This window comes from Agromyces mediolanus, assembly GCF_023715325.1.
Taxonomy (GTDB): Bacteria; Actinomycetota; Actinomycetes; order Actinomycetales; family Microbacteriaceae; genus Agromyces; species Agromyces mediolanus_A.
The window spans coordinates 1-48,637 of sequence record NZ_JAMBNX010000015.1 but is presented as its reverse complement, the minus strand read 5'-3'; the positions used below and the strand labels follow the sequence as shown (position 1 = coordinate 48,637).

Here is a 48,637-nt window from a genome sequence, read left to right as displayed (position 1 = left end):
CCCTAGCGACGGATGCCTCGAGCGGCATCCGTCGCTAGGGTGAGGGCAGGCGGCAGCGCCCGCCGGCACGCCACGTGAGGAGAGCGCATGACAGGCGGCATCCCCATCGAGGTCTCGGGACTCGGCAAGCGGTTCGGCCAGGTCGCGGCGGTCGACGATCTGAGCTTCACGGTGCGCCCGGGCGTGGTGACCGGGTTCCTCGGTCCGAACGGCGCGGGCAAGACGACGACGCTGCGCATGCTGCTCGGCCTCGTCCGCGCCGACTCCGGTACGGCGACCTTCGGTGGCACGCCGTACGCGAAGCTCGAACGCCCGCTCGAGACCGTGGGCGCCGCCCTCGACGCGAGCTTCCACCCCGGACGCACGGGCCGCGACCACCTACGCGTCTACGCGACCGCCGCCGGGCTGCCCCGCCAGCGCGTCGACACGGTGCTCGAGCAGGTCGGCATGAGCGACTACGCCGGGCGGCGCGTCGGCGGCTACTCGCTCGGCATGCGGCAGCGGCTCTCGCTCGCGACCGCCCTCCTCGGCGACCCGGGCGTGCTGGTGCTCGACGAGCCGATCAACGGGCTCGACCCGGAGGGGATCCGCTGGATCCGCGGCTTCCTGCAGCGGCTCGCAGCCGAAGGCCGCACGGTGCTGATCAGCTCGCACCTGCTGAGCGAGGTGCAGCAGTCGGTCGACGAGGTCGTCATCATCGCCCGCGGCAAGCTCATGCGCACGGGCACGCTCGCGAGCCTCGAGCTCGACCGGGCACCGCGCACCATCGTCGATTCGCCGGACCGCCCAGCCCTCGCCGCCGCGCTGGTCGCCGCCGGACTCGCCTACGCGGAGGGTCGCAACGGGTTCATCGTCGACGAACCGGAACCGGGACGGGTGGGCCGCGCCGCATTCGTCGGCGGGGTGGAGCTTTCGGAGCTGCACCGCATGAAGTCCGAGCTCGAGGATGCCTTCCTCGCGCTCGTCGGCGAGGGCGAGGGGTGAGCGGCATGCGCGTACTGGCATCCGAGTTCCTGAAGGTGACGACCACCCGCATGTGGTGGCTGCTCGCCATCATCATGTTCGCCTACCTGGCGTTCATCGCCGGCGGGCTGGCGGCGCTGTTCGGCTTCACGATCGCGAACCCCGACGTCGCCGCCTCGACGGGCACGGAGGCGCCCCCGCTCGGCGACATGCCGCTCGCGCCGCTCGTCTACAGCTTCGCGACCTCGCTCGGCTACGTCTTCGCCGTGATCATCGGCGTGCTCGCGGTGACGGGCGAGTTCCGGCACCGCACCCTCACGGCCACCTTCCTCGCGACGCCGCAGCGCACCACCGTCCTCGGGGCGAAGCTCTTCGCCCAGCTGCCGATCGGCGCCGGCTTCGGCGTGATCGCGTTCCTCGCCACCGTCGGCGCGGGTGCCGCGATGCTCGCCGTGTTCGGGCTCGACCCGATGCTCGACCAGAGCGACACCTGGGCGATGATCGGTCGCGGCATCCTGGCGATGGCGCTGTGGGCGGCGATCGGCGCGGCCCTCGGCGCGGTCGTGCCGAACCAGGTCGCGGCGATCGTCATCGTGCTGGCGTTCACCCAGTTCGTGGAGCCGCTGCTGCGCCTCGCGGCCTCCTTCTCGGACGCGACGGCCGCGGTCGGCAAGTTCCTGCCCGGATCGGCGAGCGACGCGCTCGTCGGCGCCTCGTTCTACGCGCTGGCGACGCCGGGCGGTGCGGCCGAGATGCTTCTCTGGTGGCAGGGCGCCCTCGTGCTGCTCGGCATCGCCGTCGTGCTCGCCGCGATCGGCGCGGCCACGAGCTGGCGCCGCGACGTCTCCTGACGCCCGCCCCTGCCCCGCCCGGCTTTTGCCCGGCTCTGACCCGCCGTTCGGGCGGGGCGGGGGTCAGCCGAAGAGCGTGCGCCAGAGGATGGAGCCGACGGCGATGAGCCCGGCGATGCCGAGCGCCCCGGCGACGGTGACGGCGAGGAGGGCGCCGATCGCGGTGCGACGACTGCGCCGCGCGACCGAGGGCAGCGGAGCGGACGCGTCGCGCGTCGGGCCGGGGCCTTCGCCGAGGTCCGGGATCGGCATCCGGAGCGGCTCGCCAGTGCGGGCCCGGTAGCGGTCGAGCACGCCGACGCCGGGTCCCTGCTCGGCGGTGCGCAGCACCTCCTCCGGCACTGGGGCGGGAGCGGGCTCGCGTCGGCGGCGACGGCGCTTGGGTGCGTTCAGCACCGGTTCGGCGGGGCGCGCGACCTGCTCGGCCGCGGTGCCCGGTCGGCCCTCCGCCGCAGGCTCCGCCTCCTGTCCGCGCTCGGCCGAGGCACCTCGATCGACGACCCGGGTCTCGTCGAACTCACCGCCGTCGTCGAGGCCGTCGCCGAGCCCGTCGCCGAGGCCGTTCCCGGCACCGTTCCCGGCACCGTTCCCGCCACTGCCCCCGACACCGGCGCTGCGGTCGACGACGATGGTCGCCTCCTCGGGGCGGTCGGCCGTGTCGGCCTCCGCGGGGTCCCAGTCCGGGTCGACGTCGAGCGAAGCACGCGCGATGCGTTCGGCCGTGCGCTCGACGATGACCGTCGCGTCCTCGACGTCGTCGTGCGCCGCTTCGCGGGGGTCGTGCTCCTCGGTCACGACGCCGCCCGACGGACCGGGATCGTCGTGTGGTCGTCGGCGGGTTCGCCGTCGGCGGCCGGGCGGATCGAGGTGGTGCCGTCGCCCAGCTCTTCGATCCCGCCGGAGATGACATCGACGACGACGACCGTGATGTTGTCGCGACCGCCCGCCTGGCGGGCGCGCTGCACGAGCGCCTGCGCGGCGGACTCCGGGCGTCCGCTCATGGTGAGGGTCGCCCGGATGCCTTCGTCGCTCACCTCGGCGGTGAGACCGTCGGAGCAGAGCAGCAGGCGCTCGCCGTTCACCACGGGGAGCAGCCAGCTGTCCGCGGTGCTGTCGGGCGCGCCGATCGCCCGGGTGATGACGTTGCGCCGGTCGAAGCTCGCCAAATCCTCCCGGCGCATGGCCCCGCGGTCGATGAGCTCCTGGCCCAGCGAGTGGTCGACGGTGAGCTGCTCGAGCTCGGTGCCGTGGTGCCGGTAGACCCGCGAGTCGCCGACGTTGAAGACGAGCCAGGCGGGTTCGCCCTCGTCCTCGATGAGGACGACGCCCGTCACGGTGCTGCCCGCACCGCGGTCGGTCTCCGCGGCGACCTTCGCGACCTCGTCGCCGGCGGCGGTGAGCGCATCGCGGACCGCGCCGACCGTCGCGAACTTCAGCCCGACGACGTGCCGGCGGAACGCCTGCACGACCGCCGCGCTCGCCCGGTCGCCCGCCTCGTAGCCGCCCATCCCGTCGGCGACGAGATAGACGGGCCACTCCGCGAGCGCGGAGTCCTCGTTGGCGCGTCGGACCAGTCCGACGTCGCTGGAGACGGCGGACGCGACCGTGACGCCCTGGGGGTCGGTCATACGGGGCCGGTCCTCTCGGACTCGCCGCGGAGGATCCGGAGGCCCAGCGTGCCGAGGACGAGCCGTTCGACCACCGGCGTGGGCACCCCGGGGTCGATCAGCTGCTCCTCGCCGAAGCGGTCGGGCACGAGCACCCCGTTCGTGGAGCCGAGGTCGACGACCGTCCATTGCTCGCCGTCCCGGCGCAGCTCGGCGTGCGTCTTCGAGAGCGTGCGGCTGGAGTCGGGCACGACGAGCCGCTGCTCGCCGTCGCCGACCTGGCGCGGGTTCCGACCGAGCACCACGAGTGCGGCGTCGAGCGGCAGCCGAGCGCCCTCGTCCGTGACGAGGATCCAGGTGATCCGGGGGCGGCGCTCGACGACGACGGTGCGGTCGATCGGGTCTTCCTCGGCCGGGGCGACCATGATGGTGGCCGCGTCGGCGATGTCGTCGTCGGCCGGCGAGCTGAAGGCGGGCTCCGCCCGGGCGGATGCCGCGAACGCCGAGGCCGCGCCCGCGAACATCGACGCCGAGTCGGCGAAGGCCGAGGCCGACTCGACGAACGCCGGGCCGGGCGGCATCGGCTCGATCCGGTTCGGGTCACCGGGCTCGCTCGGGGCCGCGGCCGGCACGGGCGCACCGGCGGGCGCCGCCTGTGCAGTGGCGGGGGCCGGCGGCGCGGCCGGCGGCAGCACCGGACCCGTCGTCGGCGCGGGCGGCGGCGCGAAGGCCGGCGCCGCGGCCGGCTGCGCGGGCTGGCCCGGCGCCGACTGGCCCGGCTGCGCGGGCTGGCCCGGCTGGCCCGGCGCCGACGGGTGCGCCGGAGCCGGCGGCAGCGTGCCCCCGGCCGGCGGAGCGACCGGCGGCACGGCGAAGCTCGGCGGCACGATGGGCGCCGCGGCGGGCGCCGCCGGCGCCGGGCGGGCCGTCGCGGGCGCAGGAGCGGAGAACGGTGCGGGAGCCGCCTGCCCGGGCGAGCCGGTGTGCAGCTGACCACCGGCCGCGAACGGCTCCTGCGAGGGCAGGAACGCGGAGCCCTGCGGCGCGACGGGCGGGATGACGCCGGGCTGACCTGCGGCGAGCGGCCCCTGCGCGACGGGCGACGGGCCGGTGCTCGTGCCGAAGGGCTTCGGCAGGCGGCCGCGCTCCGGATCGGGCGCGGCACCGAGCGCGAGCATCGTCGCCCAGACCGGGGGCAGCAGGATGCCGACGACGGTCGTGCCGACGCCGCGCCAGCACTGCGTCGTGACCCGGTGCACGGCGAGGATGCGGAAGTACAGCCCGACGAGCTGGACGATCGGCACGTACAGGAGGATGGCCGCCCACTTGGGCTGGCCGCCGAGGCCGAAGAGCTGCATCTCGTTGTAGACCGGCACCCACGCCGACCACGCGGGCAAGCCGAACTTCTGGAAGACCCGCGCGAGCATCGCCGCGTACCAGACGTAGAGCCCGAGGGCGACGAGGAACCAGACGAGCGTCATCACGAGCATGACGACAGCGAACTGCTGGGAATCGGCGGGGGTCATCTGGCGGGCTCCTCCGTGAGAACACGTGCGGGTCGGATTGTACGCAGGAATGACGCGAACGACAGCATCACGCCGAGGCGGCGAGGGGCGCCGTCACGTCGGCGGAGGGCCGCGGTCTCCTGGTCGACGATGGCCCACGCGGCATCCGCGTCGGCCGGACTCGGCGGGTCTCCCGCGAAGACGGCGCGCTCGACCAGCCCGGCGAGCGCCTCGGCGGCCGGCCGGCCGCTGGCCCGGGCGGTCGCGGCGCGGGTGCCGGACTCCCCCGCGAGGACGCCCTCGTCGACGTAGCGGTCGACGAGCTCGTCCCAGGCGCCGACGATCCGCACCTCGGGTGCGGCCTCACGGCGCCGACCGGCGCGCCGCCAGCGCTTCGCCGCCAGCAGCACCAGCACCGGCAGCAGCAGGCAGAGCAGTGCGGCCAGGCCGAGGCCCGTCCACTTGAGCACGGCGAAGAGCAGCGACAGATCCGGCCCGGTCTCCTCGACGGGGGCCGCCTCGGCCTCGCTCGCGTCGCTCTGCGCGGGCGGCGGGTCGAGCGTGTCGGTGTCTGGGCGCTCGGGGCGGGTGGGGTGCTGCGGCAGCTGCTCGCCCTCCTTGATGAAGCTCGGCGCCACCTCGTGCTGCGGCGTGGCATCCACCGTCGCCCAGTCGCCGTTCGGCGAGCGGACCTCGACCCAGGCGGCGAGCGCGCCGCCGGTGCAGACCTCGGTGCACCGCTCGACGCCGTCGACCTCCTCGGCCCCCGCGAGCCGGAAGCCGAGCACGACCCTCGACTCGTAGCCGAGGGAGCGGGCGACGAGCGCGACGGCGGCGGCGAACTGCTCGTCGTCGCCGACCCCGGCGACGAGCTCGGCGTCGCTCGCCTGCTCCCCGGCGAGGCGCTGCTGATCGACGAGCTGCGTGAAGAGCGCCTCGATCCGGGCCGTCGAGTGCCCGGAGTAGCTCGGCAGGAAGGCGTAGCCGGGCCCCATCCGCTCGATCCAGCCGGCCGCAGCCTCCCCGTCGGTGGCCGCGTGGCTCAGATAGCCGCGCGCTCGGAGCCGATCGACGAGCGTCGCGAGCCCCTCGGCCGATCGCGGCTGCGCCTGCAGCTCGACCCAGGCGGTGAGGGCCGGGTAGCTCTCCTCGTCGATGCCGGATTGCGTCGCTGGGCTGCCGAGCGTCTCGAGGCCGCGCCCGTCGTCGGCCGCGGCGACGACGCGGTACCGGTCACCGGCGACGAGGCCGCGTTCGGCGTCGCGTCCCGTCGACCCCGGGAGGGGGGCGATCGAGATCGACGTCGCCCCGTCGGCCGAGCGGTGGAACCCGTCGGCGAGCGCGACGGCGCGCGCGCCGGAGAAGTCGGGTGCGGCCATCAGTCCGCCCGGCACGGGCACCCAGAGACCGCGATAGCCGTCGCCGACCGTCAGCTCGAACTCGGCATCGCCCGCACCGGCCGCGCGCGGCAGCCGGGTGAATCGGGTGGCGGGGTCGTCGGGGTCGGCGGCGACCTGGAACGTCTCGCCGTCGAAGTCGTCGAGGGTCGCGATGCGTACCCGCTCCACCCCGTCGGTGTCCCCGTCGAGCTCGAGCCAGGTCTCGTCGATCCCGTCGCCGGCGAAGGCGGACCGGTAGGCGGACAGCGGCGACGGCGCCTGACGCACGGCGAGCTCCGGCTCGACCTGGTCGCGGAGCGCGCTCCGGTCGGCCAGCTCCGCCGCGGCCGGCGCGACGGCGGCCCCCGCGAGGAGCGCGACGGCGATCAGCCCGGCGGCGACCGCACGGCGCCGGATCGCGACCCAGCCGGAGAGGCCGGCCCGCTGCACGGTGCCCGCGGTCGCCCGTTGCAGGGCGATGCGGCGAGCGGAGCGGGAGCGCAGCAGCAGCCAGCCGACGGCGGCGAGGAGGCCGCCGACGCCGACGAGGAGCTCGCGGGGGGCCGGCACCTGCACGGCGCCGAGCACGATCGGGGCGCTCAGCGCGCTCGAGCCGAAGACGATGCCGAACGCCGTCATGCCGAGGCCGACGAGCACGGCGAGCGGCGACCAGCCGCGGTCGGGCAGCACGAGCAGGCCACCGAACAGGGAGCCGAGCAGCACGACGACGAGGAACGGCACGAGCACCGCCTGGTACTCGCCGAGCGGCAGCGCGAGGGTGAGCAGTTGCTTCCAGCCGACGATCACGCCGACGAAGCCGTCGCGGACGCCCTCCACCATCCGCATCGGGCTGCCGAGCGCCGACGGGATCGCCACGGGGACGACGACGAGCGCGTAGCCGACGACGGCGAAGGCCGCGACGAGCAGCGCGCCGACGAGCCCGCGCCAGCGCAGCAGCCGCGCCACGACCGCGAGGCCGAGGCCGAGCACGAGGCCCACGGCGGCGACGAGGAGCATGCGCGGCGAGGCGTACACCGGCCACGCCGCCACCGTCGCGAGGACGACCGCGACGACGACGTAGCCGAGCCCGAGCAGGCTCCGCTCGTCGAGGGGCGACGGCCCGCGCTCGGGCCGGTCGACCCGGCGACCGCGTGCCGGCGCGGCATCCTGCGCGCTCATCGCGCCGCCCCTCTCGCGAGCAGTTGGCCGAGGTCGTCGAGCTCGGCGACGGTGAGCACCGCGAGCTCGCGCGAGCGGCGGAGTCCCGGCTCGGTGCCGGGCTCGCAGCGCACCGCGACGACGGCGATGCCGGGCGGGAGGGCGACGGCCGCGCGGCGCAGCCGCGTGGTCGGCACCTCGGCGCCGGTCACCAGGTAGGCGATCGACAGGTCGGCGAAGGATCGGGCGACGAGCGCGGCGAGCGATTCGAGACGGATGACCCGGGCGTCGAGCCCGTCGGCGGAGCCGGCCTCGATCGCGGAGGTGGCGTCGAGCAGCACCCGCGGGGAGACCGTCGGCAGGGAGCGCATCGCCTGCACGCTGCCGCGGTCGGCGGGGTCGAGCTCGGCGCTCACGCCCACGAGGACGTCGCGGCCCTCGCGGACGCCCTGCACGCCGAGCGAGGCCGCGGCGCTGACGGCCAGCTCGAACTCGTCCTCGTCGCGGTAGCCGTCGAGGTCGAGGTCGAGGAGCACGGCGATGCGGGCGTGCCGCGACTCCTCGTACTGGCGCACCATGAGGGTGCCGGTGCGAGCGGTCGCCTTCCAGTGGATGTGCCGCTGCGAGTCACCGGGCGCGTACTCCCGCACGGCGTGGAAGGAGAGGTCGGCGTCGACCAACTGACTCGACGGGGCGCCCTCGAGGTCGCGGATGAGCCCGGCGCTCGATGGCGGCAGCTGCGTCGTGACCGGGTGCACGTAGACGCGCTGCACCTCGGGCCAGCTGAGCTCGCGGCGGAGGATGCGAAGCGGGTCGCCGCGCGAGACCGTCATCGGGCCGACGTCGATGACGCCGCGGCGCTGGGCCGCGATGACGAGCTCTTCGTGGTGGTGCGCCCCCGCGCGCAGCAGGGGCACGTGCGCCTCGACGAGCCCGCGGCCGACCGGCAGGTCGACGACGCCGGGCAGCGCGAGCCGGCGGCCCTCGTTCACGAGGTCGAGGCCGCCACGGATCTCGGAGCCGGCGACCACCCGGTCGCGGTCGAGCTCGAGCCGCACCCGGTAGTCGTGCGCGCCGAGCAGGAACGGCACGCAGGCGAGCAGCAGCACGCCGGCGATCGCCGCGACGACCCACGCCTCCATCCAGCCGAACGCCCAGCCCGCGGCGACCCCGGCGACGGTGAGCGCGGCGAGCAGGACGCCGGCGGGCGACACCGTCTCGCGCACCCAGCGCACCGCCCGGCCCGCGGCATCCGCCGCGCGCCGCCAGCCGCGACGCAACCGCACCGCGCCACCCGTGATGCCGCCGAGACGGGTCGCCGAACGACGCGTGACGCTGGCGCCGCGCGTCGAGGTGACGGTGTCGTGGCCCGCGGGTTCGCGGAGCAGGCGTTCGGGTGCGCTCACGCCACCCCGTTCTCCCTCGGCGCGGGCACGTCGAGCAGGATCTGGTTGACGACCGCGTTCTGGGTGACGCCGTCGAACTCCGCCTCGGGCTCGAGCACCAGGCGGTGGGCGAGCGCGGCGACGGCGAGCTCGCGCACGTCGTCGGGGGTCGCGTAACTGCGACCCGCCGCGGCCGCCCAGGTCATCGCGAGGCGGGAGAGCGCGATCGCGCCGCGGACGCTCACGCCGAGGCGCACCTCGGAGGCGCGACGGGTCGCGTCGACGAGCCGCATGATGTAGTCCGAGACGAGCGGGTTCACGTAGACGCTCCGGGAGAGCTCCGTCATGGCGACGATCGTGTCGGTGCCGACGATGGCCTCGAGCTCACCCTTCGGCGTGCCGACGCCCTGCAGGATGCGCATCGTCGCCGCCTCGTCGGGGTAGCCGATCGAGGTCTTGATCGCGAAGCGGTCGAGCTGCGCCTCCGGCAGGCGGTAGGTGCCGCCCTGCTCGATCGGGTTCTGCGTGGCGAGCACGAGGAAGGGGGTGCCGACCGGGCGGGTGACGCCGTCGATCGTGACCTGCCCCTCCTCCATCACCTCGAGCAGCGCCGACTGGGTCTTCGGGCTCGCCCGGTTGATCTCGTCGGCGAGCACGATGTTCGCGAACACCGGCCCGGCGTGGAATTCGAACTCGCCGGACTTCTGGTCGAACACGGTGATGCCGGTGACGTCGCCGGGCAGCAGGTCGGGCGTGAACTGGATGCGCGAGCTGGTGCCGTGGATCGACTGCCCGATGGCCCGCGCGAGCGCGGTCTTGCCGGTGCCGGGGGCATCCTCGAGCAGCACGTGCCCGCCGGAGACCGCGGTCGCGAGCACGAGCTCGATCACGTGCCGTTTGCCGAGCAGCGCCTGTTCGACGTTGTCGGCGATGAGCCCGAACGTCTCGTGGAACCAGGCGGCCTGTTCCGGGGCGATGGTCATCGGTGGTCCTCTCGGCGGGGATCGGTGCTGGGGAAGGCGGTGCGGCGGATGCCCAGACGGCGGATGCCTGGTCGCGACGCGGTGTGGCGGGTCATCCACCCGCTCCCGGACCGCTCGGCGGGTCGGGGACGGGCCCCGGGTCGGGCGCCGCGCAGACGTCGATGTCGCGGGTGATGTCGGTGAGGGCGCCGTAGGCCCCGGTGAAGCCGATCACGACGCGGGCGGTGGTCGGCGAGTTCGCGGCGTCCCGGGTCCAGCTGCGCACGACGGCCGAACCGGCGCCGGCACTCGTGACGGTGACCCCCGCCTCGGCGAGCGAGACGTTGGACTCGTTCGGCGGGACCGCCACGCAGGAGCCGCTGAAGTCGACCGAGACGGGCGCGGGCGCGGTGTTCGCCGAGATCTCGATCTGGTTCGAGCAGTACAGCCCGCCCCAGGTGTTGTGGCACTGCCGGGCGTAGACCTGCCCGGGGTTCGACGCGTCGTTCACGGCCGCGCCGAAGTCGGTGGTCCAGTTCGTGCTGTTCGAGGAGTATTCGACGTGGAAGTCCTCGATCGCGGCGAGGCTCGGGCCGGTCACGCCGTAGCGGTAGCTGCGGCCGTTCGGGTCGGGTGTCGTCGCCACGGTGTAGCTGGCGTCGCCGGTCGGGGTGTCGGCGCTCGTGTAGACGCGCACCTCGCCGACGCTCGAGGCGACGACGCCGAAGCCGTTCGAGCCGCAGGCCTTGATCAGGTAGCGCTTGCGCTCGTCGAGGCCGTCGATGTCGGGCGAGGTGGAGACCTTCGCCGAGCCGGCGCTGTACGTGAGCGCACCGCTGCCGTCGGCCGAGCACTGCGGCTCGCTGCCCGAGCGCCACGCGAAGTAGACCATCTCGCCCGGCTTGGCGCTGTGGTTCTGCTGCAGCCCCACACCCGAGATGCGGATGGAGGAGTTCGTCGTCGCCGTGGCCGTGATGCCGTTCGGATCGAAGTACGGCGCTCCGGCGACCGTCACAGGCGTCGCGGTCTGCCCGCCCTCGTTGTTGCCGCGCCCGGTCGGCGGCGTGTACACGCTGATCGGTACGAGCGTGATCGTCTGCGGGCCGGGAGCGAGCGCGAGGTCGACGGTGGTCTCCGTGCCCGTGCGTTCGATCGTCTGCCCGGTCTCCTGCACGCGGAAGGAGCGCGCGTCGGCGTCGGCCGTGATCGTGAGCTGGACGACGCCGGTGCCCTGGGCGGTCGTGCCGGCCCGGTACACCGGGGTCGCGACGACGCCGTCGACGGTCGGTGCCTCGTACGCCCACGCCTCGACGGCGCTCGTCGGGGCGGACGCGCCGACGCCGTTCACGGCCCGTGCCGAGTAGAAGTGCCGTTCGCCGGGCACGAGCCCGCCGACCACGCACTGCCACACGCCGGGGGCGCCCGGCCGGCAGTCGGCGCCCACGGCGCGGCCGCCCTCGAGGATCTCGACGCCCGTCACCGCCGGGTGCGCCCGCAGCGCCTCCCCCAGCGACACCTCCATCGTGACCGAGTTCTTCGTGTAGTCGGCGGTCGCGATCGAGGCCGGCGCCTGCGGCAGGCCGAGCAGGTCGACGGTCACCCGCCCCTCGCCGGTGCGGCCCTGGGCGTCGGTGACCGTGAACGGCACGACGCACTCGCCGCCGTACGCGTTCTGGCCGCTGGGCCAGGTCACGGAGATCGCGGTGTCGCCCTGCATGCCGATGCCGGCGACCGGGCACGAGGTCGAGCCGATCGAGCGGAGCTTCAGGCCCGAGCCGGTCTTGCCGGCGAAGGGGTCGTACTCGCCCGAGACGCCGACGACGGGGATCGAGCAGGAGCTGCCCTGGTCGACCGAGCACTGCTTCGTGAACACGGCGCCGCGCGGCTGGTCGGCCGGGGCCTGCCCGACGACGAGGGTGATCGCCGAGGTCAGCCCGCCGAAGGCGCTCACGCCGATCGTGACGGTCTCGCGGGTGCCGGGTCGGGCATCCGCCCGGGCCTCCGCCGTGACCTTCGTGCCGTCCTGCGTGACGGTGAACGCGCTGCCCTGATACGTCACGGCGTAGTCGAGCTTGCTGCGGTCGCCCTCGCGGCCGCCCTCCCAGCTCGTCATCTCGTCGTAGAGGCGCACGGTCTCGCTCGCACCGGGGGCGACGGTGCGCGACACGGCGGAGAGGATGGCCTGCGGGTCCTTCGGGATGACCGAGACGGGCACCGCGACCTGCGACCATTCGCGCTGCCCGGGCAGTCGCACGCCGACGAGGCAGAGATCCGACCAGGGGGCGCCGGCACCGGCGCGGTACTCGACGCTCGTGCCGCCGGCCGGGGCGCAGCTCGCCGCCTTGCGCTGAACCGGGTACTCGCCGCCGGCGGCGAGCTCGACGGAGTCGCCCGAGGCGAGGTCGAGGAGCTTCGCGACGTCGAAGGTCTTCGACGCCTCCTCCTTCACCTCGACGGGGCTGACGTCGGCGCGCAGCTGGACGCGCAGCTCGTCGGCGGCGGGCACGATCAGGAAGCCGAAGGCCTCGACCTCGCCGCCGGCCGTGTTCTTGCCGCTCAGTCGGAACGGCACGAGGGCGCCGTCTTCCGGCAGCGGGCCGCGGATGCGCTGCCCCTCGACCGAGTACCCGGCGGCCGCCGCAGCCTTCCCCCACAGTTCGAGCTTCAGCGAGCGGGCGTCGCCGGAGGCCCAGACGACGCGTCCGCTGACGACGTCGAGGCCGCGCTGCTCCAGCTCGAGCCGGGAGCGCGCGGTGACGACCGTGTCGTTGACCAGGGGCACGTCGGTCGACGCGGCCTCGGTGACGTTCACCACGATGAGGCCCTCGGCGGTCGAGGAGGTGCGCTCCGAGGCGACGGTGTAGCGGTAGGAGTTCGTGCCGACGACGTCGCCCGCGCGGAGCACCACCCGGCGGTCGCCGAGCGACGTCCGGTCATCGATGAGCGCGAGCAGCCGCTGGTACTCGGGCGTGCCCTCCGGCGCGTTCGGCACGAGCTTCACGAGCCGCAGCGCGCCCTGCGCGGGGTCGAGGTCGTTGCCGGCCGGGTCGACGGTCACCGGCGAATCGGAGGAGCGCTGCACGCGCACGTAGTCGCTGAACGTCACGGGCGCCGCGTCGCTCACCGCGGCGGTCAGCACGCCCACGCGCACGGCCGCGCTGCCGGTGGCGCCCGAGGCATCCCGCACCGTGTACTCGAAGTTCGGCTGGGTGTCGCCGGTGCCGTCGGCCGGAGCGGTGTAGACGATGGCGTCGCCCTCGGCGGAGATGGTCGCGACGCCGAGGCCCTTGCCCGGCTGCGTGACCGAGGTGAGCACGGTGCGGTCGCCGTCGGGGTCCATGCCCGCCGCGGGGACCGGGATCGACACGCTCTGCCCGCTCAGCACGCGGGCGACGAGCGAGCGCGGCTGGGGTGCGCGATTCGCGCCGTCGGGCAGCACCGTGACGGTCACCGTGGAGTGGTCGAGCCGGTCGGGCGCCTGCTCGAGGCCGACGGCGTAGCCGAGTTCGTAGGTGCCGGGGGTCTTGGGCGCCAGGTAGCGGATGCTGCTGCCGGACGCGAAGACGAGCTCGCCCTCGGTGCCGGAGCCGGTGACCTCCGGGTGCACGACGAGCCGCTCGGCCCGGGGGCTGACGTCGTTCGCGGTCACGGGGATGCTGACCAGTTCGCCCGCGCGCATCGTCACGGTGTCGGGCATGGCGATCGGGCTGAGCCCGGCCGTGCGGGCGACGAGGAAGACGCTGAGGTCGCCGACGGCCGTGCCGCCCGCGCCGTCCGACACCGTGACCCGGGCCCGGCCGACGAGCCCGGGCTGCCCGTCGGTCGTCGCGCCGGCGACGCGCACCTGCGACTGCCCGACGAGCCCGATGTTCAGCTCGGGCGAGACGGAGACGGCCTCGGTGACCATGAGCACGCGGCCACCCGTGTTCTGCACGGCGCCGAGCACGTCGACCATGGTGTCCTCGCCCTGCCGGACGAAGGCGGTCATGGGCGCGATCGCGATGGGCGCCCCCGGCGGGGCGACGGTGACCCGGATGGTCGCGGCCTGCTCGGCCCGCGTCACGAGGTCCTGCACGGTGAAGGTGGCGGTGTACGCGCCGGGCTCGGCGGCGCGCAGCTCGACCTGGCCCGCGGCGGCGTTCGGCACGACCTCGAGGCCGGCCCCCTGGGCCGAGGCCGTCGGCACGGCGTCGAGGAGCCGCAGCGACCCCGAGCCGCCCGAAGCGTGGTCGGCGATCGAGACGATCGCGGTGCGGCCGGCGCCCGCCGTGACCGCGACCGGGGCGACGTCGAGACCCGCGCTCGAGGTGACCCGCACGTCGAGGGTGGCCTCGGCGCTCGCGCCGTGCACGTCGGCGACGGTGATCTTCACCGGCACGGTCGTGCCGGCGGCGTTCGGGTCGGTGTGGCGGATGGCGACGCGGCCGTTGCCCATCGGCACGACCGTGACCGGGGCCGCCGGGTCGAGCGGTTCGGCACCGGCGAGCACGAAGGCGTCGCCCTCCGGGTCGACCCACCCGGACAGCACGTCGACGATCGCCGTGCCGCCGGGCATCAACTGCGGCGACGGCCACTGCTGCACGCAGGCGTCGACGCCGCACCAGACGGGCGCCGAATTCTGGTCGTCGGGCACGACGGTGAGCGTGACGGTGACCGGCGCGGAGCTCGCCTGCCCGTCGGTGACCGCGTAGCTGAAGGTGGTCGACCCGCTCGTCGCCCGCACCCGCACGGTCGGCGTCTGGTCGTTCGCGACGAGCGAGAGCTCGCCGAAGCCGGGGTCGGCGAGGCCGCCGGACATCGAGGCGCGGTCGACGGTGAGCACGTCCTTCGAGTTCGGGTCGTGGTCGTTCAGCAGCACGGGCAGCTCGACCTGCTGACCCGCGCGCACGCCGAACGAGTCGGCGACCGCGACGGGCGGCTCCTGCCTCGCGAGATCCTCCACCTGCTGCGTGCCGACCTTGTCCTCGACTTCGTCGTCGAGGTCCCACTGCTCGAGCGGGACGAGCCGCCCGTCGGGCAGGGTCCAGAGCAAGCCTCTCGCGGTCTCGTTCAGCACGGCGCGATCGCCGTTCGTGCGCAGCACCGGCGAGAGCGAGGCCGAGGCATCCGTCTCGCCGGCAGGCATGGCCAGGGCGACCGACTCGCCCGTGTCGCTGAACCAGGCGCTGCCGGAGCCGGGCGCGAGCCAGGCGGCGACCACGGTGCCGTCGGCCACGATCGGCCGCGCGGGCGTCCCGGCGTCGGTCGCGACCCGTTCGGGGTCGCCGCCGTCGAGCGGGATGGAGAGCAGGCCGTCGGCGTCGGCCAGATACGCGGTGTCGCCGGAGGCGGCGCTCTGCTGCAGCAGAGCGTCGGCGCCGACCTCGAGCTGCACGGGCGCCCCGCCGTCGACCCAGGCCCGGCCGTCCGCCGCGTCGACGAGCAGCCAGTGCTCTCCGACGACCGCGAGCTGCACTCCGGCGTCGGCCGCGGGCGGCGCCTCGATCGCCGTCGGATCGCCGAAGCGACCGCTCTCGGCGTCGTAGCCGCGCACCGCGCCCTCTCGGGCCGAGTACATGACGAGCTGTCCGTCCGGCGAGATGCCGATGGCGTTCGCGGCGTAGGTCTCGTCGTCGTCGGACGCGCGCTCCTCGCCCGCGAACGGGTCCACGGGCACCGGCTGGTCGCTCTCGACGCGGCCGACGTGCACGGTGCCCGTGTCGGTGCGGTACGCGATCCAGTCGCCGGCCGACTGCACCTCGCGGGTGCCGACAGGGGTCGGCGTGCCGCCCACGCCCTCGCCGCCGACGAGGTCGACCGGATCCGCCGCGTTCACCGGCCAGCGCTGGCCGAGGCCCTGGCTGTAGACCGAGGCGAGGGCGCCGGACTGCACGATGGCGCTGGGGTCGTCGACGTCGCGGACGACGTCGATCTCGGCGAGGTCGGTGTTCACCCGCGCGTACTGGCCGGCGTCGCGGCTCACCCAGACGGCGGTCTCGAGCCGCGGCACCTGCTGCGCCTCGTAGCCGTTCGCGGTGACGGCGAGCGTGACCACGGTCGCGACGGCGGCGACGCCGGCCACGGCGCCGATGATCGCGCCGCGCGAGGGGCGTCGCCCGCTGCGGTCCCGCAGTGCCGCGGCCATCAGAGCACCCCCGCCAGGTTCAGCGCGACCGCGCCCGCGAGGAGGACCCCGAGCCCGGCGCTCACGCCGATGAGCGTCGGCTTCAGCCATCCGTTCCTCGCCGGCGCGGCGGCGAGCCCGCCGTCGTCGACGATACGGCCACGGGGAGTCGCGGCGGCCGCGGTGCGTGCCGCGAGCCGGCCGTCCGGCTTCACCGTCGAGACGACGGGCCCGCGGCTCGAGGCGTCGGCGAAGTCGATCGGGGCGGCCGCGGCCCACTCGGGCGCGGCGACCTCGAGCGTGGTGGGCGTGAGGCCGAGCTCGTACTGGGCCCAGCGCAGCTGTTCGCCGAACTCGTTCATGGACGCGTAGCGGCGCGACGGATCGCGCTGCATCGCGGTCGCCAGCACCGCGTCGATGCGGGGCGGCACGCCGCGCGGGGAGAGCGGCGTGTACCTCGCCGAGAGCACCCGGCGGGACAGCTGGTCGACCGTGTTGCGGGCGCGGTCGGGCAGCTCGAAGGGGCTGTGCCCCGCGAGCAGCGTGTAGAGGGTCGCGCCGAGCCCCCAGATCTCGGAGGCGACGGTGCCGGTCGTCTGCTCGCCGAGCACCTCGGGCGCGCTCCACGGGATCGACATCGCGAACGCCTCGCCCTGCCCGTCGCCGATCGCTGCGGCGATGCCGAAGTCGGCGAGCACGGGGGCGCCGAGCGAGTTCAGCAGCAGGTTGCTCGGTTTGATGTCGCGGTGCAGGAGGCCCGTGCGGTGCGCGGTCTCGAGGGCGCCGGCCATGCGCACCCCGATGTCGAGCACTTCGTCGTAGGGCATCGGCCCGCGCTTGGCCTTCGCGCCGAGCGAGTCCGGGCAGTACTCCATCACAAGGTAGGGGCGGCCGTCTGCGGAGATCGAGGCCTGGTGGATGGTCACGATCGAGGGGTGCGCGCTCAGCCGAGCCATCGCGTCGGCCTCGACGGTGAACGAGCGGCGCGCCTCGGCGTCGACCACGTCGACGAGCAGCACCTTCACGGCGGTGACCCGGCGCGGCAGGTCCTGCTCGTAGAGGAAGACGTCGGCGAAGCCGCCGGTGCCGAGCGGGCGCACGTAGCTGTAGCCCGCGAGCACGGGCGGCGCAGAGGGCAATCGCTTCGCCACGCGGCCCCTCCCTGCCAGCTCGTCATCGGACCGCCGACAGGCGTACCCCGTTCCGTCGTCCGAGTCGGGCGCAGCCGTCGCGGCCCCCGGATCCCGCGGACGCCTGCCTGCGGCGTCCGCGAGTCATCCTAGATGACCCGCGCTCGGGTGACGAACCCGCGGAGCACGACGGACCGGTGAGCGGTGCGCTCGCGCCTATTCGCCGGGGTCGGCCTCGACGTCGGAGGCGGCGGTGACTCGCAGCGAATCGATGAGCTGCGCCGCGTGGTTCGTCGACACGATGAGCCGCGCGAACTCGCCGCCCGAGAGCTCGAGCACGACGGCCTGACGCTTGCCCTTGACGATGACGAAGTCGCTGCCGCCGTGGTACTTCCACACGCCGACCGCGACGACGAGCGGCACCTCGGTGCCCCGGCGACGGATGCCCCGGATCCAGATCCACGGATCGTCGGTGATGATGGCCGAGCGGATGTCGCCCTGCTGCACGACGATGTCGTCACCGCGCAGAGCGAGCGACTTCTCGGCCGGGGTGAGCTGCACCTCGATCCGGTCGCTGTGCACACGGAGCTTCGCCATGCCCTCCATCCTGCCCGATCACCCCTGACAATTCAGGAGCAATCGTGAGATGGGGCCGGCCGGTCGGACCGGGCCGGCTCAGGCGGCGCGGGCGGATGCGGCGGCGCGCGCCGCCGCCGGGAGCGCGTCGAGGATGCGGCCGATCGCCGACTCGTCGTGCGCCGCGGTGACGAACCACGCCTCGAAGACGCTCGGCGGCAGCGAGACTCCGGCGTCGAGCATGGCGTGGAAGAACGGGGCGTAGCGCCACACCTCCTGCCGCTGCACGGTCGCGTAGTCGCGGGCGCCGCCGGCCAGCTCCTCGCCGAAGACGAAGCTGAAGAGGTTGCCGGCGCGCTGCACGGCGTGGGCGACGCCCTCGGCGGCCAGCGCCTCGGACACCGCGGTCGAGATCGTCGCGGCCGCGGCGTCGAGGCGCCGGTAGACCTCGGCGTCGGCGGCGCGGAGGGTGGCGATGCCGGCGGCGACGGCGACGGGGTTCCCGGAGAGCGTGCCGGCCTGGTAGACCGGGCCGAGCGGCGCGAGCTGCTGCATGAGCTCCGCCCGGCCGCCGAGGGCGGCCACCGGCATCCCGCCGCCGATGACCTTGCCGAAGGTCAGCAGGTCGGGCGTGTACGCGGATGCCTCGTCGCGCGACTCGAGGCCCCACCAGCCGGCTGCGGACACCCGGAACCCGGTGAGCACCTCGTCGCTGATGACGAGCGCGCCGTGGGCGTGCGCGAGCTCGACGAGGGCGCGGTTGAAGCCCGGCAGCGGCGGCACGACGCCCATGTTCGCGGCGGAGGCCTCGACGATGACGGCGGCGATGCGCTCGCCGTGCTCGGCGAAGACCGCGGCGAGCGCGTCGAGGTCGTTGTACGGCACGACCAGGGTGAGCGCGGCGATGTCGGCGGGCACGCCCGCGGAGCCGGGCAGCGCGAAGGTCGCGAGCCCCGATCCGGCCGCGGCGAGCAGCCCGTCGGAGTGGCCGTGGTAGTGCCCGGCGAACTTCACGAGGAGGTCGCGGCCGGTGGCGCCGCGGGCGAGACGGATGGCGCTCATCGTCGCCTCGGTGCCGGTGGACACGAGCCGGAGCTGCTCGACGGGCGCGACCCGCCCCTCGACGAGTTCGGCGAGCTCGGTCTCGGCCGGGGTCGAGGAGCCGAAGGAGAGACCGCGGGCGGCGGCGGCCTGCACCGCGTCGACGACGCGCGGATCGGCGTGGCCCAGGACGGCGGGGCCCCAGCCGGCGACGAGGTCGACGTACTCGCGTCCCTCGGCGTCGGTCACGTAGGGCCCGCGGGCGGACACGAGGAACCGCGGGGTGCCGCCGACGGAGCCGAAGGCGCGCACGGGCGAGTTCACCCCGCCGGGGATCGCCGCCTGCGCGCGGGCGAACAGCTCCGCGTTGGTCCCCTGAGCTCGTCGAAGGGCGTCGCTGGTCCCCTGAGCTCCGCTGGTCCCCTGAGCTCCGCTGGTCCCCTGAGCTCCGCTGGTTCCCTGAGCTCGTCGAAGGGCGTCGCTGGTCCCCTGAGCTCGTCGAAGGGCGCTCATGCCTCGTCCCCGTTCCGGATCCAGGTGGCGAGCTCGCTCGCCCAGTAGGTGAGCACGGCGTCGGCGCCGGCTCGGCGGATGGAGCGCACCGATTCGACGATCGCGCGGCGGCGGTCGATCCAGCCGTGCATGGCCGCGGCCTCGATCATCGCGTACTCGCCGGAGACCTGGTACGCCCAGACCGGCACCTCCGAGACGGCGGCGACGTCGGCGAGCACGTCGAGGTAGCTGCCGGCGGGCTTCACCATGACGATGTCGGCGCCTTCTTCGAGGTCGATGGTCGCCTCGCGCAGGCCTTCGCGGCGGTTGCCGGGGTCGAGCTGGTAGCTGCGCCGGTCGCCCTCGAGCGTCGACTCGACGGCGTCACGGAAGGGACCGTAGAACGCGGACGCGTACTTGGCCGAGTACGCGAGGATCGCGGTGTCGGCGAAGCCGGCGGCGTCGAGCGTCTGCCGCACGGCGGCGACCTGACCGTCCATCATGCCGGAGAGCCCGAGCAGCTGCGAGCCGGAGGCGGCCTGCACGAGCGCCATCTCACGGTAGCGGTCGAGGGTGGCGTCGTTGTCGACCGCGCCGAAGGGGTCGAGCACGCCGCAGTGGCCGTGGTCGGTGAACTCGTCGAGGCAGAGGTCGGTCTGCACGACGAGGGCGTCGCCGGCCTCCTCGCGCACGATTCGGGTGGCGACGTTCAGGATGCCGTCGGCGTCGGTCGCGCCGGAGCCGATCGCGTCGCGCGTCTCGGGGACACCGAACAGCATGACGCCGCCGACGCCCGCCTCGGCCGCCTCGGCGACGGCGCGCTTCACGCTCTCCAGCGAGTGCTGCACGACGCCCGGCATCGAGGCGATCGGCACCGCCTCGGCGACGCCCTCGCGGACGAAGATCGGCAGCACGAGGTCGGCGGGGTGCAGCCGGGTCTCGGAGACGAGGCGGCGGAGTGCGGCACTCTGCCGCAGACGACGGGGGCGGATGGCTGGCGCGGAGCTCACCCGTCAAGCCTACGCGGGCCCGGCTGGACGTCGCCTGGCGGCGACGACGAGGCATCCGCGGCATCCGCCGTCCGCCGCCCCAGCCGCGCGAAGCGACGGGCGACCCAGGCGACGACGGCCTCGAGCGGCCCGCGCCGGCTGAGGAGGGCGAGCACGAGCCCGATGAGCAGCGCGCCCGCGACGTGCAGCAGCCACAGTTGGAGGCTCGACACCTGCCAGGGGATGCCGTCGTCCCACGGCTCGAGCGAGGCGAGGGCGTCGACGAGTCCGGCGGCGAGCACGTGCGCGGTGTAGACGGTGAGCGGGGCACCGCCGGCGGCGCCGAGCGGGGCGAGCGCGAGCCGCGCCCGCGGCCCGAGGCTGGCACCGATCGCGAGGCAGAGTCCGAGCGCGAGCAGCGAGGTGCCGCAGGTGATGGCGAGATCGAACGTGGTGCCGGTGTGCGGCGCCGGCGATGCGAGCCACCACGGGCTGCCGGCGGGCGGTCCGCCGAACTGCTCGGCGAGGAACAGCTCGGCCACGCCGGGCCGCCCGAGGTCGGCTCGGTCCTCGGCGAGACGGTCCAGACCGCCGAGCGGCACGGCGAGCACCCAGCTGAGCGAGACGGCGACGGCGGCGATCCCCGCCCCGATCGCCGCGAGCCGGATGCCGAGGACGCGGAGCCGTGCGGGCTCCGCGACGACGGCGAGCACGGCGCGGCCGACCACGAGCCCGACCATCGTGTAGACGAGCCAGGTCCCGACGGGGTACACGCCGGTGACGAGGAGGCTCCGCACGAGTCGCAGCGGGTCCTCGAGGTCGAGCCAGCTCGCACTGCCGACCTCGTACGGCACGACCAGCTCGGCGCGCCAGAGCTGCAGCAGCGGCGGCCAGACGAGGGCCCACCCCGCGGCGATCGGCAGCAGCACGCGGCTCGGCACGCGGAGGAACGGGATCATCGCCCAGAACGTCAGCGCGTAGTAGGCGAGGATGACGAGGATGCTGCCCGGGAACAGGCCGAGCGTCAGCCCGAGGACGAGGAGGGCGAGGCCGCGGCCGAATACGGCCCAGCGCGCCGATGCGACCCGACCCTCGGCGATGGGCCGACGGGTGGAGAGCGCGATGCCGACCCCGGCGAGCACCGCGAAGAGCGCGGCGGCCTTGCCCTGCAGGGCGGCGGAGAGGGCGGGCGTGCCGCCGTCGGCCTGCCACGTCCAGAGGTGGGTGGCCATCATGCCGGCGAGGGCGAGGAAGCGGGCGTAGTCGATGCCGACGATACGGCTCGCCCCCGCGCGGCGTGCGCCGCGTCGGGCGTGGTCCTCGACCGGCTCGCTCGACGTCATGAGCCGAGACTACGGGAGCGGCCGCTCAGCTCACGCCCGCGCGAGCGCGGCGTTCACGACCGCGTCGATGAGCGACTCGGCGCTGCGCTCGACGGCGACGACGTCGACCCGCAGGCCGAGCTTCGCGGCATCCCGCTGCGTCTGCGGGCCGATGGCTGCGACGAGCGTCTGCTCCGGGATCGGGCCGAGCTGCTGCTGCACCTGCTCGGCCACGCTGCCCGAGGTCACGAGCACGGCGCTCACGTTGCCGGCCCGGACGTCCTCGATGACTTTGTCGGCCACGGGCACCCCGACGGTGCGGTACGCGACGACCGCCTCGACGTGGTGACCGATGCGCTGCAGGCCGACCGAGAGCACCTGCTTCGCGATCGCCGAGCGGAGCGCGAGCACGCGCAGGCCCTTCTGCCCCTCGGTCGCGGCTTCCCACTCCTCGAGCAGGCCGCGCGCCGAGTTCTCCTCGGAGGGCACGATGTCGACGTGGTACCCGGCGGCGGTGAGCGCCGCGGCGGTGGTCTCGCCGACCGCCGCGACCTTCGTCGACGCCGGGATGGTGGCGCCATACGTGGAGAGCACGTCGACCGTGGTCGCGCTCGTGAGGGTCACCCAGTCGAACTCCCCGCGACCGAGCTTCTCGAGCGCGGACTCCAGGGCGGCCTGATCGTCGGCCGGGGCGAAGTTGATCATCGGGGCGATGACGGGGGTGGCCCCGCGCGAGCGGAGCGCGGCAGCGACCGCGTCGCCCCACGGGCCGCCGCGGGGCACGAGCACGCGCCAGCCGGCGAGCGGTTTGCCGTCGCCCGAGACGGACACGTTGATCGTGCCCGTCATCGGTTCGAATTCACTCACCGCGGCTCCTCGAGTGCTGCCAGGTCTGCGGCACCGTTGCCGAGGAGTTCGGCGACGACGCGCTCGGCGACGTCGCCTGCCGCCTCGGCCAGGTCGGCGGTCGAGCGGCTTTCGGGGGTTGCAGCGTGAGAACTCGTCAGCTTGCGCGCCCCGTCGGCACTGTACACGGTGGCCGTGAGGAACAGAAGTTCGTCCTCGATGAAGGCGTTCGCCGCGATCGGTGCCGAGCAGCCGGCCTCGAGTCCCGCGAGCACGAGTCGCTCGGCGAGCACCGTGGCCCGGGTCGAGCGGTGGTCGACGCCCTCGAGGGCGCGCTCCAGCACCCGCTCGCCGCGCTCGCGACGAACTTCGACGGCGAGTGCGCCCTGGCCGGGTGCGGTCGGCCAGTCGCCGAGCTCGAGCAGCTCGGTCGCGGCCTCGAGCCGACCGAGCCGGCCGAGCCCCGCCGCGGCGAGCACGACGGCGTCGAGCTCGCCGCTCGCCACCTTGCCGAGTCGGGTGTCGACGTTGCCGCGGAGGTCGACGACCTCGAGGTCGGGACGCACCGAGCGCAGCTGCGCGATGCGACGCGGCGAACCGGTGCCGACCCGGGCGCCCTCCGGCAGCTCGGCGAGCGTGAGCCCGTCGCGGGCGCAGAGCGCGTCGCGGGGGTCGGCGCGCTTCGGCACGGCGCCGAGGCGCAGGCCCTCGTGCTCGGCGGTCGGCAGGTCTTTCAGGGAGTGCACGACCACGTCGCAGTCGCCCGCGAGCAGCGACTCGCGCAGCGCGGCGGCGAACACGCCCTCGCCGCCGATCTCGCTCAGCGAGGCGCGCGAGGTGTCGCCGTGCGTGGTCACCTGGACGAGCTCGATCTCGGCGCCGCCGGCGGCCTTGGCGATGCGCTCGGCGATCCAGCGGGTCTGGGCGACCGCGAGGGCGCTGCCCCGGGTGCCGACGCGGATGGTCTCGGTCACGGCGCGATCCCGGCGAGGGCGGGGCGGAACCCGAGGCGGACGTTCTCGCAGCAGCCGGGACGGCAGACGTCGTACCAGGGGCCGAGCTCGGTCATGGCGGGGCGCTCCTCGGTCGGGGTGCCGTCGACCCGCTCGAGCACGAGGTCGACGAGGCCCGCCACGTAGGCGGGGTGGGTGCCGGGCGTCGGCACGCGGACGGCCTCGAGCTCGTACTCGCGGCAGGTCTCCAGCGCCTCGTTGTCGAGGTCCCAGAGCACCTCCATGTGGTCGCTGACGAAGCCGAGCGGCACGATCACGACGGCCTTGCGACCCGCGGCGGGCAGCTCGGCGATGGCGTCGTTGATGTCGGGCTCGAGCCACGGCATCGACGGGGGGCCGGAGCGGGACTGGTAGACGAGCTGCCACGGCACGTCGCCCGCGCCCGCCTCGCGCATGACGACCTCGGCGACGGCGCGATGCTGCGCCGCATAGGCGCCGCCCTCACCGAAGCCGCGCTCGGCCGGCCCGGACTTCGCCGCGTCGGTGGACGGGATCGAGTGGGTCGCGAAGAGCACCTCCACGCCGTTCGTGCGGTCGAGGCCGGGCACGCGGCGCTCGAGCTCGGCGAGACCGTCGCGCACGCCCTCGATGAACGGCTGCACGAAGCCGGGGTGATCGAAGAACTGGCGCACCTTGTCGATCTGGACCGTCTCGGCGAGCCCCGTGTCGGCGAGCGCGTCGGCGAAGTCCTCGCGGTACTGGCGGCAGCTGGAGTACGAGCTGTAGGCGCTGGTCGCGATGGCGATGAGCTTGGTGAAGCCGCGCTCGTTCGCGTCGTTCAGCGCGTCGTTGAGGTAGGGGTCCCAGTTGCGGTTGCCCCAGATGACGGGCAGCTCGACGCCGCGCCGGGCGAGCTCGGCCTCGAGGGCCGCCTTCAGTTCGCGGTTCTGCTGGTTGATCGGGCTCACCCCGCCGAAGTGGCGGTAGTGGTGCGCGACCTCTTCGAGGCGCTCGTCGGGGATGCCGCGGCCGCTCGTGACGTTGCGCAGGAACGGGATGACGTCGTCCTGCCCCTCCGGGCCGCCGAAGCCGGCGAGCAGGATGGCGTCGTAGGCGACGGGCTCGGTCACGTGCGCGGCGCCCGACTGCGCCGGCTCGGTCGCGCCGGGCACGCAGGCGCCCGACGCGCAGTACGCCTCCGCGGCCGGGGCGGGCTTGCGACCGCGGGTGGCCTCGCGCGCGGGCGCTGCGGCCCCCGTCGAACCCAGGTTCGTCGCGGCCATTACTGGAGCACCTCCACGAGTTCGGCGGTCGAGATCCGTCGACCGGTGTAGAACGGGACCTCTTCGCGGACGTGCATGCGCGCATCGGTCGCGCGCAGCTCCCGCATGAGGTCGACGAGCTCGGTGAGTTCGTCGGACTCGATCGGCAGCAGCCACTCGTAGTCGCCGAGGGCGAAGGCGCTCACGGTGTGCGCGATCGCGCCGCGGAAGGTGGCGCCCTTGCGGCCGTGGTCGGCGAGCATGCGGGAGCGTTCGGCCGGGTCGAGCAGGTACCAGTCGTAGCTGCGCACGAAGGGGTAGATCGTGAGCCAGCTCTTCGGTTCGATGCCGCGCAGGAAGCCGGGCACGTGCGCCTTGTTGAACTCGGCGTCGCGGTGCACGCCCATCGCGTTCCACGTGGGCAGCAGCGCGCGCAGCAGGCGAGTGCGCTTCAGTTCGCGCAGCGCCCACTGCAGGCCCTCGGCGGTGGCCCCGTGCAGCCAGATCATGACGTCGGCGTCGGCCCTGAGGCCGGAGACGTCGTAGAGACCCCGCACCGTGACGCCCTCGTTCTCGACGAGCGCGATCACGCCGTCGAGTTCGGTGACGAAGCGCGGCACATCGCGCCCGTCGAGGTCGTCTGGGCGCGCCGGGTCCTTTCGGAGCACGGCGAAGAGCGTGTAGCCCTCGGGCGACTGCTCGGGTTCGGACGCATGACGGAGCTCGTCGGCTGCCCCTTCGGCAGCGGGGGAAGACATACCCCCAGTCTCCCCCTTTCGCGCGGAAGGTCCAAAAGGGAGGCGTCCGCTCCGCCGGGTGGCGCGGAATTCCGGGCGACTCAGTCCTGCCCGGTGGCGGCGAGCGCGTCGAGGAAGCGGATGACGACCTCGCGCTCCTCGGGGGCGAGGGCGGCGGCGGCGGCGAAGCGGCGGGCGTGCTGCCGGCCGACCGTCTCGCGGGCGTCGCGCCGGGTGTGCTCGGTGACGGCGATGGCGAGGGCGCGGCGGTCGCTCGGGTGCGGCGCGCGGGTGACGTGCCCGCCGCGCTCGAGGCGGTCGAGGAGCTTCGTCGTCGATGCGCTGGAGATGCCGAGATGCTCGGCGAGCGCGCCCGGCGTCACCACGAGGCCCTGGTTGCGGGCGGCGATGAGGAAGCGGATGGCGCGCATGTCGGTCTGGTTGAGCCGCATGTAGCGTCGCGAGGCCTCGCTCATCTGCTCGGCTGCGGCGTGCCAGCCGCGCAGCGCCTGCATCACTCGGACGACCTGGTCGACCTCCTCGTCGGCGAGGCCGCTGCGATCGACGAGTTCCTCGTCGCGGTCGACGATGCGCGGATCGTGCATCGCCGCCTCGACGCGCCGACTTCGCTCCCGCTCATCTGCCATGTCGAGATTCTAGCCAGGCGAGATGAATCTCGCTAAGCTACTCACTAGCCAGGCGAGATATTCGCCGCGGCGAGGAACTTCGCTCTCGCCTCGCCGCCGCCGAAGTTGTCGAAGGAGCCGACATGACCGACCTCATCACCACCCCGATCACGGCGGCCGCCTCGCCGGTCGAGCAGGTCGTGCTGCTCGACGAGGCCGGCAATCGGATCGGCACCGCCCCGAAGTCCAGCGTGCACGGTGCCGACACGGCCCTGCACCTCGCCTTCTCCTGCCACGTGTTCGACGACGACGGCCGCCTCCTCGTCACGCGGCGAGCGCTCGGCAAGGTCGCCTGGCCGGGCGTCTGGACCAACTCCTTCTGCGGTCATCCCGCTCCGGCCGAGCCGCTCCCGCACGCCGTGCGCCGCCGGGCCGAGTTCGAGCTCGGCCTGGAGCTCCGCGAGGTCGAGCCGGTGCTGCCGTTCTTCCGCTACCGGGCGACGGATGCCTCGGGCATCGTCGAACACGAGATCTGCCCGGTCTACACCGCCCGCACGAGCTCGCGTCCGGCGCCGCATCCCGAGGAGGTCCTCGACCTCGCCTGGGTCGAACCGGACGAGCTCGCCACCGCGGTCCGCTCGGCGCCGTGGGCGTTCAGCCCCTGGCTGGTGCTGCAGGCGCAGCTGCTGCCCTTCCTCGGCGGCCGCACCGACGCCCGCGTCGACGCGGAAGCGCTCGTCTCATGAGCCTCGTCGGCACCGTGGCGATGCCGACGCGGCACACGGAGGTGGAGCGCTACCTCGGCGGATTCTTCGACGCGGCGATCGTGCGGGCCGACGCGCACGCGGCCGACTACCGCCGGCTCTGGGCGGCGGCACGGGATGCCGCGAGCGGCGGCAAGCGGATCCGTCCCCGGCTCGTCCTGGCCGCCTACGACGCGCTCGTGCCGAACGAGGCGCCGAACCGCGGCGCCGAGCGGGCCGACGCCGCGGACGCCGTCGTCCTCGCGGCCGCGTTCGAGCTGCTGCACACGGCGTTCCTCGTGCACGACGACGTGATCGACCGCGACCTGGTGCGCCGGGGCGAGCCGAACGTCGCCGGCCGCTTCGCGCTCGACGCCGTCCTGCGCGGGCTCGAACGGGAACGCGCCGACGCCTACGGCCAGGCCTCGGCCATCCTCGCCGGCGACCTGCTGATCGCGGCGTCGCACTCGCTCGTGGCCGGGCTCGAGGCCCCGGCGGATCGTCGACGGGCCATCCTCGCGGTGCTCGACGAGTGCGTCTTCGCGGCCGCGGCCGGAGAGCACGCCGATGTCCGGCACGCGGCCGGGGTGCGACCCGAGGAGGCCGACATCCTCGCGATGATCGAGGACAAGACGGCCTGCTACTCCTTCAGCGCACCGCTCCGGGCGGGCGCGCTGCTCGCCGGCGCGGGGGCGCCCGTCGTCGAACGGCTCGGTGAGATCGGCCGGCGACTCGGCGTCGCCTTCCAGCTGCAGGACGACGTGCTCGGCGTCTACGGCGACGAACGTGTCACCGGCAAGACCGCCCTCGGCGATCTCCGCGAGGGCAAGGAAACCCTGCTGATCGCCTACGCGCGGGGCCACGCGGCCTGGGTCGCGGCATCCGGTGCCTTCGGCCGCCCCGATCTCGACGAGGCGGGCGCCCGCCCCCTGCGCGCGGCCATCGAGGCCAGCGGAGCCCGTGCGCGCGTCGAGGCGCGCATCGCCGAGGAGGCCGCAGCGGCCCGCGCCGCGATCGCGGCAGCCGGTCTGCCCACCGCACTCGAGTCCGAGCTGCTCGGCCTCGCCGCAGAAGCCACCAGGAGGTCCAGGTGACCACCCGCACCGCCCCGGCCGCCCCCGCGACCGGCCTCGCGCTCTACGACCGCACGGCCGCCGACGGCTCGGCGCGCGTCATCCGCGCGTACTCGACGTCGTTCGGCCTCGCGAGCCGGCTCTGCTCACCCGCCGTGCGCGAGCACCTCGCCGAGGTCTACGCCCTGGTGCGCATCGCCGACGAGCTCGTCGACGGCCCGGCCGAGGAAGCCGGCCTGCCCTGCGAACGCCGCCGCGAGCTGCTCGACGCGCTCGAGGCCGAGACCGAGGCGGCGTTCGAGCACGGCTACAGCGCCAATCTCGTGGTGCACGCGTTCGCGCGGGCGGCCCGCCGCAGCGGGTTCGGTCAGGAGCTCACCCGGCCGTTCTTCGCCTCGATGCGGCGCGATCTCGACCCGATCGCCTTCACCGAGGAACGCGAGCTCGACGAGTACGTCTACGGGTCGGCCGAGGTCGTGGGCCTGATGTGCCTGCGCGGCTTCGCCGTCGGGCTCTCCCCCGATGCCGAGCGCGACGCGCGCTGGGAGCGCGGCGCGCGGGCGCTCGGCTCGGCGTTCCAGCGGGTGAACTTCCTGCGGGACCTCGGGGAGGATGCCTCGCTCCGCGGGCGCCGCTACTTCCCGGGCGTCGACCCGGCGCACCTCTCCGAGGCCGAGAAGCACCGAATCCTCGACGGCATCGACGCGTCGCTCGACGAGGCGGCCGCCGTCGTCCCGGAGCTGCCGCGCGGCTGCCGGGTCGCGGTCGCCGCCGCGCACGGCCTGTTCGGCGAGCTCGCCGTCCGACTCCGCCGCACGCCCGCCGGCGAGCTCGTGACGCAACGGGTGCGCGTGCCCGGCGCCCGCAAGCTGGCGATCGTCACCCGCGTCGTCGCCCGCGGAGGCCGGCCATGACCAGGTCGACCGGGAGCGGAGCCGCCCGCGCCGTCGTCGTCGGCGGTGGCATCGCCGGGCTCGCGACAGCGGCCCTGCTCGCCCGCGACGGCCACGAGGTGCGGCTCTTCGAGGCCCGCGACGAGCTCGGCGGGCGAGCCGGGCGCTGGCGCTCGGGCGGGTTCCTGTTCGACACCGGTCCGAGCTGGTACCTCATGCCCGAGGTCTTCGAGCACTTCTACCGGCTGATGGGCACGACCGCGGCCGACGAGCTCGAGCTCGTGCGGCTCGACCCCGGCTACCGCGTGTACTTCGAGGGCTACGACGAGCCGGTCGACGTGCGGGCCGAACGCGAGGCATCCATCGCGCTGTTCGAGTCGATCGAACCGGGCGCGGGCGCCGCGCTGGCCCGGCACCTCGACTCCGCCGACGAGACGTACCGGCTCGCGATGACGCACTTCCTCTACACCGACTTCGCCCGGCCGGGGGCGCTGCTCGCCCCGCCCGTGCGACGACGGCTCGGGCGACTCGCCCGGCTCCTGCTCGAACCGCTCGAGCGGATGGTGGGGCGCTCCTTCGACGACGTGCGCCTCCGGCAGATCCTCGGCTACCCCGCGGTCTTCCTCGGCACCTCGCCCGAGCGCGCACCGAGCATGTACCACCTCATGAGCCGCTTCGATCTCGCCGACGGGGTGTTCTACCCGATGGGCGGGTTCGGCGAGATCATCACGAGCATCGCCCGGCTGGCCAGCCGCGCGGGGGCCGAGCTCGTCACCGGCGCACGGGTGCTCGGGATCGAGACGGCCGACGGGCGCACCACTGGCGTGCGAGTGCAGCACCACGGTCCGGCCGGCGGCACCGGCGGCACCGTCACCGAGGAGTTCGTCGAGGCCGAGCTCGTCGTCTCGGCGGCCGACCTGCACCACACGGATGCCGAGCTGCTCCCACCCCGCGCGCGGACCCGGAGCGAGGCATCCTGGTCGCGCCGCGACCCCGGCCCCGGCGCGGTGCTCGTCATGCTCGGTGTGCACGGGCGGCTGCCCGAGCTCGGGCACCACACGCTCTGCTTCACGGCCGACTGGCGCACGAACTTCCAACGGGTGTTCGGCTCCCGCCCGGCGATCCCCGACCCGGCGTCGTTCTACGTGTGCCGCCCGAGCGCGACGGACCCCGGCGTCGCCCCGCCCGGCTGCGAGAACCTCTTCCTGCTCGTGCCGGTGCCCGCCGACCCCACGATCGGCGCCGGCGGGATCGACGGTGGCGGCGACCGCCTCGTCGAGGAGACCGCGGACCGGGCGATCACGACGCTCGCCGAGTGGGCCGGCATCCCGGACCTCGCCGAGCGGATCCTCGTGCGGCGCACGATCGGGCCGGCCGACTTCGAGGACTGGTTCCACTCCTGGCTCGGCTCCGCGCTCGGCCCGGGGCACACCCTGCGGCAGAGTGCGATGTTCCGCGGGCGCACGGCGTCGCCGAACGTCGAGGGCCTGTACTTCGCGGGGGCGACGACGATCCCGGGGATCGGCCTGCCGATGTGCCTCATCAGCGCCGAGCTCGTCGCGAAGGCGGTCCGCGGCGAGGACACCCCCGGCCCGCTCGAGGAGCCCGCGCCGCCGGAGCAGCGTCCCCGCCCCCGGGAGCGCACGGCATGACCTTCCTCCACCTCGGCCTCCTGCTCGGCTCGATCGCGTGCATCGCGCTCGTCGACGCGCGATACCGGTTGTTCTTCTGGCGCGCTCCGCTGCGGGCGACGGTCGTCGTCGCCCTCGGGGTCGCGATGCTGCTCGCCTGGGACGTCTGGGGCATCTCGCTCGGCATCTTCTTCCGGGAGCCGAACGCCTACTCGACCGGTCTGCTCCTCGTCCCGCACCTGCCGATCGAGGAGCCGGTCTTCCTCGCCTTCCTCTGCCAGCTCGCGATGGTGGGGTACACGGGCCTGCTCCGCCTCCTCGGGCACCGAGCGGCGGACCGTGCCACCGACTCCGTCACCGGGGAGGCCGGCCGATGAGCTACGCCGTGCTGTGCCTGCCCTTCCTCGCCGTCTCCGCCGTGCTCGCCGCGATCGCGTGGCGCCGCGCACCGGCCGGTCACGCCGCGGCCCTCGCCCTCACGGCCGGCGGCCTCGTGCTGCTCACCGCGGTGTTCGACTCGCTCATGATCGCGGCCGGCCTGTTCGACTACGCCGATGCGCCGCTGCTCGGGCCGCGGCTCGGCCTCGCGCCGATCGAGGACTTCGCCTATCCGGTCGCCGCCCTGCTGCTCTGCTCGGCGGTCTGGACGCTGCTGGGCCGAGCGGATGCCTCGCCGGGTCGTGATCGCCCCGCCCGCACGCCCCGAGGGGCCCGCCGATGAGCACCGCGCGCGCCGAGGCTTCCCAGCCGTCCCTCCTCGCCACGCTCTTCACGTCATCGCGACCGCTCAGCTGGATCAACACGGCCTTCCCCTTCGCCGCCGCGTATCTGCTGACGGTGCGGGAGGTCGACGTCGCGCTCGTCGTCGGCACGGTGTTCTTCCTCGTGCCGTACAACCTCGCGATGTACGGCATCAACGACGTCTTCGACTTCGAGTCCGACGCCAGGAATCCGCGCAAGGGCGGCGTCGAGGGGGCACTGCTCCCTCCGGGCCGGCACCGGGCCGTGCTGATCGCGGCGACGGCCCTCGCCCTGCCCTTCGTGGTCGCGCTCGTGCTGCTCGGCGGCCCGTGGTCGTGGGCGTGGCTCGCGCTCAGCCTCTTCGCGGTGGTGGCGTACTCGGCGCCGGGGCTCCGGTTCAAGGAGATCCCGGGCCTCGACTCGCTCACCTCGAGCACCCATTTCGTCTCGCCCGCCTGCTACGGGCTCGCGCTCGCCGGGGCCGCGGTGACGCCGCAGCTCGTGCTGCTGCTCGTCGCGTTCTTCGTGTGGGGCGTCGCGAGCCACGCCTTCGGCGCGGTGCAGGACGTCGTGCCCGACCGCGAGGCCGGGATCGGCTCGATCGCGACGGCGCTGGGGGCGCGCCGCACCACCCGGCTCGCCATCGGGCTGTGGCTGCTGGCCGGGGTGCTCGTGCTCGCGACAGCGTGGCCGGGACCGCTCGCCGCGATCCTCGCCCTGCCGTACGTGGTCGCCGCGTGGCCCTACCGCTCGCTCGCCGACGCGGACTCGGCGCACGCGAACGGCGGTTGGCGCTGGTTCCTCGCGATCAACTACGGGGTCGGCTTCGCCGCCACGATGCTGCTCATCTGGTACGCGCTGCTGACCGCCTGAGACCGCGGCGCCGCACCCGCGTCCCGGCGGCTACTCCGCGTCGAGCGGCGGCGAGCCGAGGAGCAGGCCGGTCGAGTGCGCGATGTGCCGGCGCATCGCCGCGACGCCCTCGGTCTGGACCTCCTCGAGCAGCTCGCGGTGCTCGACGACGAGCTCGGCGAGGCTGTAGTGCCGCCGGATGTGCAGCAGGAACAGCCGCAGCTCCGCCCCGAGTGCGGCGTGCGCCTCCACGATGCGCGGGCTGCCGCTCGCCGCGACGATCGCCCGGTGCACCTCGAGATGCAGTCGCTCGGCCGCGAGCCACGCGGGCGTGGTCTCGCGCTCGCCCGGAGGCCGCAGCGCCTCCTCGGTGACGGAGAGGCGGGCGAGCTCGTCGAGCGCCAGCCTGGCCGGCGCGAGGGCGGTATCGGGCCAGCGCGACCCGTACCGCTCGCCGGCGATGCGAACGGCCTCGACCTCGAGCGCCTCGCGGAGCTGCTGCAGCGCGAGCACCCGCGCGTGGTCGAACTCGGTCACCCGCACCCCGCGGTAGGGCGCCGACTCGGCGAGCCGTTCGGCGACGAGCCGCTGGAACGCCGCGCGCACCGTGTGCCGCGACACGCCGAAGCGCTCGGCCGCCTGTTCTTCGCGGAGGGGCGCCCCCGACGGCAGCACTCCGCTCAGGATCTCGTCGCGGAGCGCGTCGGCCATCCGCTCGACGGCGGTGGGCGCCGGCATGCCGCGCGGACTCAGTCGTCGCTGACGGCGGCGCGCACGACGAGCGCGACGACGCCGGCGACCACGACGACCGCGCCGATCGCGACGGCGACCGCGCCGGCGGGATTGCGGTCGGCGAACACCCTGGCCTTCACCTTCGCCCGATCGACGCGGATGCCGAGCTGCTTGGGCACGTTGAGCTTGTCTTCGAGCGCGTTCAGCGTGCTCGCGAACTCCGCGCGGGCGTCGACAACCGCCGCGCGAGCCCGCACGCGCCCGAGATTGCGCTCGCGGGTCTTCTGCTCACGCTTCGAGCCGGCGCCGGGCGCGTCAGTAGCGGCGGTCATAGTCACCCGTTCCCTTCAGTGCGTCGAGGTCGGCCTTCAGGCTGTCGATCGACTCGAGCGGCTCGGCACCGCGCTTGAAGTTCATGATGCCGATTCCGACGAGGATCGCCATGACGAGCAGGATGGCCCCGGCGACGACGAGCGCCGCCGCCCACGCCGGCATGACGAGCGCGAGCGCGAAGATCGCCGCTGCGAGCAGGCAGAACACCAGGAAGGGCAGCAGCACCAGCACCGTGACGAAGAGCCCGGAGCCGATGCCGAAGTGCTTCGCCTTGTAGCTGAACTCGGCCTTGACCTGGTCGACCTCGGCACGAACGAGGCTCGACACCGTGTCGGGCAGCTGCCCGATCAGGGTGAAGAGCGAGCGTTCGTCTTCTGTAGGTGCACTCATCTTGCCGCCCTCCTAGGAGTCGGAGCCGGCCGAGCGGCGGTTGGTGCTGCCCGGCTTCTTCGCCGCGGTGCTCTTGGCGGCACCGCCGCTCTTCGCGGGCTTCGCCGCCTGCTCGGCGGTCTTCGCGGCGGCGTCGATCGCGTCGCCCACCGCGTTGGCGGCGTCTTCGACGGCCGAGCTCGCGGCCTTCGCCGTCTTCGAGACACCGCGCTTGGCGGCCTCGGCGGCCTCGCGCACCTCGGACTTCGTCGCACCGGAGCCGCGGGTCGCGTTGCCGATGAACGACTTGGCGGCGTCGAGCACGGTGTCGGAGACGTCGCCGAGCTTGTCCTTGGCGAAGTCGGTGACGGTGTTGACGCCCTGCTGCACGGCCGGTTGGTTCCAGACGCCCTCGGCTGCGCGCTTGATCTGCTCATACCGTTCGCGGCCGGCTCGGGTGCCGAGCACGTAGCCCACACCAAGGCCGACGACGAAGAGGATCTTGCCCTTCATTTCCACCCCATCTCCTGCCGCCTTCGGCACGGCGACCCTTTCAAGGGTAGACCCCGAGCAGATGGGCGCAAGGGGGGTTGACGGAAATATTCCGTTCCGGTCATGAACGCGCCGGGCACGCTCGCGCTACTGCCGTTCCTGCACCGCCAGGTGCCTGATGCGTCCCGCGGCCTCGATCGCGTGCGGAACGACCGAGGCGAGCCCGGTGCCGGCGACCCACGATCCAGTGGCCTCGATCCCCGGCTCGGCCGCGAGCGCGTCCTCGAACTCCGCGACTCGGGCGCGCTGCCCGAGCGCGGCGTGCGAGAGGGCGTCGCGCCACGCCGTGCGCCCGGAGGCGACGAGCGCCGAGGGGTCGAGCTGCACACCGAAGAGGGCCGATGCGTCCGCGATCGCGAGCCGGGCGACCGCCTCGTCGTCGAGCCCCTCGAGCGGATTCGCGGCTCCCGCGCGACCGTAGGAGAGCCGCACGACATGACGCGAGCCGCTGCCGCCGCTCGCATTGGCGGCCTCGGCGAGCCAGGGCCATTTCGCGGAGGAGTGCGTGAGGGCCTTCGCCTGCACCCCGACGGCGTCCGCCGCGACGAGCACGCCGGTGCCGCGCGGGGCCGCATCGAGCACGGGGGCGTCGAGCACGAGGGTGACGATCTCGACGGAGGCGGCGCTCGGCCAGTCCGAGGCATCCGCCCAGCCCTCGACCGCCTGGCCGAGCAGGCGGCGCGAGGTCTGCGCCGGTGCCGCGAGGATGGCGTAGCGCGCGTCGATCACGAGGTCGCGCTCCGGCCCGAGGGCGCGGACGCGCCAGCTCGCCCCCGTTTCGCCCGGCGAGTCGCCGCGTTCCAGCTCGACCACCTCGCGACCCGTCTCCACGACCGCGTCGAACCGGGCGAGCTCGGCGCGCAGCGCGTCGACCAGGCGGTGCATGCCGCCGCGCAGCCCGAGCACGGCGCTGCCGGCGCGGCGGGTCTCCACGAGCTCGCCGACGCCGCCCGACAGCGAGCCGGCGCGGGTCATCGCCGCGTTGAGCCCGGGGGCGACGAGGTCGAGGTCGAGGTCCATCGGGTCGGCGGAGTAGACGCCGGAGGAGATCGGCGTCACGAGCCGCTCGAGCACGGCGGCGCCCATGCGGGAGCGGACGAGCTTGCCGACGCTGTCGGCCCGGCCGATCCGGAGGATCGGCATGAGCCGATCGGCATATGCGCGGATCGCCCCGCCCCAGCCGATGATGGCGCGCACGTCGTCGCCGAGCGGGTTCGCGGGGATGCCGAGCACGCCCGTCTTCGGCAGCGGCGCCGCCCGCAGCCCGGCGCCCCAGACCAGCCAGGCGCCCGCGCGGTTCGGGGTGACGACGTCGTCGGCGAGGCCGAGCGTCTCGAGGAGCTCGGCGACGGAGCCGTTGCGGGTCGCGAACGACTCGGCGCCGGAGTCGAGGGAGAGGCCCTCGAGCTCGATGCGGCCGACGCATCCGCCCGGCTCCTCCTGCCGCTCGACGACGATGACCGAGAGGCCGATCTTGGCGCACTCGAGCGCGGCGACGAGCCCGGCGACGCCGCCGCCGACCACGACGACGTCGCTGCGCCGATGCTCGGGCTCGACCGGCTCGCCCGCCGCGTCCGCGGGGTCGAGGTCGCCGTGGCCGGCGTCGCTGGTCACGCGCCGGCCTCGTGCACGAGCTCGACCACGCGGGTCAGCACCGCCGGGTCGGTCTCCGGCGGCACGCCGTGCCCGAGGTTGAACACGTGGGCGGGCGCGCTGCGACCGCGGCGCAGCACGTCGCGCACCGCATCGGCGAGCACGGGCCACGGCGCCGCGAGCAGGGCGGGATCGAGATTGCCCTGCAGCGGCACGTCACCGCCGACGCGCTGCGCGGTGACATCGAGGGGGATGCGATAGTCGACGCCGACCGTGTCGACGCCGATGTCGTGCATCGCGCCGAGCAGCTCGCCGGTGCCGACGCCGAAGTGCACCACCGGGACGCTGCGGGTCACGGTCGTGGTGCTTCCGGAGCCGTCGCCCAGGCGGCGCTCGTAGGACAGGTCGTGCACGAACGACAGCGCCTTCGCCGAAGCGGGGGCGACGTGGCGCTCGTAGTCGGCGAGCGACAAGGCGCCCGCCCACGAGTCGAAGAGCTGCGCCGCGGAGGTCCCGGCGAGCACCTGGGTGCGCAGGAAGCGCCCGGTGAGCTCGGCCGTCCAGTCCATCAGCGCCCGCCAGGCACCGGGGTCCGCGTGCATCAGGGTGCGCGCGGCGAGGTGATCCTTCGAGGGGCCGCCCTCGGCGAGGTACGCGGCGAGCGTGAAGGGCGCCCCGGCGAACCCGATGAGCGGGGTCGCGCCGGACTCGGCGCCGGAGGGTGCGGTCTCGTTCAGCTCCGCGACCGTGCGGCGCACGGCCTCGGCGATCGGCGCGGCGCGCTCGTCGAGCAGGGCCGGGTCGATCGCGGTGAGCTCGGCCACGGCCTCGGCGTCGGCGTAGCCGCGCGCGAAGACGGGGCCTCGTCCCGGCTCGATCGAGACGTCGACGCCGACGAGCTTCAGCGGTACGACGATGTCGCTGAAGAAGATGCCGGCGTCCACGCCGTGACGGCGGACGGGTTGCAGCGTGATCTCCGCCGCCATCTCGGGATCGAGGCAGGCGTCGAGCATGCGGGTGCCGACGCGGAGCTCGCGGTATTCGGGGAGCGACCGACCGGCCTGGCGCATGAACCAGACGGGCGTCGTCTCGGGTCGTTCGCCGCCATAGGCGCGGACGAGACGGGAATCGGCGGTGAGGCCGGCCTGCAGGGGGTGGGTGGTGTCGAGCATCACCCCGTCATTGTCCCGCACCGCGCTGAACGTGCGCCCTGACGCGCGGTGGTCGCGCCGTCCACTGCCGCGAGTCGCGGCATTTCGCAAAGACCCCTTACCTTTCCGGGCGGTTCGCGCTAGCATCGGTGCCGTTGCGCCATCCCCCAGTGGCGCGACGACGCGTCGACCGCGACGTCGATGCGCCTCCGCACCCCACGGAGAGAGACGACGTGTCCCGAATCGTCACGCCCCAGTCCGCCTTCCCGACCCCCGCCGACGATCGACCCGGCGAGCACCGGCTCGGCCTCACGATCGCCGTGGCGGCCGCCGCGGTCGCGGTCGTGGCCGTGCTGGCCTTCGCCGGCCCGGCGCTCGACGAACTCATCGGCACCCTCCCCGCGGTGCACGGACCGACCGCAGCCGGGATCTTCCTCGCGGTGGTCGGTGTGCTCGCCCTCGCGACGATCGGGGTGCGCTTCGCGCTGCTCACCCGCAACCGGGTCCGACGCCGCGCGCTCGAGGCGCGCTTCGACGGCGGGATCTCCTGCGGACTCCGGCACCGCGAGCTCGAGGACGCCCTGGCCGAACTGCCGGGCTGCGAGGTTCCGCTCGCGACCCGGTACTCGATCGTCGCCGGCCCCGACGGCCTGTCGTTCTGGAACGGGGGCGCCCGACCGCGACGAGCCGCGCACGTCGCCTGGCGCGAGGTCCGGAGCATCCGCCCCGACGAGCTCATCGCGGGCTCGCGACCGGCGCCGGTCGTCCTCGTCCGCGTGCGCCGGCAGGGCGCGAGCATCGCACTGCCGCTCCTGCTCGCCGGTGAGCAGCCCGGCGTCTTCGCCGTCACGGACGCGCCGTTCTACGCCGTCGTGCGGTCATGGAAAGCGCTGCACCGCACCGCGCTCGAGCACGAGGGACTCGAACCGCCGACGAGCACCAGGCCGATCCCGGTGATCACGGCGAGCACGGCGGCGCTCGCCGCCTCGACCTCGCCGCGTCGCGACGCGCGCCGGGGTGCTCGGCACTAACGAGGCGTCCGCCGCCCGTGTTGCGCTCCGGGTCCGACGAGCACTCTACGGCGGGTAGAATCCTCTGGTGCTCATCTGCCTCTCCGCGAGCCACAAGAACGCCGGCTTCGACATGCTCGAACGGCTTTCCGCGTCCGCCGACGCCGCGGCGGGCCGCATCGTCGACGGCCATGCCGCCCTGCAGGGCGCCATCGTGGTCGCCACCTGCAACCGCTTCGAGGCCTACCTCGACCTCGCCACCCCCGACGGCGACTCGCCCGTGCCGGTGGTGCACGAGGCCATCCGCGCCGTGGGCGACGTCGCGGGCCTCGAGCCCGAGGAGCTCCGCAGCACCTTCGACTTCGCGCACGGCAACGCCGTCGCCGGACACCTCTTCTCCGTCGCCTCGGGCCTCGAGTCCGTCGTCGTCGGCGAAGGCGAGATCGCCGGGCAGGTGCGCCGCTCGCTCGAGCGCGCTCGCGACGAGGGCACGACGACGCCGGAGCTCGAGCGACTGTTCCAGCGCGCCTCGCAGACCTCGCGCACGGTGAAGAACCGCACCGGGGTGGGCAGCGCCGGCCGCTCGCTCGTGCGCCTGGCGCTCGAGCTCGCCTCCTCCCGCGTCGCCGACTGGTCGAAGGCGCGGGTGCTGCTCGTCGGCACCGGCCAGTATGCGGGCGCCTCGCTCGCGGCCCTCCGCGACCGGGGGGCCGACGACGTGCGCGTGTACTCCCCCTCCGGGCGGGCCGCGCGCTTCGCCCGGAACCACGGCATCGAGGCCGTGAGCCACGCCGGCTACGCGGTTGCCGCCGCCGCGGCCGATGTGATCATCACCTGCACCACCGCCGACCACCATGTCGTCGACCGGGTGCTCCTCGCCGGCGGCAAGGCGACGCTCGCCGCGTCCCACGTCGCACCGGCGGATGCCGAGGCCTCCGCCGTGCTCGCCGAGTTCCGTGCCTGGTGCCCCGTGCCGGGCGCCGCCCGCAGCGCCCGGCAGCTGGTCATCGACCTCGGAATGCCCCGCAACGTGGCGACCGACGTCGTCGAGGTGGAGGGCGTGGAGCTGCTCGACCTCGAGACGATCCGTCGGCACGCCCCCCTCGAGGAGCTCGGCGCGACCGAGGCCGCCCGCGAACTCGTGAACAGCGCGGCCCGCAACTTCGGCGCCGTCGGCGAGGAACTCGACCTCGCGCCGTCCGTCGTCGCGCTGCGCGCCCACGTCGGCGGCATCCTCGACGCCGAGATCGCACGTGCGAAGAGCCGCGGCCAGGGCGACCCCGACGGCCAGGTCGAGCGGGCGCTGCGGCACATGGCCGGCGTCCTGCTGCACACCCCCATGGTGCGCTCCCGGGAGTTCGCGCGCTCGGGCGAGCAGCGGGCCTGGATCGAGGCGCTCGACGCCCTCTTCGGCGTCCGCGCCGACGGCTCGCGCGAACCGCGCGACGCCTGACTCCCCGCGCGCGGCCGCACGGCCGGGGCCGCCGGCGCGTCCCCGCTGTCGCCCGCTCCGGGTAGCGTCGTGCCATGACCGCCGACGCCGCCGCCGCCAGTTCCGCCGACGCTTCCACCGAGGGGCCGCCGGCCGGGTCCGTGGCCGAGTCCGTGGCGGGGTCCGTGGCCGGGTCCGTGGCCGGGCCTCCGAGCGAGGCGCCCTCGCTCGCGTTGCCGTTCGACGCCGAGGCGATCGAGCGCGAGCCGATCGTGACCGAGCGCCTGCTGATCCGGCCGCTCGTCGCCGACGACAGCGACGACGTCTGGGAGTACCAACGCCTACCCGAGGTGCTCCGCTACATCCCGTGGCCCGAGCGCAGCCGCGACGAGGCGCACGAGCACACCATGCGGCGCGTGGGCAGCCGGCTTCTCGCCGAGGACGGCGACAATGTGCACGTCGCGATGGTCCTCGTGGGCGAGCCCTCCCCCACCGGGTCCGGTCGCGACCGGGTCGTCGGCGATGTCATGGTGCGCGTGGCGAGCGTCGAGCACGCGCGGCTCGAGCTCGGCTGGGTGCTGCATCCCGACTTCCAGGGCCGCGGGCTCGCCGCCGAGGCGACCGCCGCCGTGCTCGCCTTCGCGTTCGACACGCTGCAGGCGCATCGCGTGCTCGCGGAGCTCATCCCGGCGAACACCGCCTCGGCGAGACTCTGTCTGCGCCTCGGCATGCGTCACGAGGCGACGTTCGTCGAAGAGGAGTACGACCGCGTCGCGGGCAGGTGGCTCGACATGGCCTACTACGGCATCCTGCGCCGCGAGCACACCGCGGCCCGCCTCGCCGGCTGAACCGGCGGGTCGGCGGAGCCGCCGCCTCGGTACACTCGCACACACGCGGCGCCGCGGCCGCGTTCGACGAGGGGGCGCCGATGACCGAACGAGACGATCCGAGCTCGAGTTCCGACGCGGCATCCGCGCCGGCCTCCGAGCCCCGCCGCTCGCGTCGCGACTTCCTGAAGATCGGCGGGGCGGCCGCTGCGGGCGCCGTCGTCGGCGGCGGTGCCGGTGCCGCGATCGGCGCGGCGATCGGTCACCGCGCGGGGTTCGCCGAGGGCACCGACGACTTCGCCGGCCTCGTGCCGCGCTCCGAGCCCGGCTTCGACCACCTCGTCGTCGTCATGGGTGAGAACCGCTCCTTCGACAACCTGCTGGGCTGGCTCTACACGCCCGACTCGCTCCCCGCCGGGCAGGACTTCGACGGCCTCGCCTTCGGCGACTACGGCAACGTCGGGCCCGACGGCACCCGCGTGCCCGCTCACGTCTACGACGGCCCCACCGACCAGATCATGAGCAAGCCCGACCCCGACCCGGGCGAGGAGTACCCGCACGTCAACACCCAGATCTTCGACACGATCGACCCGGCCACGAACGCCGAGCTCTACGTCGACGAGATGCTGGCGCCGTACAACGCCCCGAAGCGCGGCGAGCAGCCGAAGATGAGCGGCTTCCTGAAGGACTACCACGTCAACTACCGGCGGCTGAGGAAGGGCGCCGAGCCGACGGCCGCGGAGGCGCGGCAGATCATGGGCTCCTTCTCGCCAGAGATGCTGCCCGTGCTGTCGACCCTCGCGAGCGAGTTCGCCGTGTTCGACCACTGGTACTGCGCGGTGCCGTCGCAGACGTTCTGCAACCGCTCCTTCTTCCACGCCTCGACCTCGCACGGCTTCGTCACGAACCAGGGCGACGGCGGCTACCGCAAGTGGCTCGACGCCCCGGCCTCCCCGACGATCTTCAACCGCCTCGAGGAGGCGGGCATCCCGTGGCGCGTCTACTTCGACGAACTGCAGATCGTGTCGTTCACCGGCGTGCTGCACGCTCCGGTGCTCGAGAAGTACTGGCGCACCGAACGCTTCGCGACGATGGCCGACTTCTACGAGGACGTGAAGCGCGGCACCCTGCCGGCGTACGCGTTCATCGAGCCGCGGATGGTCTACAACCACAACGACTTCCACCCGCCGTTCGGCGTGCTCCGGGAGAGCGACGTCGACGGCCAGGAAGTCATCGACAGCGCCGTCTCCGATGTCCGCGCGGGCGAGGCCCTCATCCACGACATCTACACGGCAATCAAGGAGAGCGCCGCGCCGAAGGGCTCGAACGCCGTGAACACGATGCTGCTCATCACCTTCGACGAGCACGGCGGCACCTACGACCATGTGCCCCCACCCGGGGCGGTACCGCCGCACGAGGACGCGAAGCCCGGCGAGATGGGCTTCGAGTTCGACCGGCTCGGATGCCGCGTGCCGGCCATCGCCGTGTCCGCGTACACACGCGCGGGCACCGTCGTGAACACCGAGATGCAGCACGCCTCCGTCGTGTCGACCCTGAGCCGGCTGCACGGGTTGAAACCGCTCACCCGGCGCGACGTCGGCGTGAACGACCTCTTCGACGTCGTGAACCTCGACCAGCCCAGGCATCCGTCGGACTGGCCGACGACGCATCCGCAGTACACGCCGCCGAATCCCGAGAAGGATGCCCCGCATCCGGCGCACACGCACCAGGACAAGCCGCTGAGCCCGCCGGCCCGGGGGCTGCTCGGCATCCTGCTCGCGAAGTACGGCGCGCCCGACCAGGAGCAGCCCGAGACGTACGCCGAGGCGTACGAACTCCTGCACGACTACGGCATCGGCCTGTTCGGCAAGCCCTGAGCGTCCTGGTTCGCTGAGCTTGTCGAAGCGCCCCAGCCCGCCGGTCCCGTCCTGGTTCGCTGAGCTCGTCGAAGCGCCCCAGCCCGACCCCGCTTCGACAAGCTCAGCGAACCACCCGGCCCGACCCCGCTTCGACGAGCTCAGCGAACCACCCAGCCCGACCCCGCTTCGACGAGCTCAGCGAACCACGCAACCCCGCTTCGACGAGCTCAGCGAACCACGCCCGTCACTCCGCGCGGGTGAGGGTGCGCACGAGTGCCATCGCCTCCTTGGGTGACACCTCCGGCAGGTACGCCTTGCCGACCGCGACGCCGATCGCGGGCAGCATCAGGGGGTCGGCGTAGCTCATCGAGATCGTGCGGTACTCGGGGTTGAACTTCGCCTTGAAGCGGAACAGCGAGGAGAAGCCGTAGGCGGGTTCGAGCGTGCGTCCGAGCCACTCGAGCAGTCGGCTCATCGCGGTCGGCGGGGGCGGCTCCTCGCCCGGGGCGAGCGGCTTCGTGGCGAGCGGCGCGCCCGAGAGGCTCAGCACCTCGGCGCCGGCCTCTTTCATGTGCAGGGCGGCGGAGGCGATGAGGAACTCCATGATGCCGTTCATCGAGCCGTCGGCCCGGCGCATGAAGTCGATCGTCCACCCGACGACCTCGCCGTCGCGGTGCACGGGCAGCCAGCTCGTCACCGCCTGCAGTCGGCCGTCGGGCCCGACCGCGAGCATGAGTCGCACCTCGGGGTCCTTCAGCTCCGCCATCCCGCCGAGCGTGAAGCCCATCTCGGGCAGTTCCTTCTCGGCGACCCACTCCTCGGAGATCGCGGTGATCTCGGCGACCGTGGGTCGGGGCAGCTCGTCCCAGCTCGCCCAGACGGTCGTCATGCCCTCCTTGATGCCGCGGTTCAGGGCCTGCCGCACCTTCTGCCAGGGTTTGCCGGTGAGCTCGAGCCCGGTCGTCCGCACGACGGTCTCCTCGCCGACCGACATGTGCTGCCAGCCGAGCTCGTCGAAGACGGGCAGCAGCTCGTCGTGCACGCTGTAGAACACGGGACTCCAGTTGCGCGAGTCGCAGAACGCGGCGAACTCGCGCACGGTGCGTTCGAGCCGCTCGGGCGCGCAGACCGGGTCGGACATCGTGATGGCGACGCCGTTGATCTCGCGGTAGGCGACGGCCGCCTCGCCATCCTCGCTGAACCATGGCGTGTTGCCTGGCCAGGTCGTCATGAAGCCGAGCGTGCCGCCACCGTACCGGTGCAGCAGCGCCCGCAGCCGCGCCTCGTCGCCCTCGGCGACCGGCCCGGCCGGGCGGTGCATCACCCGCACGGCCGCGACGACGAAGACGGTCCAGAAGAGCACCCCGACCCACTCGTAGAGGAAGCTCGCGAAGTCGTGCCCGGGCAGCACGATGGGGTCCGTCGCCGCGAGGAAGTGCGGCGGCACGAAGCGCTTGAGCGTGTCGAGGGCGACGTCGCCGGGCGTCGCCTGCGGCCAGTACTCCCGGATCGTCGTGAGGCCCACGGCGAGGTAGACGACGGCCAGCACCACGAACGAGCCCCCGACGATCGCGACGAAGCGCCCCAGCGCCCGCCGCTGCAGGCGGATCCGGAAGTGCCGCCGGGTCACGACGAGCAGCACGATCACCGCGATCGGCAAGAGCGCGATCGCCGCGAGCCAGACGAGGAGCTCGCCGAGGTCGAACACCGACCAGTCGCCCGAGTCGAGGTCGCCCAGTTCGTTCGTGACCTCGAAGGCGGGGCGTGCGAACAGCAGGATGGCGGCGTTCACCGCGATGGCGAGCCAGAGCGCGAAGCGCCGGCCCTGGTGCAGTCCCCAGGCCGCGAGGAGCAGCAGCACGACCGGCAGGAAGGAGAGCAGGAACATCCCCACCCCTTGCGCCGAGAGCAGGGTCAACTGGCGCAGGCACTCCTCCGCGAGCGGGGCCGTGTCGCCGCAGCTGCGCTCGACGGCGTCGAGGTCGACGGGCTGATCCGCGAAGAGGAAGGAGCCGAAGGCGAAGGGGGTCAGCTCGGTGCGGGTCGCGAAGGCGACCACCGGGCCGAGGCCGGTGACCGCGACCACGGCGGCGATGAGGGTGCGCGTCTCGCGGTGCGAGCTGCGCGGGATGCGGAGCACGGATGCGTCGCGCGCGAGCAGTGCGCCGAAGGGGCCGGCCACGAGCACCGCGATGAGCCGGTACACATCGGAGGAGTCGCCGTCGTACAGCACGAAGATGCAGAGGAACGCGAGCGTCACGACTCGGAACCGGCGGCGCCACAGCGGCCCCATGAACGCGGTCGCGGTGATCAGCGCGCCCGCGACGCCGGTGAGCGGGTCGAGCGTGAGGTCGACCGAGGTGCCGCTCGCCCACCACTCGCCGGCGAGCGAGCCGACCCACTGCAGCAGGACGCCGACGAGCACGCCGATCGCGCCGGTCACGAGGAGGGCGAGCACGGTGCGGGCGGTGCCCATCCGTCGTTCCGCGATGCCGAGCAGCAGCACGGCCGCGAGCACGCCGGCGACGAGCTGGAACGGGTCCCACGGGATGAGGAGCGCGCTCAGCACGGTCCACCACCGGCCCGCGTCGATCGTCGTCTGCACGCCCGCGGCCCACTGCGCCTCCGTCGCCTGGGAGGGCGGGCCGGCGATCGTGCCGGCGAGCGCGGCCGTCACGATCAGGAGCAGCGCGAAGGCGAGACTGAACGGGATGCGCCGGGCGAACTGCCCGAGCGCCTCGCCGGTCGATCGGAGCCGGCCGACGGGCTCCGCGTCGAGCACGGCCTGGGCGCCTCCGCCCGGCCGCTGCTCGGCCCCCGCGCTCACGGCGCCACCAGCCCGAGCCGTGGGTACAGCACGTCGAAGCCCTCGTCCAGCCCGCCGAGGAGAGCGGAGACGCCGTGGTCGGCGCCGGGCACGATGAACGTCGTCGTCGCCATCCCGGCGATGGTCGCGGCATCCGCCAGCGCCTCCGCGCTCGCGACGTAGGCCGGATCGTTCTCGCCCGCCGTGAAGATCGCCGTCGTGTCGGCGTACGGGGCCTTCGCCGCCATGATGTTCACGGGCTTCACGGCGTCGTAGGCGGCCTGGTCGCCGCCGAAGACGTCGCGCAGCGTGTCCTGCGGGTGCTCGGCGCCCGCGTACTCGACGGGCGAGACGGAGAGGAGGTTCCCGAAGACCTCCGGGTACTTGGCCCCGAAGTAGGCGGCGCAGCCGCCGCCGTTGGAGTAGCCGGCGACGGTCCAGCTCGCGGCGCCCCGCAGCACGTCGAGGTGCTCGCGGGCCCAGGGCACGACATCCTGCATCACGTAGCTCTCCGCCTTCCCGAGGTCCGTATCGAGGCACATGGGGTCGTCCGCCGGATCGCCGAGCTGATCGACGACGAGGGCGATCGGCGCGAGGCCGTCGTGGGCGGCCGCGTGCTCGTCGAGCACCTTCGCGATGAACTGCGGATCGGGATCGCCCGGCTGGCCCATCATCATGATCACGAGCGGCAGCCGCGGTGCGTCGGCGACGAGGGCCGCCGGCGGCAGGTAGAGCTGCGCCGGCCGCGCGTCGAATCCCGAGTTCGTGTTCGGGATGCCGCCCGGCACGAGTCCCGTCTCGCCGTGCGCCGGCAGATCGGCCGGCGGCTTCCAGGTGGCGTACAGCGGCTCGGCGGGATCGCTCGTCTCGGCGGGATCCGGCGGCGGAATGTCGATCGGGTCCGCCGTCGAGATGCCGAGCATCGCGCCGATCGTGGTGTCGATGCCGTACGCGGCGTTCACGCCGACGGCCGCGGTGACCGCGAAGACCGGGATGGCCATGAGCGCGATGAGCTTGCGCCACCAGCGCGAGCGCCAGAGGTTCCAGATCGCGAGGAGGATCGCACCCGAAGCGAGCGGCACCCACAGCCATGCGGCGTCGGCGACGGGGCCTCCGAAGAGGTCCAACAGGTTCACGCACAGCCACAGTGCCGCGCCGCCGATGAGGCCGCCGACGATGAGGATGACGATCGCCGTCATCACCCAACCGCCGCTGCGCTCGCGGCCGAGGAGGTAGAGCAGCAGGAGCACGGCCAGCACCGAGAGGGCGATCGGGAACCAGCCGTCGATCACGCTCACCTCGAGCAGCGCGTCCAGCATGCGACCCCCCAGTCCCCCCGCGTTGAGCACAGGGTAGCGGGCTGGGGCCAGGCGCCCGAGGATTTCCGTAGGATTGCATCTGAACCCCCTTCACCGACCATTGGAGCCACCGTGGCCGCACCCAGCACGCTCGACGCCGTCATCACCCTCGCCCAGCACCGCGGGTTCGTCTTCCAAGCCGGTGAGATCTACGGCGGCTCGCGCTCCGCGTGGGACTACGGCCCCCTCGGCGTCGAGCTGAAGGAGAACATCAAGCGCCAGTGGTGGCGCTACATGGTGCAGCAGCGCGACGACATCGTCGGCCTCGACTCGAGCGTGATCCTGCCCCGTCAGGTGTGGGAGGCCTCCGGCCACGTCGAGGTGTTCAGCGACCCGCTCATCGAGTGCCTCAGCTGTCACAAGCGCTTCCGGGAAGACCACCTCATCGAGGCCTTCGAGGCCAAGAAGGGCCGCGAGCCCGAGGGCGGCCTCGCCGAGATCGTCTGCCCGAACTGCGGCACGCGCGGACAGTGGACCGAGCCGCGCGCGTTCTCGGGCCTGCTGAAGACCTACCTCGGCGTCGTCGACGACGAGTCGGGCCTGCACTACCTGCGCCCCGAGACCGCGCAGGGCATCTTCGTGAACTTCGCGAACGTGCTGCAGGCGGCGCGCATGAAGCCCCCGTTCGGCATCGCGCAGATCGGCAAGAGCTTCCGCAACGAGATCACGCCGGGCAACTTCATCTTCCGCACCCGCGAGTTCGAGCAGATGGAGATGGAGTACTTCGTCGAGCCCGGCACCGACGAGGAGTGGTTCGACTACTGGATCCAGCACTGCTGGGACTGGTTCACCGACCTCGGCATCGACCCCGAGAACATCCGGCAGTACGAGCACCCGAAAGAGAAGCTCAGCCACTACTCGAAGCGCACGATCGACATCGAGTACCGCTTCGGCTTCACCGGCGGCGAGTGGGGCGAGCTCATGGGCGTCGCGAACCGCACCGACTTCGACCTGTCGACGCACTCGAAGCACTCCGGCAAAGACCTGTCGTACTTCGACCAGTCGAAGAACGAGCGCTGGGTGCCGTACGTGATCGAGCCGGCGTTCGGCCTCACGCGTGCCCTGATGGCGTTCCTCGTCGACGCGTACCACGTCGAGGAGGTGCAGAACGCGAAGGGCGGCACCGACCAGCGCACCGTGCTGAAGCTCGACCCGCGCCTCGCCCCGGTGAAGGCCGCCGTGCTGCCGCTGTCGCGCAACGAGAAGCTCTCGCCGCTCGCTCGCGACCTCGCCGCGAAGCTGCGCCGCACCTGGAACATCGACTTCGACGACGCCGGCGCCATCGGCCGCCGCTACCGCCGTCAGGACGAGATCGGCACCCCGTTCTGCATCACGGTCGACTTCGACTCGCTCGACGACGACGCGGTGACGGTGCGTGACCGCGACACCATGTCGCAGGAACGCGTGCCGCTCGCCGAGCTCGAGGGCTACCTGGCGACGCGCCTGCTCGGCGCCTGACCCTGAGCTCGTGGTGACGACGGTCGACGGCTCGGAATCCGGCTCGGGTGCGCCCGAGGCATCCGCCCTGCCCGATCTCCTCGTCGCGGCGATCGCGCTCGTCCGCGATCGCCGGGTGCTCATGGTGACGGCCCGCGAGCGCGAGGTGCATTACATGCCGGGCGGCAAGATCGACCCGGGCGAGACGGCCGCCGAGGCGGCCGCCCGCGAGGCCCGTGAGGAGGTCTCGCTCGAGCTCGACCCCGTCGAGCTCGATGAGCTCTTCGAGGTCGTCACGCAGGCGCACGGCGAGCCGGACGGGCGGATGGTCCGCATGCGCGTCTTCCTGACGCGGACGGATGCCTCGCCTCGGGCGTCGGCCGAGGTCGGCGCGCTGCACTGGGTGACGACGGCCGAGCTCGACCGCTGCCCGCCTGCTGGGGCCGAGGTGCTCCGGCGCCTGGCCGCGAGCGGACTCATCGACTAGGGCGGCGCGGGCGACATGGAGTTCGACACCACCAGCGACACGGGCTGGATCGGCGACGTGCGTGAACTGGCGCACGAGCTCTCGGATTCGTCGGCCGCGTTCGCGCGGGCGACCGAAGCGGTCTCGGACGCGCTGTTCGTCGCGTTGCGATCGATGCCGCGAGAGCTGTCGCCGCGCTCGTTCGTCCGATACGAACGCCGCGATGCGGTGCTCATCGTCGACCTGCGGGTCGCGGAGGAAGACCTCGTCGACCTGACGACGGATGAGCAACGACGACTCCTCGGCCCGCAGCTCCTGGAGCTGGTGTCGCGAGGCACGAACTCGCGGACGGCAACGTGGAGCCAGCAGGAGCGATCACTCATCCGCGACGAGTTCGAGCGGATGCTGTCGAGGCTGAACTGGCTGCCCGCTGAGGGTTGAGGGCTGAGGGCGTCGCCGAGTTCTCCACAGCGCCACTTCGGTGTCGAGTTTCGAAGGTGTGTTCGATAGTCTGGGTGCATGAGCGCGCAGCATCCCGTCGACCCGGCTGGCCCGGCCGACCCGGCTGGCCCGGCCGACCTGGCTGGCCTGGTTGGCCTGGCTGGCCCGGCTGTGAGCGGTGTGCCCGGGGAGTGGGCTGACCCGGACTGGCCGTCGTTGGATGGGTGGCGGGCGGCGTCGGCGGCGGGCGGGTCGCGGGCGGTGTTCGCCGAGCTGCAGGCCACCCTCGATGCCGCCGAGGGCGCGCTATTGGAATCCAACCGGATGCACGCCGCACAGCTCGACGCGTACCGGCAGGCCTTCGCCCTCGCCGACGCGCACCCCGAGCTGTACGTCCACACCGAAACCCACCATGCGGAGTCCCGGGGCGGCATCCCCGTCGCGGAACTCG

42 protein-coding genes are annotated in these 48,637 nt (G+C 73.6%); 17 read left to right on the top strand and 25 right to left on the bottom strand.

Going from position 1 to position 48,637, the window contains the following annotated elements:
- Positions 1 to 87 precede the first annotated feature (87 nt).
- Entirely contained in the window at positions 88 to 984 is an 897-nt protein-coding gene (locus M3147_RS18595; RefSeq protein ID WP_251204907.1) for an ABC transporter ATP-binding protein, read from the top strand.
- Between the two features lie 5 nt (positions 985 to 989).
- Positions 990 to 1,814, top strand: a complete 825-nt coding sequence (locus tag M3147_RS18590) for an ABC transporter permease (RefSeq protein ID WP_251204906.1) — start codon at positions 990 to 992, stop codon at positions 1,812 to 1,814.
- A gap of 63 nt (positions 1,815 to 1,877) precedes the next feature.
- On the opposite strand, the gene M3147_RS18585 is transcribed toward M3147_RS18590, so the two are convergent.
- From M3147_RS18585 to M3147_RS18505, 17 genes are all read right to left on the bottom strand, one after another.
- Positions 1,878 to 2,609 (bottom strand): hypothetical protein, encoded by a 732-nt coding sequence (locus tag M3147_RS18585; RefSeq protein WP_251204905.1) that lies wholly within the window; start codon positions 2,607 to 2,609, stop codon positions 1,878 to 1,880.
- Positions 2,606 to 3,442, bottom strand: coding sequence for a PP2C family protein-serine/threonine phosphatase (locus tag M3147_RS18580; RefSeq protein ID WP_251204904.1), 837 nt, complete (start codon positions 3,440 to 3,442; stop codon positions 2,606 to 2,608). Before M3147_RS18580 ends, M3147_RS18585 begins: the two co-directional genes overlap by 4 nt.
- The gene (locus tag M3147_RS18575; protein WP_251204903.1) at positions 3,439 to 4,947 is read right to left on the bottom strand and encodes a DUF5684 domain-containing protein; all 1,509 of its coding nucleotides are present in this window, start codon (positions 4,945 to 4,947) and stop codon (positions 3,439 to 3,441) included. Before M3147_RS18575 ends, M3147_RS18580 begins: the two co-directional genes overlap by 4 nt.
- Positions 4,944 to 7,484, bottom strand: coding sequence for a transglutaminase domain-containing protein (locus M3147_RS18570; RefSeq protein ID WP_251204902.1), 2,541 nt, complete (start codon positions 7,482 to 7,484; stop codon positions 4,944 to 4,946). Before M3147_RS18570 ends, M3147_RS18575 begins: the two co-directional genes overlap by 4 nt.
- Positions 7,481 to 8,869 (bottom strand): DUF58 domain-containing protein, encoded by a 1,389-nt coding sequence (locus tag M3147_RS18565; RefSeq protein WP_251204901.1) that lies wholly within the window; start codon positions 8,867 to 8,869, stop codon positions 7,481 to 7,483. The genes M3147_RS18570 and M3147_RS18565 overlap by 4 nt, the downstream gene beginning before the upstream one ends.
- On the bottom strand, positions 8,866 to 9,831 hold the full coding sequence (locus M3147_RS18560) for an AAA family ATPase (RefSeq protein WP_251204900.1): 966 nt from the start codon (positions 9,829 to 9,831) through the stop codon (positions 8,866 to 8,868). Before M3147_RS18560 ends, M3147_RS18565 begins: the two co-directional genes overlap by 4 nt.
- A 91-nt stretch (positions 9,832 to 9,922) precedes the next feature.
- The gene (locus M3147_RS18555; RefSeq protein WP_251204899.1) at positions 9,923 to 15,934 is read right to left on the bottom strand and encodes an Ig-like domain-containing protein; all 6,012 of its coding nucleotides are present in this window, start codon (positions 15,932 to 15,934) and stop codon (positions 9,923 to 9,925) included.
- Positions 15,934 to 17,064 (bottom strand): serine/threonine-protein kinase, encoded by a 1,131-nt coding sequence (locus M3147_RS18550; RefSeq protein WP_251204898.1) that lies wholly within the window; start codon positions 17,062 to 17,064, stop codon positions 15,934 to 15,936. Before M3147_RS18550 ends, M3147_RS18555 begins: the two co-directional genes overlap by 1 nt.
- A gap of 195 nt (positions 17,065 to 17,259) precedes the next feature.
- Positions 17,260 to 17,640: a hypothetical protein gene (locus M3147_RS18545; RefSeq protein WP_251204897.1), complete on the bottom strand. Its 381-nt coding sequence runs from the start codon at positions 17,638 to 17,640 to the stop codon at positions 17,260 to 17,262.
- Between the two features lie 78 nt (positions 17,641 to 17,718).
- The gene (hemL, locus tag M3147_RS18540; RefSeq protein WP_285874096.1) at positions 17,719 to 19,020 is read right to left on the bottom strand and encodes a glutamate-1-semialdehyde 2,1-aminomutase; all 1,302 of its coding nucleotides are present in this window, start codon (positions 19,018 to 19,020) and stop codon (positions 17,719 to 17,721) included.
- Between the two features lie 149 nt (positions 19,021 to 19,169).
- A complete protein-coding gene (gene hemB, locus M3147_RS18535) occupies positions 19,170 to 20,162 on the bottom strand; it encodes a porphobilinogen synthase (RefSeq protein WP_251204895.1) in 993 nt (330 codons plus the stop codon).
- The gene (locus M3147_RS18530) at positions 20,159 to 21,484 is read right to left on the bottom strand and encodes a heparan-alpha-glucosaminide N-acetyltransferase domain-containing protein (protein ID WP_251204894.1); all 1,326 of its coding nucleotides are present in this window, start codon (positions 21,482 to 21,484) and stop codon (positions 20,159 to 20,161) included. Before M3147_RS18530 ends, hemB begins: the two co-directional genes overlap by 4 nt.
- A 30-nt stretch (positions 21,485 to 21,514) precedes the next feature.
- Entirely contained in the window at positions 21,515 to 22,312 is a 798-nt protein-coding gene (locus M3147_RS18525) for a uroporphyrinogen-III synthase (protein WP_251204908.1), read from the bottom strand.
- Positions 22,313 to 22,326: 14 nt separating this feature from the next.
- Positions 22,327 to 23,283 (bottom strand): hydroxymethylbilane synthase, encoded by a 957-nt coding sequence (hemC, locus tag M3147_RS18520; RefSeq protein WP_251204893.1) that lies wholly within the window; start codon positions 23,281 to 23,283, stop codon positions 22,327 to 22,329.
- Complete coding sequence (locus tag M3147_RS18515; RefSeq protein WP_251204892.1) at positions 23,280 to 24,545, bottom strand: ferrochelatase; 1,266 nt, start codon at positions 24,543 to 24,545, stop codon at positions 23,280 to 23,282. Before M3147_RS18515 ends, hemC begins: the two co-directional genes overlap by 4 nt.
- Positions 24,545 to 25,282, bottom strand: coding sequence for a hydrogen peroxide-dependent heme synthase (hemQ, locus tag M3147_RS18510; RefSeq protein WP_251204891.1), 738 nt, complete (start codon positions 25,280 to 25,282; stop codon positions 24,545 to 24,547). The genes M3147_RS18515 and hemQ overlap by 1 nt, the downstream gene beginning before the upstream one ends.
- A gap of 80 nt (positions 25,283 to 25,362) precedes the next feature.
- Entirely contained in the window at positions 25,363 to 25,908 is a 546-nt protein-coding gene (locus M3147_RS18505) for a MarR family winged helix-turn-helix transcriptional regulator (protein WP_251204890.1), read from the bottom strand.
- A gap of 122 nt (positions 25,909 to 26,030) precedes the next feature.
- Here M3147_RS18505 and idi point away from each other — a divergent pair, with 122 nt between their 5' ends.
- Genes idi through M3147_RS18470 form a run of 7 tightly spaced genes read left to right on the top strand, consistent with a single transcriptional unit; the run spans position 26,031 to position 31,841 of the window.
- The gene (gene idi / locus M3147_RS18500; protein WP_251204889.1) at positions 26,031 to 26,633 is read left to right on the top strand and encodes an isopentenyl-diphosphate Delta-isomerase; all 603 of its coding nucleotides are present in this window, start codon (positions 26,031 to 26,033) and stop codon (positions 26,631 to 26,633) included.
- A complete protein-coding gene (locus M3147_RS18495; protein WP_251204888.1) occupies positions 26,630 to 27,724 on the top strand; it encodes a polyprenyl synthetase family protein in 1,095 nt (364 codons plus the stop codon). Before idi ends, M3147_RS18495 begins: the two co-directional genes overlap by 4 nt.
- Positions 27,721 to 28,617: a phytoene/squalene synthase family protein gene (locus M3147_RS18490; protein WP_251204887.1), complete on the top strand. Its 897-nt coding sequence runs from the start codon at positions 27,721 to 27,723 to the stop codon at positions 28,615 to 28,617. The genes M3147_RS18495 and M3147_RS18490 overlap by 4 nt, the downstream gene beginning before the upstream one ends.
- Positions 28,614 to 30,248 (top strand): phytoene desaturase family protein, encoded by a 1,635-nt coding sequence (crtI, locus tag M3147_RS18485; protein WP_251204886.1) that lies wholly within the window; start codon positions 28,614 to 28,616, stop codon positions 30,246 to 30,248. Before M3147_RS18490 ends, crtI begins: the two co-directional genes overlap by 4 nt.
- Positions 30,245 to 30,604 carry a lycopene cyclase domain-containing protein gene (locus M3147_RS18480; protein WP_251204885.1) on the top strand — a complete coding sequence of 120 codons (360 nt, stop codon included), beginning with the start codon at positions 30,245 to 30,247 and terminating at the stop codon, positions 30,602 to 30,604. The genes crtI and M3147_RS18480 overlap by 4 nt, the downstream gene beginning before the upstream one ends.
- Positions 30,601 to 30,948: a lycopene cyclase domain-containing protein gene (locus M3147_RS18475; protein WP_251204884.1), complete on the top strand. Its 348-nt coding sequence runs from the start codon at positions 30,601 to 30,603 to the stop codon at positions 30,946 to 30,948. Before M3147_RS18480 ends, M3147_RS18475 begins: the two co-directional genes overlap by 4 nt.
- A complete protein-coding gene (locus M3147_RS18470) occupies positions 30,945 to 31,841 on the top strand; it encodes a prenyltransferase (protein WP_251204883.1) in 897 nt (298 codons plus the stop codon). The genes M3147_RS18475 and M3147_RS18470 overlap by 4 nt, the downstream gene beginning before the upstream one ends.
- 30 nt (positions 31,842 to 31,871) lie before the next feature.
- Here the strand turns inward: M3147_RS18470 and M3147_RS18465 are convergent, their stop codons facing one another.
- From M3147_RS18465 to hemE, 6 genes are all read right to left on the bottom strand, one after another.
- Positions 31,872 to 32,558 (bottom strand): GntR family transcriptional regulator, encoded by a 687-nt coding sequence (locus tag M3147_RS18465; RefSeq protein WP_251204882.1) that lies wholly within the window; start codon positions 32,556 to 32,558, stop codon positions 31,872 to 31,874.
- 11 nt (positions 32,559 to 32,569) lie between these two features.
- Positions 32,570 to 32,884, bottom strand: coding sequence for a hypothetical protein (locus M3147_RS18460; RefSeq protein WP_251204881.1), 315 nt, complete (start codon positions 32,882 to 32,884; stop codon positions 32,570 to 32,572).
- Positions 32,868 to 33,275 (bottom strand): phage holin family protein, encoded by a 408-nt coding sequence (locus M3147_RS18455; protein ID WP_189085182.1) that lies wholly within the window; start codon positions 33,273 to 33,275, stop codon positions 32,868 to 32,870. Before M3147_RS18455 ends, M3147_RS18460 begins: the two co-directional genes overlap by 17 nt.
- Positions 33,276 to 33,287: 12 nt before the next feature.
- Complete coding sequence (locus M3147_RS18450; protein ID WP_251204880.1) at positions 33,288 to 33,767, bottom strand: YtxH domain-containing protein; 480 nt, start codon at positions 33,765 to 33,767, stop codon at positions 33,288 to 33,290.
- Positions 33,768 to 33,893: 126 nt separating this feature from the next.
- Positions 33,894 to 35,420 (bottom strand): protoporphyrinogen oxidase, encoded by a 1,527-nt coding sequence (hemG, locus tag M3147_RS18445; protein WP_251204879.1) that lies wholly within the window; start codon positions 35,418 to 35,420, stop codon positions 33,894 to 33,896.
- Positions 35,417 to 36,571 (bottom strand): uroporphyrinogen decarboxylase, encoded by a 1,155-nt coding sequence (gene hemE, locus M3147_RS18440; RefSeq protein WP_251204878.1) that lies wholly within the window; start codon positions 36,569 to 36,571, stop codon positions 35,417 to 35,419. The genes hemG and hemE overlap by 4 nt, the downstream gene beginning before the upstream one ends.
- 212 nt (positions 36,572 to 36,783) lie before the next feature.
- Between hemE and M3147_RS18435 the strand changes: the two genes are divergently transcribed.
- From M3147_RS18435 to M3147_RS18420, 4 genes are all read left to right on the top strand, one after another.
- Positions 36,784 to 37,581: a hypothetical protein gene (locus M3147_RS18435; RefSeq protein WP_251204877.1), complete on the top strand. Its 798-nt coding sequence runs from the start codon at positions 36,784 to 36,786 to the stop codon at positions 37,579 to 37,581.
- A 67-nt stretch (positions 37,582 to 37,648) separates the two neighbouring features.
- On the top strand, positions 37,649 to 39,013 hold the full coding sequence (locus tag M3147_RS18430) for a glutamyl-tRNA reductase (protein WP_251204876.1): 1,365 nt from the start codon (positions 37,649 to 37,651) through the stop codon (positions 39,011 to 39,013).
- A gap of 74 nt (positions 39,014 to 39,087) precedes the next feature.
- A complete protein-coding gene (locus M3147_RS18425) occupies positions 39,088 to 39,840 on the top strand; it encodes a GNAT family N-acetyltransferase (RefSeq protein ID WP_251204875.1) in 753 nt (250 codons plus the stop codon).
- An 80-nt stretch (positions 39,841 to 39,920) separates the two neighbouring features.
- The gene (locus tag M3147_RS18420; RefSeq protein WP_251204874.1) at positions 39,921 to 41,696 is read left to right on the top strand and encodes an alkaline phosphatase family protein; all 1,776 of its coding nucleotides are present in this window, start codon (positions 39,921 to 39,923) and stop codon (positions 41,694 to 41,696) included.
- A 226-nt stretch (positions 41,697 to 41,922) separates the two neighbouring features.
- Here the strand turns inward: M3147_RS18420 and M3147_RS19605 are convergent, their stop codons facing one another.
- Positions 41,923 to 44,505, bottom strand: coding sequence for a bifunctional lysylphosphatidylglycerol flippase/synthetase MprF (locus tag M3147_RS19605; RefSeq protein ID WP_251204873.1), 2,583 nt, complete (start codon positions 44,503 to 44,505; stop codon positions 41,923 to 41,925).
- Complete coding sequence (locus tag M3147_RS18410; RefSeq protein WP_251204872.1) at positions 44,502 to 45,803, bottom strand: alpha/beta hydrolase; 1,302 nt, start codon at positions 45,801 to 45,803, stop codon at positions 44,502 to 44,504. The genes M3147_RS19605 and M3147_RS18410 overlap by 4 nt, the downstream gene beginning before the upstream one ends.
- 111 nt (positions 45,804 to 45,914) lie before the next feature.
- On the opposite strand from M3147_RS18410, the gene M3147_RS18405 reads away from it, so the two are divergent.
- From M3147_RS18405 to M3147_RS18390, 4 genes are all read left to right on the top strand, one after another.
- Positions 45,915 to 47,300: a glycine--tRNA ligase gene (locus M3147_RS18405; protein WP_251204871.1), complete on the top strand. Its 1,386-nt coding sequence runs from the start codon at positions 45,915 to 45,917 to the stop codon at positions 47,298 to 47,300.
- Positions 47,301 to 47,310: 10 nt separating this feature from the next.
- A complete protein-coding gene (locus tag M3147_RS18400; RefSeq protein ID WP_251204870.1) occupies positions 47,311 to 47,766 on the top strand; it encodes an NUDIX hydrolase in 456 nt (151 codons plus the stop codon).
- Between the two features lie 15 nt (positions 47,767 to 47,781).
- Positions 47,782 to 48,186 (top strand): hypothetical protein, encoded by a 405-nt coding sequence (locus M3147_RS18395; protein ID WP_251204869.1) that lies wholly within the window; start codon positions 47,782 to 47,784, stop codon positions 48,184 to 48,186.
- Between the two features lie 78 nt (positions 48,187 to 48,264).
- A partial coding sequence (locus tag M3147_RS18390) for a hypothetical protein (RefSeq protein ID WP_439954213.1) occupies positions 48,265 to 48,637 on the top strand: 373 nt, incomplete at its 3' end.

What these genes read in the sequence shown, in the direction of transcription:
- M3147_RS18505 (WP_251204890.1), bottom strand. Translation starts at nt 25,908, where the DNA reads ATGGCAGATGAGCGGGAGCGAAGTCGGCGCGTCGAGGCGGCGATGCAC.
- M3147_RS18590 (WP_251204906.1), top strand. Translation starts at nt 990, where the DNA reads ATGCGCGTACTGGCATCCGAGTTCCTGAAGGTGACGACCACCCGCATG.
- M3147_RS18395 (WP_251204869.1), top strand. Translation starts at nt 47,782, where the DNA reads ATGGAGTTCGACACCACCAGCGACACGGGCTGGATCGGCGACGTGCGT.
- M3147_RS18460 (WP_251204881.1), bottom strand. Translation starts at nt 32,884, where the DNA reads ATGACCGCCGCTACTGACGCGCCCGGCGCCGGCTCGAAGCGTGAGCAG.
- M3147_RS18555 (WP_251204899.1), bottom strand. Translation starts at nt 15,934, where the DNA reads ATGGCCGCGGCACTGCGGGACCGCAGCGGGCGACGCCCCTCGCGCGGC.
- M3147_RS18570 (WP_251204902.1), bottom strand. Translation starts at nt 7,484, where the DNA reads ATGAGCGCGCAGGATGCCGCGCCGGCACGCGGTCGCCGGGTCGACCGG.
- M3147_RS18465 (WP_251204882.1), bottom strand. Translation starts at nt 32,558, where the DNA reads ATGCCGGCGCCCACCGCCGTCGAGCGGATGGCCGACGCGCTCCGCGAC.
- M3147_RS18420 (WP_251204874.1), top strand. Translation starts at nt 39,921, where the DNA reads ATGACCGAACGAGACGATCCGAGCTCGAGTTCCGACGCGGCATCCGCG.
- M3147_RS18515 (WP_251204892.1), bottom strand. Translation starts at nt 24,545, where the DNA reads ATGGCCGCGACGAACCTGGGTTCGACGGGGGCCGCAGCGCCCGCGCGC.
- idi (WP_251204889.1), top strand. Translation starts at nt 26,031, where the DNA reads ATGACCGACCTCATCACCACCCCGATCACGGCGGCCGCCTCGCCGGTC.
- M3147_RS18545 (WP_251204897.1), bottom strand. Translation starts at nt 17,640, where the DNA reads ATGGCGAAGCTCCGTGTGCACAGCGACCGGATCGAGGTGCAGCTCACC.
- M3147_RS18410 (WP_251204872.1), bottom strand. Translation starts at nt 45,803, where the DNA reads ATGCTGGACGCGCTGCTCGAGGTGAGCGTGATCGACGGCTGGTTCCCG.
- M3147_RS18425 (WP_251204875.1), top strand. Translation starts at nt 39,088, where the DNA reads ATGACCGCCGACGCCGCCGCCGCCAGTTCCGCCGACGCTTCCACCGAG.
- hemQ (WP_251204891.1), bottom strand. Translation starts at nt 25,282, where the DNA reads ATGTCTTCCCCCGCTGCCGAAGGGGCAGCCGACGAGCTCCGTCATGCG.
- M3147_RS18560 (WP_251204900.1), bottom strand. Translation starts at nt 9,831, where the DNA reads ATGACCATCGCCCCGGAACAGGCCGCCTGGTTCCACGAGACGTTCGGG.
- crtI (WP_251204886.1), top strand. Translation starts at nt 28,614, where the DNA reads ATGACCAGGTCGACCGGGAGCGGAGCCGCCCGCGCCGTCGTCGTCGGC.
- hemE (WP_251204878.1), bottom strand. Translation starts at nt 36,571, where the DNA reads ATGCTCGACACCACCCACCCCCTGCAGGCCGGCCTCACCGCCGATTCC.
- M3147_RS18495 (WP_251204888.1), top strand. Translation starts at nt 26,630, where the DNA reads ATGAGCCTCGTCGGCACCGTGGCGATGCCGACGCGGCACACGGAGGTG.
- M3147_RS18470 (WP_251204883.1), top strand. Translation starts at nt 30,945, where the DNA reads ATGAGCACCGCGCGCGCCGAGGCTTCCCAGCCGTCCCTCCTCGCCACG.
- M3147_RS18450 (WP_251204880.1), bottom strand. Translation starts at nt 33,767, where the DNA reads ATGAAGGGCAAGATCCTCTTCGTCGTCGGCCTTGGTGTGGGCTACGTG.
- M3147_RS18575 (WP_251204903.1), bottom strand. Translation starts at nt 4,947, where the DNA reads ATGACCCCCGCCGATTCCCAGCAGTTCGCTGTCGTCATGCTCGTGATG.
- M3147_RS18595 (WP_251204907.1), top strand. Translation starts at nt 88, where the DNA reads ATGACAGGCGGCATCCCCATCGAGGTCTCGGGACTCGGCAAGCGGTTC.
- M3147_RS18530 (WP_251204894.1), bottom strand. Translation starts at nt 21,484, where the DNA reads ATGACGTCGAGCGAGCCGGTCGAGGACCACGCCCGACGCGGCGCACGC.
- M3147_RS18480 (WP_251204885.1), top strand. Translation starts at nt 30,245, where the DNA reads ATGACCTTCCTCCACCTCGGCCTCCTGCTCGGCTCGATCGCGTGCATC.
- M3147_RS18580 (WP_251204904.1), bottom strand. Translation starts at nt 3,442, where the DNA reads ATGACCGACCCCCAGGGCGTCACGGTCGCGTCCGCCGTCTCCAGCGAC.
- M3147_RS18475 (WP_251204884.1), top strand. Translation starts at nt 30,601, where the DNA reads ATGAGCTACGCCGTGCTGTGCCTGCCCTTCCTCGCCGTCTCCGCCGTG.
- M3147_RS18525 (WP_251204908.1), bottom strand. Translation starts at nt 22,312, where the DNA reads ATGACGGGCACGATCAACGTGTCCGTCTCGGGCGACGGCAAACCGCTC.
- M3147_RS18455 (WP_189085182.1), bottom strand. Translation starts at nt 33,275, where the DNA reads ATGAGTGCACCTACAGAAGACGAACGCTCGCTCTTCACCCTGATCGGG.